This window comes from Paenibacillus thailandensis (genome assembly GCF_042685365.1).
Lineage (GTDB): Bacteria > Bacillota > Bacilli > Paenibacillales > Paenibacillaceae > Paenibacillus_AP > Paenibacillus_AP thailandensis.
Window position 1 is genome coordinate 172,186 of sequence record NZ_JBHUMY010000006.1, and the last position, 57,447, is coordinate 229,632.

Sequence of the window (57,447 nt, forward strand, 5' to 3'; positions counted from 1 at the left end):
TTGCGGGCGAGCTTCTGCTGTTGTCCGTTCCGCTGCCGCCGGCCATATCCTGGGCCGGCATGCTGCTCGTCGTCGCCGGCATGATCATGCACAGCATGGTTTCTGGTCGTCTTCCGGTAAAGCCCGCCCATAAAGCCGCAGCGTCTATTCAGGAAGATGCAATTTCCGGGCATGATCGACCTGCATCTCTATAATGAGGAAGGCTAGCTGTCGAGGGCTGAATGTAACATAATGGTATGATGACGAAATGTATTGTTCCCTGAGGACGTTTCGTACCGGTGCGCTTGGATGGACGGAGCTGCGCGTGTTGCGAAACGTCTTTTTGCTTACTTATTGGCTGTATCCCGACAGCTCAGAAAAAAAAAGCGTGCAGGATCGTGCTATGATCGTATAATTTGCGACATAGGACTTTGTAATTTACAACATAGGAAAGTTACAAGTCGGACTTATGATTTAATAACGCAAGCAGCGGATTGAACGCACAATGAAGCGAGTTTCTGCATTACGGCAGACAGAGACCGCCGCTTCGTATTGTAAACAAAACAGAACATATCGAAATAAGACTGGAGGTATTTCTTTCCTAGCCCGTGATATGCAGCATTGAGCCATGCTCGGGCGGATGAAGCCAGTTCACGGATTACCTTCATGTCCTCTATCGCATAAACGGGCTGCGTGATGACATGCAGTCTGTTTGCTTTTCCGGCCGCATGTTGTCCGGCGATCCAATCTTTTGCCGATGGAAGCATGCGATTAGAGAGCAAATGCTCTTTCGGGATCATTTTGATTTTGATATAGCCGCCGGAGGAAGAAGCTTGGCCGATACAAACCGATACGGGGGACACTTGAGGCTGCGGCCTGTTCGTCAATCCGCTTAAGAAGCCGTACTGAATACATGCTGCAATGATATTTCCTTGCAACGGGGATTGACGATCGTATGCGGAAACCGCCGTTCTGATTTTGCGCAGCATCGACCATGCCGTCTTATAAGTCACTTCGAGTATGGATGCAATTTGAAGTGCATTGACGGCGCCGTTTGTATAGGAGCATGCAAGCAAATACATGGCGAGCATCCATTTGGACAGCGGCGTGCGGCTTTTCTCGAGAATCGTATTGGCCGTAAGGGAAGTTTGATGAGCGCAGGTACGGCATTGATAGACCGGCAGCTGTCTGGTGCGGATCGTGTATGCGCGGCAGCCGTTGCAGCGCGGACAGCGGAACCCGTTAGGCCACTTCATCTTATATAAATAATCGATACAATGATGCTCGGTCGGGAATAATCGTTTGAATCGGCGTACCGCGGATCTGAGCCGCTTGTTCATGTCGATGCGCTCCTTTATGAGGCTAATCGTTAAGAATATTATACAGAACATACGTTCGTATTTCAACAGTGTAACGAGCTTTTTTGAGCCTCCTGTGCTTTTTCCAAGGAATCGAAGCGATCGAAACTCCGGCAAATGCGGTAGATCGCCCGGGAGTTACAAGCTTTTTAGGCGTCGTGGACGGTGCAGCAATGTTAGAATGGTCTACTATAGCAGTGGTACCTTTTATGACGGCATTTTAAAAGTAAGTTTTCCGCCTGTTAGACGACAGGAGAGCGGCAAGCTGAGTAGAGGGGATACAACCTAGAAGGCCGGGAAAAGCGCGACAGGACGGTGAAACAAACGGCGAACGGGTTGGGAAATAGCTGTTGTAAATATAAGATTTGAAGGAAAATTCTGTTCGGCCGGACAATTAATTCGCTTCTATTTCGGTCGGCTGGTATAATTAGGATAACGATCAAGGCGAACGTAAATTCGCATAGGAGTGAGAAGGTTGCATTTTTCCTTTTTGGACGGGCGTTGCCATCCTTTGCTCGCCGAATGGTTTCGGGCCGGATACGGTGAGCCGACCGACGTGCAGCTTCGGGCTTGGGAAGCGATTGCCGCCGGGCGCAATACGCTCATTGCCGCGCCGACAGGATCGGGCAAGACGCTTGCGGCGCTGCTTCCTTGCCTGAACGAAATAATCGAAGCAAAGCTACCGTCCGAAACGAACGGCCGGGGAGACACATCGGCCAAAACGCGGGTGCTGTATATTACACCTCTTAAAGCGTTAAATAACGATATTTATGACCATTTGGAGCAATATGTGGAACAAATCGACCGGCTGGCTTCCCAAACGAATCGGGAGTGGCCGGGCATCCGCTGCGCGGTGAGAACGGGCGATACGACAAGCGCCAAACGCGCGTCCATGCTGCGAAGACCGCCCGACGTTCTCGTTACGACGCCGGAATCGCTTTACATTCTGCTTACATCGGAGAAGGGCCGCGCCATGCTTCGTACCTTGGAGACGGTAATCGTGGATGAGATCCACGATTTGGCCGCGGACAAGCGGGGTTCTCACTTATCGCTGTCTTTGGAACGGTTGGAGCGGTTGTGCGGCCGTAGGCTGCGCCGAATCGGCGTGTCCGCGACGCAAAAGCCGTTGTCCCGGGTAGCCGAGTTTCTCGGAGGTTGGGAAGAGCCTGAAAAAGAGGCTGCCCGTGCCGAAGGCCGATTATCGGGCATGGATGAGGAGGCCGGGGAGACCGACTTCGTCTGGCGGTTCAGCGATCCCGAGAGTGGGGAAGGAGAACGGCGGTTTGTTCATCCTTTCGGTTACGTTCCGCGCGATGTGTGTATCATCGAGAGCCGAATGGACAAACGGATGGACGTTCGCGTCACGATGCCGGATCAAGCCAAGCTGATGCAAAGCCGGGAGTCGGTATGGGAGCCTATCCTCGACCGGCTATTTCAGCTTATCGACGGCTGCCGTTCCGTGCTGCTGTTCGTCAATAGCCGGAGACTGTGCGAACGGCTCTGTTTGAGGCTGAACGACCGTGCAGGCAGCGAAATCGCCAGAGCGCATCACGGCAGCATGGCGAAGGAGATTCGGCTGGAGGTCGAGCGGATGCTGAAGGCGGGCGAGCTTCGTTGCATCGTCGCGACCTCGTCGCTGGAGCTGGGGATCGATGTCGGCCATGTCGACCTCGTTATCCAGCTGGATTCGCCGCTTGAAGCCGCATCCGGCATTCAACGCGTCGGACGGGCCGGTCATGGCGTCGGCGAAGCGAGCCGCGGCGTTATTGTAGCAAGGGCGCGCGGAGCGCTTCCGGAGATTGCGGTGCTCTCCAAGCAAATTTCGGATCGGGACATCGAGCCTATCCATATCCCTATTAATCGGCTGGACGTACTCTCGCAGCAGATCGTTTCAATCGTCGCCTCCGGCGGCTTGACGGTCGACGAATTGCATCGGCTGATTGCCGGCAGCTATAGCTATAAAGGTTTTCCGCGGGGCAAGCTCGAAGGGATGCTGCAGGTGCTCGCCGGATTTTATCCGTTCGCCAGGCCGCTGCTGGACTGGGACCGGCCGGCGGGCATGGTAATGCCTAGAAGCAATACGGCCATCGCCGCTCTTACCGGAGCGGGGACGATTCCGTCCAGCTCGTCCTACCCGGTTCATCATGCGGAGAGCCGAGCGCATCTCGGCGAGCTGGACGAAGAATTCGTACAGGAAAGCCGGGTAGGCGACGTGTTCCTGCTTGGCACGAATTCGTGGATGATCCGGCGAATCGATAAAGACCGGATATACGTGTCCGAAGCGGAAAACCGGTTCAGCGAGGTTCCGTTCTGGCGGAACGAAGGGCCGGGAAGAACGTATGCGCTCGGCTTAAAGGTCGGGGCGTTCCTGCGGCAGCTGGATGAGCGGCTTTCCGAAGGCGATCCGCATTCCCCGGGAGAAGCGAAAGCCTCAGGAGGGCCAGATGCCGCAGAAGAATCGAAGGCCGCAGAAGAGCCGCATGCCGCAGCAGAATCGATCACGAATTGGCTGGCGGACGAATATAAGCTGGATAGCCAGGCGGCCGGGCAGCTGATCGCTTTGGCCGAAAGCCAGCGTTCTTCCTGCGGGATTCCGACGGATCGGCATATCGTGATCGAGCATTACCGCGACGTCATGAACCAGACGCATGTGATCGTCCATTCTTTATTCGGACGCAAAGTAAACCGGACATGGCTGCTCGCGATCGAACGGCAGTTCGAAACGACGCTCCCTTACCGGCTTTACGGCAACGCGAAGGATAACGGCATCGAATTCGTTTTGCCCGAGTGGGATCCTTCCTGGCTGCAGCATATATGGCATGTGACGCCCGCGAATTTGGACCGGCTGCTCAACGAAGCCGTGGCCGGTTCGCCCCTTCTTGCCGTCGCCTTCCGGCATATTGCCGAAACTTCGCTGCTGTTGTCCCGCGGGTTCACTCGGACGCCGCTATGGCAGAAGCGGCTGCGGAGCGAGGAGCTGCTTCGCGACGCTTTGCCTTACGCCGACCGCTTTCCGTTCTTGCAGGAAGTGATAGAGGAATGTTTGCGCGATTATTTGGACATCGGGCATTTGCGCGAGCTGCTGACGGCGGTTCAGGAGGGGCGCATCGAAGTGTCGGTGCGCGAATCCGAATTTCCGTCCGCCATGGCTACGCAGTTTTTGGCCGACTACGTCAACATGCGCATCTACGAAGGCGACGGATTGGACCCTGCCGTGCAAATGCAGCTGATGAATTTGAACCAAGGAACGGCGAAGCAGCTGTTCGGTGCAGCGTCGATGCGAAGCGCCGTCCCGGAAGAAGTGCTGGAAGAGGAAGGCCGGTGGCTCGGTCAACCGGGTTTTCCGGTACGCGGCGCATCCGACGTATGGAAGCTGTTGAAAGAACGCGGCGATCTGAATGCCGACGAGATCATTCGTCTGGCCGGAGCAGAGGCGGCGATATGGTTGGACGAGCTGGCCGCCGGCAGAAAGGCCGCTTCGTTCGATTTTGGCCGAGCAGGGGAGCCGTCCGTCTTTCGGTGGATCAGCGCCGATGAAGAAGGCGTCTACCGATCCTTCCCGGGCGATCCGGATTCGGAGAGGTTTATTATCGGACGGTATGCGGAGAACAGATTATCCTTTACGGAAGCGGAGCTCCGCGAACGGTATCCGAGGCTGACGCTGAACGATGCCCGTGAAGCGGTCGATCGGCTCGTGAAGGAAGGTATCGTTAAGCAGGCGCCGTTTGCCGCCGGGCCCGAAGAGAGAATCTGGTCCGGCCGAGACGCCGCAGACCGGATGATCCGGCTGTCGATTCAGGCGGCGCGGAAGAAGGCCGAGCCGGTCCATCCGCTGCGCTGGTTCGCGCAAATCGCGATTCGCCAACATGCGCTGCAAGGCACGCAGTTAAAAGGAGAGGACGGTCTATTGGCCGTGCTGGAAAAGCTGCAAGGCCTGTTTTTGCCGCTTTCGCATTGGGAGACGATTATATTCCCGTCCAGAATGACCGATTACCGCAAGGAAGATTTGGATTTGCTTTGTTCGACGGGCGAGGTGATCTGGATCGGACGCAAAAGTCCGGCAGACAAGGAAGGCAAGGTCGCTTTTTTCCTTGCAGCGAGCCGTCCGCTCTACGAGCCCTTTATCCGGTCGGCGCAGGAACGCGAGCCCTCTTATCCCGAGCTGCTGCATCGTTTGCGATCCGGGGGAGCGAGCTTTCTTACGAAGCTGAGCCGAGAGACGGGGCGAGTCCCGACCGAGGTGCTGGAGCAGCTGCTTGAACTTGCATGGGAAGGGCATGTTTCGAACGATCAATTCGCTCCGCTTCGGTTATCGGCCATGAAGAAAGGCAAAGATTGGTCGCGAACGGGATCCGGACAGGGGCGCTGGTATTGGACAGGCACGCTTGCCGGACCGGAGGCGGACGGCGATGAAGACACGGCGGATGCGAAGACCGGCTCGTTCGGCACGGCCGGCGGGGAGCAGGCCGAAACCCGGGGCAAGGAATCTTCCGAGCTTCATTGGGTGAAGCGGATGCTGGATACGTACGGAATCGTCACGAAGGAGCTAAGCGAGCAATGGACGCCTTATTCGTGGGACCGGCTGCTCCCAGTGCTGCGAAAACTGGAGGAATGGGGAACCGTCACCCGAGGGCTGTTCATCGAAGGGACGATGAATATGCAGTTTACGACGCTTGAGCATATGAAGGCCGTCCGGGACGCATGGCCGCAAACGGTCCACGACCGTCCGACGCTTCTGTCCGCCGTCGATCCGGCGAATCCTTACGGCTTGCTGGCCGATTGGCCGGAGAAGGAGAAATGCGCTTATGCGCGAAAGCCCGGCAATTATTTGGTGGTAAAGGGCGAGCGGCTGCTGTATTGGATCGAAAATAACGGCAGGCGAATTTACGATTTTTACGGAAGCGGGGATTCGAACGACGAGAGCGACCGCTACGCGGAATTGAAATCGATTCTCGGCTCCGTCCTGAAACGCCAACGATTGTCCAAAATCGTGATCGAAAAATGGAACGGACAAGACGCCGCAACGACGGCCGCCGGAGAGCGGTTGAAAGAGATCGGCGCGGAAACGGACCGCAAAACGCTTGTGTTATGGCCAAGCGCTCTTTCATAAGCTTGCGCCGCCGGCTGTAATGAGCAGCAGCAATGCGCGGACGCGATGATGAAGGATCCGAAAATTTTGAGGGTAAAGGATGCGATGCGGATGTGCCGCGAATCCGGCAGCGGTTTTTTTGACCGGCTTGAACGTTATACGGCTACGGTGCAAACTCAAATCGAAAGCAGCGGAGCTGCCTTATATGTGATGCATCAGGGAAAACCTTGCTTCGAATGGTATGCAGGCACGCATGGTTCGGAGCCGGGAAGCCGTAATATCGACGCAAGCTCCATGTTTAACGTCGGTTCGATTCGAAAGACGTTCTACGGGCTTCTTGTTAGCCATGCGTTACAGCTCGGAAAGATTAGAGACAAAGACGATCCGATCGGTATATACTTAAATGGGTTGACCGATGCGGTTGCCCGGATTACGATCAGACAGCTGCTGACGCATACGCACGGGCTTAGGACGGATCGGAAAGCGATGTTCCCTCCCGGGACCGATTGGCATTATAATAATACGGGAGTACAACTGATCGTCCGGCTGATCCGGGAGCTGTACGGCCTTACGGTCGCGGAGGCGGCACATACATACGTTCTGGAGCCATACGGATTTCGGGATATCGGCTGGCATCGATGCGATAGCCCGTCGCTTGTTTGGAACGATGACGCCTATGCGGGAATCGACGGAAGCGAATCCAATTTGTTTTGCAGCGCGAGGGAGCTTGCGCGGTGGGGACAGCTTCACTTGGACGAAGGACAAGCGGAAGGCGGAGGCACGCCTGCCGGCGGCGGCCCGTCTGCGACGGCGTTCAAGGAAGCGGTCGGCTCGATAACCCCGTCAGGGCTTCGCGATGAGCTGCCGCGCAACGGATTTTTTTGGTTTGTGCAGGATCGGCCGCGGACCCGCTCCGAGATCGGAGATGAAGTGCCGGCCGGAGCGTACCAGACGCTGGGCATTACCGGCTGCGCATGTCTCGTTATTCCGGAGCTGGAAGCCGTAGCGGTTCGGATGTACAATCAGCGGGGACCTAATCCGGAAGGGTATGATTATTTGAACGATATCCGGACGTTCGGCAATATCGCGGTCGAATGTTTGCGCAAACTGGGAACCAGTCAGGCAATAGTTTGAGCTTAAACGAAACAATACTGAGACATTTTTTGGGAGGGCAACATCTAAGATGAATCTGAAGAAATTGGCAGCAGACGAAGCGGTGAAATTAATCGAAGACGGCATGACCGTAGGACTTGGAACGGGTTCTACCGCCTATTGGGCCATTATGGGCATCGGAGAACGCGTGAAGAACGGGTTGAACATCCGCGCGGTCGCCACTTCGGAAGCGTCCGACCGTCTCGCCCGGGAGCTGAACATCCCGATCGTTCCTTTCTCTGAGGTGGAAACGATTGACGTAACGATAGACGGAGCCGACGAATCGGATCATTCGCTGAACTTGATCAAGGGGGGCGGCGGAGCGCTGCTGCGCGAAAAAATCGTCGCGTCCAGCAGCAAGCGGCTTGTTATTATCGCCGACGAGTCGAAAGTCGTGGAACGGCTGGGCAAATTCCCGCTTCCGGTGGACGTGGTGCCTTTTGCGGTCGAGCTTACGCTCCGGAAGCTGGCGGCGCTGGGCTGCGAGCCGAAGCTGCGCCGCAAGGAAGACGGCGAGCTGTTCAAGACGGACAACGGCAATTATGTGGCGGACTGCTCTTTCGGCGCGATAGCCGATCCGGCGGCGCTGCACGATCAGTTGAACAATATCGCCGGCGTGGTGGACAACGGCTTGTTTATCGGGATGGCCGATATGGTCATCGTCGGACACCAAGACGGAACGGTTTCCGTTCTGAAGTAACATGACATCTTCAATTACACCAGGATCGGACATCAACGTAAAAACGCAATTATGGGAGGAATCGCGATGGTGCTTCAACCATTTCCGCGCAGTACGCCGGAGGAACAAGGCATTGCGTCAACGTCGATCACGTCGTTTCTTGGTGCGATTGCAGAGCAGCGTCTGGAGCTGCATAGTTTCATGCTTGTCCGAAACGGCCATGTCGTAAGCGAAGGCTGGTGGGATCCTTATGGACCGGATATGCCGCATATCCTGTATTCCTTGACCAAAACTTTTATGGCTACGGCGATCGGCTTGGCCGCGCAGGAAGGATTGCTGTCGCTTGAAGATACGGCGGCTTCCTATTTCCCCGAACGGCTGCCGGAGCAACCGTCGGAGCGGCTGCTTCGCATCCGCGTAAAAGATCTGCTCATGATGGGCACGGGCCAAACCGGGGATACGATACCTCAAGGAGCGGAAGACTGGATTGCGGCTTTTTTCGCGAAACCGGTTGAAGCCGAGCCCGGAACAAAATTCGCCTACCATAGCGGGGCTTCGAATATGCTTGCCGCGATCCTGGAGCGGGCATCGGGCGAAACGCTCGACCGATTTTTGCAAACCCGCTTGTTCGGGCCGCTTGGCATCGAAGGCGAGCAATGGGATCTGCTTCCCGACGGCTCGGTCCCCGGCGGGTACGGCCTTCGGCTGAAGACGGAAGATATCGCCAAGCTCGGCCAGCTTTATTTGCAGAAAGGGATATGGAACGGGGAGCGGCTGTTGACGGAGCAATGGGTGTCGGAAGCGATCGGCAAACAGATCGACAACGGCCCGAACCCGAATCCGGATTGGGCAAGCGGTTACGGCTATCAAATTTGGCGCTGCGCAAGGGACAATGCTTATCGTTTCATCGGCATGTTCAATCAGCTGTGCCTTGTGCTGCCCGAACATAACGCGCTGGTCGTCACGACGTCGGGGCTGACGGACGAAGCGGCCGTGCTGGACGCGATATGGGAGCATCTCGTTCCGGCCATGCAAGAGCGAGCGGTCGACCGGGATGTTGAAGCCGGCCGCCAGCTGGCGGAAACGATCGGCCGGCTCGGCCTGATGCCGGAAATCGAAAGCTTAAGGGTGTCCCCTGGAAAGATAATGGACCCCGTTTCTTATAAGCTCGGCGAAAACCCGTTCGGTTGGGAAACGTTCTCCGTTGAATCCGAAGAGAACCGGTTAACGTTAACCGTCCAGTTGGCAGGCAAAGAAAGGCAGACCGTGAGCGTTCGGCCTGAGGGCTGGATTTACGGCGAATTCGAGCGGGAACCCATAGCCTCTGTTGGCGGGTGGAAGGAAGACGGGTCGCTTTATATCCATACGTATTTTGTATCGACCCCGTATTGCCGCATAACTACGTTCGAATTCGAGGAAGACCGGGTTACGCTTCATTTGACCGGCAACGTCGGGATGCCCGAGCCCGTCGTCATTCAGGGGAAGAGACTGGAAGGCGTGCCGGCAACCGGCGATGCCGGAAGAGATTGAAGCCGGCACGGACGAATAAGGAGCTGTCTTTCGCGCGGGCTCGCGCGAGAGACAGCTTTTTGCTCTTGCAGCGGCATGCGGGCTTGGAGGAGGCTGTGAATATGGCTTATATACGGAAATATATACGCAAATACGGCTTGCTGTTTACGCTGTCGGTTCTGCTCGTGACGGGAGAAGCGTTCGTCGATTTGCTTCAGCCGGCCATTATGGCACGGATGGTGGACGAAGGCGTCGCATCGAAAGATCTGGATCTTGTCATGCGCCTGGGAGGCTGGATGCTTCTGATTACGGCGTTGGGCGCCGTCGCCGCGGCTTCGCGGAATATCGTGTCGAGCTGGGTATCGCAAAATTTCGGCGCCGAGCTCCGGCAGGATTTGTTCGAGAAGGTGCAATCGTTAAGCTTGGCGAACGTGGACCGCTTCGATAAAGCATCGCTTGTTACGAGGATGACGAACGATGTGACCCAGGTGCAGAACTTCGTGAACGGAATGATGCGGATATTCGTCAAAGCGCCAGTCTTGTGCATAGGAAGCGTCATAATGGCGTTCCGCCTCAATCCGTACCTGTCGATGGTACTGATTGCCGTTGTCCCCGCAGTCGGGCTGCTTATTGTCATGAATATGAAAATCGGATTCCCGCTGTTCATTAAGGTCCAGTCGGCGCTTGACCGGTTAAACGGAGCGATGCGGGAGTACTTGTCCGGCGTCCGAGTTGTGAAAGCGTTTAACCGATTCGATTACGAGCAGGATAAATTCGACCGCATCAACAGCCAATACGAGCGGCGTTCCATTTCGGCCCAGCGGATTATGGCGGCCTTCGGTCCCGGCGTAACGTTTGCGATCAACATCGGCATTATCGCCGTCTTATGGATCGGCGGCATTCGGGTAGACAGCGGCCATATTCCGGTCGGGCATATTATTGCATTCGTCAATTACATGACGCAAATTCTGTTTTCTTTGACGACGATGACCATGATTATTAACATGTTCGTCCGAGCCAAAGCGTCGGCGGGGCGGATCGGCGAAGTTCTGCGGGAGACGGACAGGATGGTAGCGACGGACACGCCGGGTTCGGCTGATTCGCCGGATACGGCGATTTCCACGGAAAAGCCGAAGCCGAACAACGGCCCGCGCTCGATCGCCTTCGAAAACGTCAGCTTTAGCTACGGCGGCACGGAGCAGGAGCAGGTGCTGAAGGACATCAGCTTCGAATGCCGCGCCGGTAAGACGCTTGCGGTAATCGGTTCGACCGGCTCCGGCAAAAGCAGCCTGGCTAAGCTTATTCCCCGCTTATACGATGTCAAGTCGGGAGCGGTCACCATCGGCGGCGTTGACGTGAGGAACATGCCCCCGAAGGCGCTGCGCGAGTCAATCGCCATCGTGCCGCAGCAAACGCTGCTGTTTACCGGGACGGTGCTGGACAATATCCGAATGGGCAAGCCGGAGGCGACGATGGAGGAAGTGGAGCAGGCGGCCCGGTTGGCTGCGGCGCACGGCTTTATTTCGGAATTGCCTGAAGGGTACGGGACGGTGCTCGGACAAGGCGGCGTCAACCTTTCCGGCGGGCAGAAGCAGCGTATCGCCATTGCCCGGGCTCTCGTCCGCAAGCCGGATATTCTAATACTGGACGATTGCACAAGCGCGCTTGACAATACGACGGAGGCGGCAATCAAGGAAGGCATCGCCCGCTACGCGAAAGGCATAACCTGCATGATGATCGCGCAGCGGATAACGTCCGTTATGGATGCCGATCAAATTCTGGTATTGGACGAAGGCCGGATAGCGGGGATCGGCAGTCATGCCGAGCTTATGAGCCGTTGTTCCGTCTATCGGGAAATTTACAGGTCACAGTTCGGCAAGGAGGCGGAGAGCTATGCCTAACGCCAATGACAGACAGGTGGGCGCGGAGCCGTCCCGGCAAATCCCGAGCCCGTTGGAAGCGTTGCGGCCGGCAAGGCAAGGAAGAGGCGGACCGGTCCAGAAGCCAAAGCAGTTCAAGCAAACGCTGCGGCGTTTGTGGGGCTATATCGGCGAGGAGCGCAAGTGGCTGGCCGTCGTCGTCGTTTTTATATTGATCGGCTCCGGAATCGGGCTGCTCGGGCCTTATTTGATCGGCAGAGCCGTCGATGCGATGGTCGGCGGAGCGGAAGCGGTCGACTTCAAGACGCTTCATGCGGCGATCATCGCATTGGCGGCTGCCTATATCGCGGACGCTTGCTTCGCTTTTTTGCAAGGGTGGCTGATGGCGGGCGTCTCCCAACGGGTCGTAGCGCGGCTGCGGCGGACGTTGTTCGCCAAGCTGCATAAGCTGCCGCTTGTCTATTTCGATACGAACCGGCACGGCGAGCTGATGAGCCGGCTTTCGAACGATATCGACAACGTCAGCACATCGGTCTCGCAAACGTCGGCTCAGCTGATCGCGGGCGGGATCGCGCTCATCGGCTCGCTTGTCATGATGCTGCTCTTAAGCCCGCTCTTGACATTGGCTTGCCTCATTACCGTGCCTCTCGTTTACCTGTTGGCCCGGATGGTGACGAAGCGGACGAGCAAGCTGTTCAGAAGCCAGCAGGCGCAGCTCGGCAAGCTGAACGGACAAATCGAGGAAACGGTATCCGGTTTTCTGGTCGTTAAAGCGTTTAATCACGAAGAGGCGGCGGTTCGCGATTTTCGCGCGGTAAACGACAGGCTGCGCAAAGTAAGCACGAATGCCCAAATCTGGTCGGGCTTTATGATGCCGCTTCTGGCGGTCATTAACAATATCGGGTTCGCCGCCGTGGCGATTGTCGGCAGCCTGCTGGCCGTTAAGGGCAGCATCACGGTTGGCGTCATCGCCAGCTTTCTGAGCTATTCCAGGCAATTCGTCCGGCCGCTCAACGATCTGGCGAACATCTACAACGTGCTGCAGTCCGGGATCGCCGGGGCGGAGCGCGTGTTCGAAGTGCTGGACGAGCAGGAGGAGCAAGCCGATCCTCCGAACGCGAAGGAGCTGGCGGATCCGCGCGGATTGGTCGAATTCGACCGCGTCGAATTCGGTTACCGGAGCGAGGTGCCGCTTTTGAAAGGGATCAGCTTTACGGCCGAAGCCGGCAGCAGCACGGCGCTTGTCGGCCAGACGGGCGCCGGCAAAACGACGGTCGTCAATTTGCTCGCCCGCTTTTACGAGGTGAGCGCCGGAAGCATCCGCATCGACGGCGTCGATATTCGGGAATATTCGAGAAGCAGCCTGCGCCGCGCCTTCGGCATCGTGCTGCAGGACACGTATTTGTTCGCAGGTACCGTTAAAGAAAACATGAAGTACGGCAAGCCGGACGCGACGGACGAAGAAGTGCGGGCGGCGGCCGTCTTGGCCGGCGCGGACGGCTTTATCCGGCGGCTTCCCGAGCAATACGATACGGCGTTGACGGAAAACGGCGGCAACCTGAGTCAAGGCGAACGCCAGCTGCTGGCGATCGCGCGGGCGATGCTGGCGAATCCGGCCATCCTTATACTCGACGAGGCGACCAGCAGCATCGATACGCGCACGGAACTGCGCATTCAAGCCGCCATGCGGCAAATGATGGAAGGGAGGACCAGCTTCGTCATTGCGCACAGGTTGTCCACGATTCGCGGATCGGATCAAATCCTCGTTATGGAACGAGGGCAGATTGCCGAACGGGGAACGCATGAGCAGCTCCAGGAGCGGCAAGGCCTTTACTATGCGATGAACCGTCATGCCTCCGGGGCGGAGACCGGCGGATAGGGGAGGCCGGCCTCGTATGACTTCATGAGCCGCTCGGCCGCGAAATGGCGTCAATCCGGAGAAGAGGATGGAGGCGTCGCGGCGAATAAGGAATAGGAGCGCAATCGATGCGAAAAAGCTGAAGCGGCGGAGGGCGGCTATGAACCCGATCCAAAATGAGATTGGCGGCGTGTTTATCCCGGTAAAGGACATTGAAGCGGCGAGAGACTGGTATTGCGGCCTGCTTGGCTTGCCGAACGACGGAGAGCTCTTTTTCGGGCATATTTACGTCATTCCGATGAACGGACCGAATATTGTATTGGACAGCAAAATTTACGACCCCGAACGGATATACAAAGTTCCGGCCTTTCAGCTTCGAACGGACGACATTCATCAAGCTTACGAGTATATGAAAAGCAAAAACGTAGAGCTCGTCACGGGCATCGAAAACAACCACTGGTTTAATTTCAAAGACCCTAACGGAAATTTGCTGATGGTTTGCCGGTAGAGGACGAAAGTCCGTCCTGTTATGGGAAAAAAACGAGCGGGGCAAGCGCCAATGGCGCTTGCCCCGCTCGTTTTTTGCGGCGGATCAGTCCAGTATGACTTCCTTGTCCGGATGTTCCAAAAATTCAAACATCGTCCGAATTTGAGCGGGCGTATTTCGCTCCAGCGAAAGCTCGGGGAGCCGATCCAAGGAGAAAAATCCGACGCCGCTCGTCTCCATGCCTGCCGTCGCTTCTCCTCCTGCGATTTCGCACAGGATAAACATCTTGTAAATATGGTAGATATCGGGCGGATGATCATGGCGTTTTTTGTCCAGTACGGCCAGCAATCGGACCGGAACGGCATCGAAGCCGGCCTCTTCTTTAATTTCTTTAACGGCCACTTCCGCCGGCGTATAGCCGATGTCGGCCCAGCCCCCGGGCAAAGCCCAGGCTCCGTCCGCCTTCTCGCGGACGAGAAGGATTTGGCCGTCGCGGAACACGACGCCGCGAATATCGACCTTCGGGGTTGCATATCCGGTATCGCTTGCGAATGCGATTTTGAGCTTCTCATCGCTAACGTTCATATAGTTCGCCAGAATATCGATGCTGATGCTCCTCAACGCCTCGTATCTTTCGATGTCGTAGACATCCTTTGCATACGTCAAGCCCGTTTGGGCAATCGCTTGCAGCTGCTTCGCCCACTCCAGCCATTTCAATTCCATCTTTCCAATCTCCTCGCAAATAGTTTTATCCATCTAACGATTCCGTCGTGCCTTCTACGATCATAGCATTTCCACTCGTTCCCATCAAACGCGGCAAGATTCGTCTAATCGCTTGCAACGTTTCGTCCCGGCCATTCGTTTAAGAGATAGGCGGTCTTTTTTCCCGTGTGTTAATTGATTTGCAAGACCGGATTTGCTAGATTAGTTAATAGTTTTACACAAACTGGTTATTAGATGGGAGATTGCTAGAATGAAACAATGGGGAAAACAAGCCGCAGCCGCCGTGCTTGCCGCGTCTCTGCTCTGCCCTTGGGCAAGCGGCGCCGGTCGAGCCGACGCTGCGGCAACGACGGTCCAAATTATGTTGGACGACGTTCCGCTTGCTTTCGACGCCGAGCCGTTGCTGGACAAAGGCGTCACGTTCGTTCCGTTCCGGGCGATCGGCGAAGCTCTTGGCATCGGGCTCGTCTGGGACGGCTCGGCACGGAAAGTTACGGCGACGGGCACGCGGGACGGGAAAAGCGTGGAGGTCGTTCTGCAGGTCGGGAACGGCACGGCGCTGGTTGACGGGCAGAACGTTAAGCTGCCGGCTGCGCCGATTATGGTCAACAACCGGGTCATGATTCCGCTGAGCTTCTTCAGCACCCAATTCGGGGCCAAGGTAAGCTGGTCGCAGGAGACGCGCACCGTTTCGATCGTATCGCCGCAGCAAGCGCTTCATCTTCGCGCTTTTTACGCTTTGGGCTCCTTCAAGGAACGGGACATTATCCAGAGCATGAATTCCGTCGCCTTCGGATGGAGCCGCATCGACAGCAACGGCGTCTTCACGACGGAAGGGGCCGAATACCGGATTCCGGAGCCGTCGGGCGACATTACCGCCGATTCGCTCGTTTCGGACGCTGCCGCCTCCGGCATTAAGCCATATCTCATGGTTTACTCGGGAGACGGGAATAATGAGCTGACGAAGATGTTAAGCGACGCCTCGCTGCGTTCGCAATCGATTACGGGCATAACGCAGGAGGTCCAGGACAAAGGCTTCGGCGGGGTAGTGCTGGACTACGAAGGGCTTGGCTTCAAGCTGGATAAAGAGTCGCAGCGAAAGCTGCTTAACGATTATGTGAAGGAGCTGCGGGAAGCGCTGCCGAAGGAAACGGCGTTGTCCGTCGCGGTACCGCCTCCGAACGGCGCCTACCAAGGCTACGACTATAAGACGCTGGCGACCGTTGCGGACGATCTCATCGTAATGGCCTATCAATACCATCCGGCAGGAACGGCGGCCCAAGTTCCCGAGCCGAACGGGAAAGTGCAGGATGCGATTCGACTGACGCTTGACGCGGGCGTGCCGAAAGAGAAGCTGCTTCTCGGCATCGATATGAGCAGCGAGACGCCGTCTTCGATCGACGACAAGCTTGGTCTGGCCAAAAGATACGATTTGAAGGGAGCCGCCTTCTGGCGTCTCGGCTTGTTCCGCGAATACGCCGAAGGCATGGAGGATGCCGTCGGCAAGTCGGTGACGAAGGAATAACCTGGAGGCTTGACAGGAAACCGTTTGGTTTCCTATAATCTTTTATGAAACCTCTAGGTTTCCTATTTGACCGCAACCGAACGGAGGACAACAATGAATCACAAAACTTTGCCGGACATCCGAAAAACGCAGCTGTTAAACGCATCCATCGGGAAAGTGTGGGACGCGGTATCGACGGCTGAAGGGCTGTCAGCCTGGTTTATGCCGAACGACATGAAAGCCGAGGTCGGTTATGAGTTCAAGCTGCAGGCCGGCCCATGGGGCGCTTCGCCATGCAAAGTCGTTGAAGTGGACCCGCCGAACAAGCTGTCGTTCACATGGGACAAAGATTGGACGATCACCATCGAGCTTGCGGACCGGGACGGGAAAACGGAGCTGACCCTAATCCACAGCGGCTGGAATGCCGATGAGCAAACCAAATTCGGCGAAGCTCATTCCGTCGTGCGCGACCGTATGGACAACGGCTGGACCGTAATCGTTCAGAAGCTGGCGGCATACGTCGAAGCGTAATGGAAGAACGGGTTCCGAAACATGACGTGTTCCAGGCGATTGCAGACCCGACGAGACGCAGCGTGCTGGAGATGCTGATCGACCGGGAGCTGCCCGTTGGCGAAATCAGCGAGCATTTTACGATCAGCCGTCCTGCCGTATCGAAGCATTTGCGCGTTCTGGCCGAAGCCGGCCTCGTCAAGGAACGCAAAGTCGGCAGGGAAACCCGGTATCGGCTGGAGCCGGGTCCGCTTATGGAATTAAAGCGGTGGCTCGCTTATTACGACCGGTTCTGGGACAACAAGCTGGATGCGTTGAAACGGCTCGTCGAGGATGAGCGCGAATAAGCTTTGCTCCGGAGTCTTAAGAAAAGGCTCGGCGGATCCAACCGGATGAAGCGGAATTGGAACGGGACCGGAAAGAACCGAAAAACGCCTTAACCCCGCAGTCCAACAGGACTGCATAAGGTTAAGGCGTTTTTCGTGCTGTCCGTTTCGGACAGCCGCTTGCTTATGGGTGACAGTACTTAATTTACCAATTGTTAGGAATGAGGCTGCGAGGCGGAGACGGGGCTTTGGTTCCGGCGCTCCATATTCTCCGAACGCAAATAAACGAGCAATCCGACGATGACAAGGCCGCCGAAAGCGAGCTGCGATCCGCTGATCCATTCCCCGAATATAAAAATGCCCAAAATGCTCGAGCCTACCGGCTCGGCCAGGACGCTCATCGAAACGGTCGCCGCCTTGACGTACTGTAGCAGCCAATTAAACACCAGATGACCGAACACGGTAGGCACGATCGCGAGCAGCAGGAATACGATCCACTCCTTGGCCGGATAACCGGTCATCGGAATGCCAAGCGCCACGTTATACAAGCCGAAAAACAAAAAAGTGATGCCGAATACGATCAGGCTGTACAAGTAGGACGGCACCTGCTCCATAATTTTTTTGGCCAGCAGCATATTGACGGCAACGGCCACGGTGCCAAGCAGGGACAGAACGTCTCCGTAGAAAGCTTCCCGGGACAGGCCGATATCGCCAAAGCCGATGCCTGCCGCACCGACCAGCGCAACCAGCATGCCGATAACCGCAAATCGGTTCGCTTTGTCCTTGAAAATGAAGTAAGCGCCGGCCATGACGAGAACGGGCTCCAGCGACAGAATGATCGTCGAGCTGGCAATGGAAGTGTAATTGAGCGATTCCATCCAAAGTATAAAATGGAGTGCCAGGAAAAATCCGGCAAGCGTCAGAAAAATCCAATTGCGCGCCGAGACGGTGCGGGCGGCGGGAAGCTGCTTGCGTCCGAACGGCAGCATGAGCAGAAACGTAAACAGCATCCGGTACATGCCTTGAACGGATACGGGCGCATTCGAATATTTGACGAAAATAGGCGCAAAAGAAATCGCGACCATGCCGACGATCAGTGGTAGAATGGGATTGATCGGAGCTTTTTTTTCCATCTGATTAAGATTGTCCTTCCTGATGCAAAAGTGCAAAAAAGCGCAACCATTTCATTGTAATCGTTCCGGAAAAAAAGAACAACTACTAAAGGGGAGGTAACGCGGGATGAGGAGGCTCGTCTTTTTTATCGGCCCCGCGGGAGCCGGCAAAACGACGATCGCAAAAGCTTTGGTCGAGCGGCGCAAAGATGCCGTCTTTCTCGATATGGATACGACGCTCCGGCCGGCCGCGGAGGCGATTATGGCGGCTGCGGGGCTTGATCCCAACGATCGGGATTCCGACGATTACAAAAGGTTATGCCGGGATCTCGGCTACCGCATGACGATGAATGCCGCGCTGGAAAACCTGGAGCTCGGGTTGAACGTATTCGTTGTCGGGCCGTTCACGCGGGAGGTGGGGCAAGCGGACTGGCTGGACCGGGAATTGGCCCGGATCGGGCTGGCGATAAGCGACGTAGACGTAAAAGTCGTCAGCGTGCATGTCGAAAGCGAAACGTTATACCGGGAACGAATCGAGCGCAGGCAGCTCGCTTCCGACGAATGGAAGCTTAAACATTGGGACCGGTTCCGCCAATCCTTGTCGTTACGGGAGATCGGCTGGGCTATCCCTCCCGCCAACCGGCTTGTTTTCAACAATTCGGAGCCGCTGACGGAGCGGAGGCTCGAGGCGGTCGAACGGTTTATTTACTAAATAGCGGATGACTATCCTCGAAGGACTTCAATTGAAGTTTTTCCTATGAATGAAACAGATGGAGCTTGTCCCGCAAGTCCAGATGAAACCGGATGCTCTCCAGCAGCGCACCGTTAGACGTTTGCTTTGCTTCGAGAATGAGAGCTTTTTTATCTTGATCCGAGCTGCGCAGAAATTCGGTCATCCATAATGTTAAATTGAGGTTCGGGTTCATGCTTGTCCGCCTCCGTTTTTTATGATTTGTTCTTTTATTTTTGATTATATGAAGGAAACCTTAAGAGATTCCTAGAACAAGTTAAAAGTTGGATTAAAAATATGAAAAACAAAAGGGAAAAAGGAACGGAGAGGGGTAGTCATATGGATCAACTGAAATACCCGATCGGCAAGTTCGAGCATGAAGGAGAAGTAAGCGAAGAGCTGCGGAGCAGCTGGCTTTCGAACCTGGCTGCGCAGCCGTCCAGACTGCGGGAAGCGGTGGCCGGGCTGAACGACGAGCAGCTCGACACGCCTTACCGCGACGGCGGCTGGACCGTACGCCAGGTCGTACACCATGTTGCGGACAGCCATATGAACAGCTTTATCCGCTTTAAGCTTGCTTTGACGGAAGAAACTCCCGTCATTAAGCCGTATGAGGAACACCTGTGGGCGGAGCTGGCGGACGGAAGGACGATGCCGATCGATGTGTCGCTTCGGCTAATGGAAGCCGTTCACGAGCGTTGGGTCGTGCTGCTCGAATCGTTGACCGCCGATCAATGGCAGCGGGCGTTTATCCATCCGGCTAGAGGGCAGTCGCAGACGCTTGAATACGCGCTTGGCTCCTACGCTTGGCACGGCAGCCATCACATTGCCCATATTACGAGCCTGAGGGAACGCAAAGGCTGGTAAGAAATATAAATGTAAGCCAGTAAGCCTTCCTTTTCGGCCTTTTGCCGGTAGGAGGGCTTTTTTGGTTCGGAATAACAGGGGAGCGCCAAAAGGCTTGCAAAACATTGGAAATGTTGGGAAACCATCGTAGAAACCGGTTAGCGCCGTCGGTATACTAAAAAAGGCTCGATTGAAAGCGTATACACGAAGTCGGCCGACGCTTTCCCGTTGCGCTTTCCGATGGAAGCCGCAAAACGGAGCGGATGCTTCCGAAGCTACGTTTTGCTTAATTCCAAGAAGCGGCTTTAGTAGCCGCAAAACGTTTTAGGAGGATCGGGAATGACAAAGTGGAAAAAACGCATTTCAGCCCTGCTCATTTGCTCGCTGCTGCTCGGTTTGGCTTTCGCTTTCAACTGGCCAACGGCGAAGACGGCGGAGGCGGCGCCTGCGTTTGCCAAAGGCGCGGATATCAGCTGGGTGCCCGGCATGGAGGCGCAAGGCTATCAATGGAAGGACAAGAATGGCGTCACGAGGGATATTATCGATATTTTAAAAACCGACTACCAAATCAACTCCGTTAGGATCCGCGTTTTCGTCAATCCGTCAGGCGATTACGGGAACGGTTACATGGATGCAACAAGAGCGGCGGCTCTCGCGAAGCGGGCCAAAAACGCCGGCATGAGCGTGATGCTGACGCTGCATTACAGCGACTCCTGGGCGGACCCCGGCAAACAGACCAAGCCTGCCGCTTGGGCCGGATATACGTTCCAGCAGCTGATGGACGCCGTGTGGAATTACACCCGGTATGTGATGACGACGATGCAGAGTGCCGGCGTAACGCCGGATTGGGTGCAAATCGGCAACGAAACGGACAACGGCATGCTGTGGGATGACGGAAAGGCGTCGCTTAATATGAAAAATTACGCCTGGCTCGTCAATACGGGTAATAACGCGGTGAAATCTATAAGCAGCTCGACCAAAACGATCGTACATTTGTCGAGCGCCCATGACAGCAGCTTGTATTCGTGGAACATCGGTGGACTGATCGCCAACGGCGCAACTTTCGATATGATCGGCATGTCGCTGTATCCTTCAACGACGGATTGGCAGACCAAGGTATCGCAAACGATGAGCAACGCCAACAGCCTCATTTCCAGCTACGGCAAGCCGATCATGATCACGGAGATCGGGATGGATTACAACCAGCCTTCGACGGCCAAAAGCTTCGTCTCCGATATCAAGACGAAGGTTCGAAACATCGCAAGCGGCAAAGGCGCAGGCGTCTTCTATTGGGAGCCCGAGGCTTATCCCGGCTATAACGGCGGCTACAACAAAGGAGCATGGCAAGCGGACGGCAAGCCAACGGCCGCTCTCGAAGGATTTTTGAATTAATCGCTTGAACCAAAAAGCTGAACCTGCCGGGTTCAGCTTTTTGTGCCGAGTAAATCCGGAGGAGAATTTGTACTCTTGAAGTGATGTTATTTCCACTACGAAAGAAAGGCTACGTGGGGCTTTAACGCTTTTAATAAATGGATTTTAGAATATGATAGAACCCAAATTGATGAGAAGCTATCATAAAAAGAAAAACTCAAATTTAAACCGTCATTCACCGCGACACAAAATTGTATAAAAGACCAGGCCCCGCGACTTATTAGTAGCGGGGCTTTGTTGGATATAGCCATCAGACCTTAATGATAGATAGATTTGTCTGTAACGCTTGTTGAAAGCATTAGCCGTTCAGCGCCCGTTCGGAAGCGAGAGACCGTTTCTCCCGGAAGACGGCGAAGAAGATCATCGAGGCGGAAACGTACAGAATCCCCGTAATGCTGAAAGTAATCGCATATCCCCAATAATAGCCGTACGCCGTCACAAGATGGGCTTGAACGGGCCCCATCGTCGCCCAACCGAGCATAAACGCCGTCTGATTGCACGAATTGGCGATGCCGCGCCGTTTATCCGAGACGCGGTCGACCAGCAGGGACGATTGGATCGGATTGGCGGCGTTCATCAGCGCTTGCCGGAACAGGAAGCTGACGGACGCGACCAGAAGCAGGTTGGTGAACCCGGTAAGCAGCAGGAACGGCAGCGACAGCGTCTGGAAGATGACGATCGCCTTCACTTGACCTACCTTGGCGACCAACGCCGGACCGATCAGCATCGAAACGATGGTCATGATTTGCCCTAAAGAAATCAGCAGACTCATGCCGCTGAGCGATACGTCAAACCGGTTCGTAAAATACAGGTTTAAATAAGGAATGACGAGTCCGGAGCCGAACCCGATCTGCAGCTGCACCGCCACGAACTGCGCGATGAATTTGAAGTCGGAGCGGCGCGCATCCCGATCTGCTTGTTCTGCACGATGCTCGGATCGTACCGGCTTCATGCCGCCGGTTTCCGCGGGCTTCGCTTGTTCCCGCATGAACAGCAGCGGAAGGAATGCCGCAAGAGTAGCGAGGCTTCCCGCCAACAGCGCGAGCTGCAAGCTTAACTTCGAGCTTATGCCCATCGCTTGCAACAGATCGGCCAAGACGCCGCCCCCAAAGCTTCCGAGCACTTGGGCCGCCAGCACAAGAGAGGAGAAGAGGCTGAAAATTTTGAGACGTTGCGCCGTATCGCTGTTTTCGGCCAGAAACGGAATGGCCAGCACTTGAAAGATCGAAGCGAACAAGCCGGAAAGGACGGCTAACGCAAGAAGCCCGTTCTCGGCTTCATAGAAGGAACGCCCGGCGAATATAAGGCCGCTGAGCAATGCGCCGAGCACCAGAAGCAGCTTGCGGTTCAGCTTGTCACCGATCAGCCCGATCGGAATGAAGCATATGGCGGTAGCGAGCGATTGCATTCCGATAATCGTGCCGTTCATGCCGCCGCCGTAGCCGAGCTCTTGTATGTATAGATTATAAAGGACGGAAAACATGCCGCTGCCGATCTGATATAAAAGATTTGCAACAAAAAACAAGCGGATGTTGGGAGGCCAGCTTTTCATTTCCGAGAACGCTTTCTTGATTGGGACCACAATTGTCTCCTCCTGTCGTAGACGCCGATTCCCCTATTCTAACAGGAGTTCCGTTTTTGCGAAACTGCAACTAAGCCGACATAATTACTGGAGGGGCCCCGACCGCCGGAAAGGACGACAAAGTCGTTTCCGCTCGGCTTGGCGGTCTAACCGGGAACGAAATGGGCAATCAATGAAGCGAAGGGGGAATATCGTTCGACAATTTTGTTGAAATAACGGTTTCGGCTTCAACCGATTTGCGCTATAATGGAGAGATTGGTTATAAACTTTAACATGTTGGAGGCGGCGGCTAGATTGACTACCTATCCATTCAAGTTTGACCACTCACAGCCCTTCATGAAACAAGCCGGAGACTGGATTGCGGACGTATTCTACGACCTGCTGCCGGAAGCCGGCTATGAAACGAGGGACGAGCAGATTTATATGGCGTTCCAGCTGGAGCGGGCTTATCAGGAGAAGCGGACGATATTTGCCGAAGCGGGCGTAGGCACCGGCAAGACGTTCGTTTATTTGCTGTACGCCATTATGTACGCCCGATATACGCGGAAGCCGGCGATTATCGCCTGCGCGGACGAGTCGCTGATCGAGCAGCTGGTCAAGCCGGAAGGGGATATCGCCAAGCTGTCGAAGGCGCTTGGCCTCGATATCGACGCAAGGCTTGCCAAGTCCCCCGATCAGTATATATGCCTGAACAAGCTGGACGAGGCTCGGCTGGCCATGGACGAGGACGGCGAGCGGTATCGCGCCATTCACGAGGAGCTGCCGGATTTTGTCCATTTTCCGGATACGCTGCAAGCTTTTTATCCGTACGGAAACCGGAAAGACTACCCGGACCTGTCGGATGCCCAGTGGAGCAAGCTCGGCTGGGACGTCTTCCAGGATTGTCTCGTCTGCAGCCAGCGCCACCGCTGCGGGCAGACGCTGTCGCGCGAGCATTACCGCAAGTCGGCCGATCTTATTATTTGCTCGCACGATTTTTATATGGAGCATGTGTGGACTTACGACGCGCGCAAGCGCGAAGGCCAGCTCCCGCTGCTGCCGCCGCACAGCTCGGTCGTGTTCGACGAGGGCCATCTGCTGGAGACGGCGGCACAGAACGCGCTGACGTACAAGCTGAATCATTTTCAATTCGAAAGCATCATTACGCGGCTGCTGCAAGGCGAGGTGCGAGAGTCGTTCGCCTATGCGATCGAAGACGCCATCAATCAAAGCGAAACGTTGTTTAACGTGCTCGACCGGAAAGGCCGGCGGGTTGTCGGCTCGGAACGCAAGGAGTTCGATGTGGACGACGAACTGCTGCGGGAAGTGAATCGATTCCGGGAGTTGATCGGCGTGATCGAGGACGAGCTGGTGTTCGAAAGCGGCACTTTTACGCTGGACGAGTATCAGCTGAAAATCGTGGAAGAGCATCTGGAGATGATCCATCATGCGCTCTCGCTGTTCGGCAAGCCGAAGGAGCTTATTTCCTGGGTGACGGAGGACAAGGACGGCACGACGCTCGTCATCATGCCGAAGATGGTCAAGGAAGTGCTGCAGGACAAGGTGTTCTCGCAGCATATGCCGATCGTGTTCTCGTCGGCGACGCTTTCGGTCGACGGCTCCTTTGCGTTTATCGCGGACAGCCTCGGCATCGATTCGTATTTATCGTTCTCCGTGGCGTCGCCTTACAATTACGCGGAAAGCATGAAGATCAGACTCGCCGCGGAAAGCGCGGTATCGGCCAAAATGAAGCAAACGATGCAGCTGCTTCAAGAGACGGAAGGCAGGGCGCTTATTCTGTTCCCGTCCCATGAAGAGCTCGAGCAGTTCAAGGGCGACGTCCGCTTGTTTCCGGAGCTTGCGCAATATCGGATTTTGTATGAAGGGGAAGCGGAAATCAGTCATCTCATTTCCGTCTTTCAGAACGACGAGCCGACCGTCCTATGTGCCGTGACGTTATGGGAAGGCCTCGATATTCCGGGTCCGTCGTTATCGCAGGTCATCGTATGGTCGCTGCCGTGGCCGCCGAACGATCCGGTGTTCGAGGCGAAACGCCGCGACGCCGCGAATCCCCTTGCCGAGGTCGACATGCCGTACATGCTGCTCCGGTTAAGGCAAGGCATCGGCCGCTTGATCCGTTCCCGGGAGGACCGGGGGACGGTTACGATTTTCGGCAAGGAACTGAACCGGAAGGAAATTTTCGAGCGGGTGACCCAGCTGTTGCCCGAAGGAACCGAAAGGATGACGATAAGTTGACGATTACCGAATACAGCGTGGAGCAAATTAAAGACCCGTTCGGCATTGTTCCGGGCGCGCGCTACGAGTTTATTTTGAATATCGAAGTCGACGAAGACGATGAGCTTTACTCCGAGAACGGCTTGTATATCCGCGCGATCTACGGCGTGCAGGAGGAGAAGTCCGGCCTTGTCAAATACGAACTGTACGAGCGGGGCGTGGACAAATACCTCGATTTCGAGCTGGAGGACGACGAGATCGCCGAAGTCGAAAAATTTTGCCGCGAGCATTTGGAATAGCTCGAAATCAAAAAAAGCTGGTGCCCACATTTGTGGATATCAGCTTTTTTCGTATCGGTTACCAGCAGTCTTGCTCTACGGTTGTGCGGTCCCCGGTTACGGTAACGACGGAGCGGCCGGTCAAAGACTCCGTATAGCCGCAAATCGTTTGTTCAACCTGATTTCCCTCCGCATCGGCATACAGCATATAAACGCCTCCCTCGCCGGTCAGTTCAAGGTCGGGCTTAATTTTGGCCGATTTGCCGCTTTTAATCGTTTTGCCGGCCATATCTTTGGAGCCGGTCTTGACCACACCGCCCGCGCCGTCGCTATCCAAAATTCCGGTTTCGATGATCACGATGTCCGATTCCGATTGATTATGAACGGTGACCGTAAAAGGGCGAAACATGTTCAATACGCTTTGAACCTCTTCATCGTTAAGCGCGTCGTTAATCGCGTATGCGATCAGACCTCCAACAACAACGATACCAAGAATAAAGGCAGCTAACGTCCGCTTCATCGTTTCCTCCATCTTCTTGCAACGAATTGTATTCAGCACCGCATGAACTTCCATCTCCATCGACGGGAGTCCGGCTGTAAATGTTGCAAACAGGAGAAGGGACGGCGCCCGTAGAATTACATAGGCGATACACCGCGGGAGGTGACGCAATTGGCGAAGCACGGTACGATTGTTTCATTGCTGGAGCGCGATGCGCTTACGAATTTGTCTCTGTTAAAGATGCTGGAAACGTTCGGCAGTCAGATCGAAGCGATCCATGTTTCCGACGCTGAAGACTGGGGCGTTCTACTGCTTCTTCCGACGGAGGCGTCGCCTTACGACCGGACCGTATATCCGGGAACGGCTTATGTCGTTTTTGCGGCGTATACGAATGCTTCGCTGTTTCCGAGGCTGGCCGAGCGGCTGCCAAGGCGGGAGCGGCTTGTGATTAAGCTGCAGGACAACGCTTATGCCGCCGATTTCGGCTCGGTGCTCGCCATGGAGAGGATACGCTCTTTCGTATCTTTTACAGCTCCTGCAGGCGCGGAGTATGGCGCAAGCGAAGACGTAACGACCGGGACCGCTTATGACGAGGAGCAGGCGGAGCTATGGATGGCCAACGGCTACGAACGCGGCGAGCTGGAGTCGTATTTTAAGAAAGGCGCGTTGTCCTTCAGCTTGCGGCGCGAAGGCGAATGTGTCAGCACCTGTCTCGTGTTTCCGAATTATAAACGGATATGGGAGATCGGGGCGGTTCATACGAAGGAGAGCTGGAGAGAGCGGGGACTGGCGAAAATAACGGTCGAACACGCGCTCCATCATACGCTGCAGAGCGGCCTGATTCCCCGCTATAACGTCGCGGAGTCGAACACGGCTTCCATCCGGCTGGCCGGGGCCGTCGGCTTGACGCCTTTCATGACATTGGAGCATTATTTGGCTTAAGCAGCTACGCGGTTTTATAGGAAACCGCTGTCCGACCACCGAACAGATTGGAGTACTTGAACGATGGATATCGAAGCTTTATACCGGGAATATAAACCGCTGCTGTTCCGGGTCGCCTATCGGCTGCTCGGCTCCGCTTCGGACGCGGAAGACGCCGTGCAGGACGCTTTCGTCGCGCTGCAGCAGTCGCCGCAGCAGACGATTGAGCATCCGAAAGCTTATTTGGCCCGCGCGGTGACGAACCATGCGCTTAACAAGATGAAATCCGCGCAGCGCAAGCGCGAAACGTATGTCGGCCCTTGGCTGCCGGAGCCGGTATTGTCCGAGCCATATCCGGCCGACGCCGATCCGGCTCTCACGTTCGAGCGGCAGGAGCAATACGGCTATGCTTGGATGGTCATGCTGGAGAAGCTGTCGGCTCCCGAACGCGCCGTGTTCGTGCTGAGAGAAACGCTGCAATACGATTACGCGGAGCTGGCCGAAATGCTGGACCGTACGGAAGCGGCGTGCCGGAAGCTGTACAGCCGGGCCAAGTCGAAGCTGGAGGAGCTGCCGGAACCGGCCGCTACGAGAGCGGGAGAGGGAGAAGCGTTTGTCCGCGCGTTTACGGAAGCCGCTCGCAATGGAAGCTTTGAACCGCTTATCGGCTTATTGACGGACGACGCAACGTTGATCAGCGACGGCGGAGGCAAAGCGAGGGCCGCTTTGCGTCCGATTCGCGGGAAGGAGCGGGTGCTTGTTTTTTTCCGCGGCATCCGTTCCAAAGGCTCGCTCGATGGAGAACTGCGCGCGCTGCGCATAAACGGGCAGCTTGGCTTGTTATGGCTGCGGCAGGGTAAAACGCCGTTGCTCTTAACGTACGGGCCTGCACCCGGCACGGGGATCAACGCATTGTTTCTTGTATCGAATCCGGATAAGCTGAAGGGGGCCGAACTTTTTTTGCCTTAACGGTCACAAAATTCCCTTCTGCGTTGTTTATAAGGCGTACACCATCAAACGGAGGGATTCGATATGGAATTAAGAATGAAGCACCATGAAGTGAACCCGGCGGTTTACCAGACGATGCGAAAGTTTGAAGAGTTTATGAAAACGACGGAGCTCGATCCGATCCTTTATGAGCTCGTTAAAATCCGGGCATCGCAAATTAACGGCTGCAGCTACTGTCTCGATATGCATACGAAAGCTACGCGTAAGCTTGGGGAAACCGAGCAGCGCGTCAATCTGATTTCCGTCTGGCGCGAGACGCCGTATTTTACGGCGAAAGAAAAGGCGGCGCTGGAGCTGACGGAAGCGCTGACGCTCGTATCGCAACGCGGCATTCCGGATGAGCAGTACGACAAAGTGCGCGAGCATTTTTCGGAGAAGGAATATTTGGCGGTCGTCATGGCGGTCATCACGATTAACGGCTGGAATCGGCTGGCCATCGCCACGAATATGTATCCGGGCTGCTTGGACTAGCCGGATATCGTTTGAATGCCCGGCCCTGCGGCCGGGCAGCCTGCAAGCCCTTGGCGCTTTTTCGATCCGGGAAGCTTGAAGGGCTTTTCCTATCCGCTAGGCACGCCGGGCGCGGCCCGTTAGTTCAGCAGCTGCTTCAGCTTCGATTCCGTCATCGTATCCGGGGCGGGCGTATAGATGCTGCATCGTAAATCGCCGCTTCCGTGAACCTGAAGGGATGTCAGCTGGAAATGCATGCGCCGGGCGCGGGCGTGCCGGAACTCGATGACGACTTCCGGGGCGCTGCTTACTTTGCTCTGCTCCCATAGCGGCGCAAAATCCGGGTATTGCTCGGTCATGCCCGCAATAAACCGTTCGTACCACTCGTCCTCCACGTATTGGCCGTAATAGGACCGGAAGATGGCCAAATAATCGCCGACGAACTGTTCCCAGTTCACGGCGAGCCGCCGCAGTTCTTTCCTGGAGAATAAAAGCTCGATCATGTTTCTTTCGTCCTGCGGGATGCCGTCGAAAGGAAGAAACACGTACGCGGCCGCCTCGTTCCAGCCGACGATATAAAAGCGGCGGTCCGTAATGATCGTAGGGCAATAACGCAGCTCCTGCATAATTTTGCGAAGAGCGGGGGTAATCCGCGGGCTTTCTTCCTTCACCGGTCCGGCCGCTCCCGTTCCTGCTTCCAGCGCCAGCGAAAACAAATATTTTCTTTCGTCCGCCGTCAGTCGAAGCGCCGAGGCTACGCAGTCCAGAACGGAAGCGGATACTTTAATGTCGCGCCCTTGCTCGAGCCATGTGTACCAGGTCGTGCTGACCCCGGCCAGCTGTGCGACTTCCTCCCGGCGCAGGCCGGGCGTCCGCCGCCTTCCCCCCGCCGGGAGGCCGGCCGATTCGGGCGAAAGCTTGGCGCGCTGCGATTTCAAAAAAACGGACAACGCTTGCAAACGTGTCTGGCGATTCATGGACGTACTCCTTTCCTGTTCACGATCCCGTTATCCTGTTACCTCTTATACTAGGATAAACTATAACTTGTAATAGGATAATCATCGTGACATCATAATACCATAACCAGTCAGAAATTAGGAGATGATGTCATGAATAGAGTCGTTGTGACGGGAATGGGAATCGTGTCGCCGCTGGGCAACGACGTAGATACGTTCTGGAGCAGGCTTTCTCGCGGGGAGTCCGGCATCGCGCGGATCGATGCGTTTGATACGGACGGATACAAAAGCAAAATCGCCGGCCTCGTCCAAAACTTCGACGCCGCTGAGAGGTTTGGGGCGAAGGAGGCGAGGCGGATGGACCGGTTTTGCCATTTCGCGCTTGCGGCCGCAGATGAGGCGATTATCCGCGCCGGTCTTGACATGAAGGCTACGGATCCCGAAAGGGCGGGCGTTTACGTCGGGTCCGGAATCGGCGGGCTGCAAACGCTCATGGAGCAAAACCGGATTCTGGCCGAACGGGGGCCGTCGCGGGTTAGTCCGACGCTGGTGCCGATGATGATATCCAATATGGCTTCAGCCATGATCAGCATCAAATTCGGCATGCTGGGCCCGACCTTATCGCCGGTTACGGCGTGCTCGATCGGCAATACGGCTATAGGCGAAGCCTATCATGCGATTCGCGCCGGACGGGCGGACGTCATCGTCGCAGGGGGCGCCGAAGCGGCCATCGCGGACATATCGCTGGCGAGCTTCGGCAATGCGACCGCTTTGTCCACCCGCAACGACGAGCCGCGCCGGGCAAGCCGTCCGTTTGATGCGGACCGCGACGGCTTCGTGATGGCGGAAGGCGCCGCCGTGCTGGTGCTGGAATCGCTGGCGCACGCCGCCGCGCGCGGCGCTCGCATTTACGGGGAAGTTGTCGGATACGGGGCAAGCAGCGACGCTTATCACATGGTAGCGACTCACCCGGAAGGCGAAGGAGCCTACCGGGCCATGAAGGCCGCTTTGCGGGACGCGGGAATCGCGCCGGGAGACGTCGACGTCATTAGCGCGCATGCGACGAGCACCGAGCTGGGAGATCGTTCGGAGACGGCTGCCATCAAGCGGCTGTTCGGCGGCGATGCATACCGTGTGCCGGTAACGGCGACGAAGTCCATGCTTGGCCATATGCTCGGCGCATCCGGCGGAGCGCAAGCGATCGCGCTGCTGAAAGGACTGGAGGAAGGCCTGATTACGCCGACCATCAACCTGGAGAATCCCGACCCCGAGTGCGATCTGGATTACGTGCCCAATGAAGCGAGAGAAGCGGAGCTTAACACCGCAATGTCCAACAGCTTTGGCTTCGGCGGACACAATGCCGTCATCGTGCTGCGAAAGTTTGCTCCGTAAAGCGGTTGAAATCAAACGGAATCGCCTTTATCCTTGTATGTAAACGATGCAAGGGAGAAAGGTGCGGTCCGCAACATGAGTTATTCGATCGAGATGGATTTATTGGGGGACTGGAATAAAACGGTGAAGGAAATGTTCCGGGGATCGGGTTATCCGCTGCCCGAAGAGTTAAGCGACAAGGAGATCGGCGTCGCCTACTTTCTTCAGTCGGCCGGATCGGAAGAAGAGGCCGAGCGGCTGCAGGCGGATAACGCGGCGCGGCTGAACGGCATGCAAGCGACCCTTTTGGAGCATTTCGAGTCGGTTATTCTGCCGGATATCCGCAAGCGAACGGGTTATGAGGGCGACAGCTTTTCGTTCAAATGGGTATACCAGCAAGGCGAGCATATTATCGAGGAGAAATCGTCCTACCGGATTCCGTTGTAATAGGCAAGAACGAAAAAAGGAAGAAGGCGCAACGCCATCTTCCTTTTTTTGTTCCTGCCTTCTGATGAAAATAAAGTTGTTCTGTAGCAGTATTATGGAATCCTTTAAAAAGAGTTCTGACTGCCGATTTGCCCTTCTATTGCTATAATGAGAGAAACGTATAGGAAAGGGCGGACATTATGTAATGGAAACGATCATTCGAAGCAAGACGGCCCGTGTAACGCTTTCACTTCTAACCGCCGTCATAGGCGGCTTTCTGTTTGAATGGCTGCAAATTCCCGTCCCTTGGCTGCTAGGGCCTATGATTGCCACATTAATCGGCTCTTCTGCATGGAAAGGGAGTTATGTATGGCCAACGCCCATACGGAATGCCAGCATGATTACGATCGGTTATACGATGGGATTGGCAATGACGGGAGAAGCGCTCCGGGAAATCGGCAGGCAGCTCCCTTATATGCTAATCATGACGGCGCTTTTGCTGCTTTATTGTGCATGTATCGCTTACGCCGTGTCCAAACTGTCGAAATCGGATTTTAAAACGGCATTAATGAGCAGCATTCCCGGCGGACTTTCGCAGGTGCTTATATTGGCGGAGGAAACGAAAGGCGTCAATATTACGGTCGTAACCGTAACGCAAGTGATGCGGGTCATGATGATCGTCGTTTGCATGCCGCTGATTGTGTATAGTCCGCTCTTGGGTTATGCGGAAACGACGGGGTATGAGACGGCGGTTGCCGAGACTTCGGCTGCTGCCACGGCTGAAGCGGCAAGCTGGGGCGGACTGTTTCCGAATGTGCTGTTGTTCGCTTCAGTCTGTACCGTTTTTGCTCTTGCCGGTCAAAAGATTAAGCTGCCTACCGCGTTTCTGCTGGGGCCGATAATAGGTTCTTCGATTATGCAGTTTCTTGGAATTCGCGGTCCCGTGCTTCCGGATGCGATCATGAACGGGGCACAGCTAAGCATCGGCGTTTATGTCGGACTTATGCTAAAACCGGCCCAGCTTCCGAACAAGCTTCGAACACTAACGCTGGCGGCGGCCAGCGGCATGGTGCTTATCGCAGGCGCGGTCGGCTTTAGCTTGCTGCTGTCCAGGCTTGAGCCGGTATCCTTCGCGACCGGACTGCTTAGCCTTGCGCCCGGGGGTATGGATCAAATGGGCGCCATCGCCCATGCGATCGACGCGGATTTATCGATGGTAACGGGCTACCAGTTGTTCCGAATTTTTTTTATTTTATTTGTCGTTCCTCCATTATGGCGTGTTCTGTTTAAGACCAAGCCCTCCAAGGCTGTACGGGCGGGGACAGGGAAATGAGCGGCATGGCAAAAAGAACAGCTCTGCTCCTTTCGGTGTTGCAAATTTTCAGCTTCGTGAGCATTGGAAAACGTACCTGCTTGGCACATCGTCATAAATTTAGAAAAGGCACCCTGATGGGTGCCTTTTCCTTGTTGCACGCAACATGAGCGTCATCGATAGAGTGAATATCCTAGGCATATACTCTTATAACTTGGAAAACGAATATGGTTCTTTGGAGCAATTTAATTATTTTCCAATTATGGTGGATTTAAAGAAAAAGCTTTTATTTGGAGGGAAACGCAATGAAACGAAGGTTTATGCTTTTGCTTTGTGGATTTCTAATGCTGACGCTGCTGTTGCCCTTTCAGGCAGCTGCCGCCGAGTCCGATTCCGCGTTGGCAGCAGAGAATTCGAGATCGGGTGTAACGATGGTTGCAGGAGGACACCATACTCTCGCTTTAAATCAGAACGGCACCGTCTGGGCGTGGGGAAGTAATGAATACGGACAACTCGGCGATGGAAGCACGACAAACAGATCCACTCCTGTTCAAGTGCAGGGTCTCAGTTCGGCGACAGCCATAGCTTTAGGAGATAACCATAGTTTGGCAATTAAAAGCGATGGAACGGTATGGGCGTGGGGATCTAATGGCTATGGGCAACTCGGCGATGGAAGTATAATAGAGCGTCACACTCCTGTTCAAGTAGAGGGTCTCAGTTCGGTGATCGACATTGCTGCGAATTTCGGGCATAGTTTGGCACTCAAAAGCGACGGCACCGTCTGGGCGTGGGGAAACAATGAATTGGGGCAACTCGGCGATGGAAGCACGACAAACAGATCTACTCCTGTTCAAGTGCAGGGTCTCGATTCGGTAATCGCTATCTCTGCGGGTTACGGGCATAGTTTGGCACTCAAAAGCGACGGCACCGTCTGGGCGTGGGGAAACAATGAATTGGGCCAACTCGGCGATGGAAGCACGACAAACAGATCTACTCCTGTTCAAGTACAGGGTCTCAGTTCAATGGTAGACATCGCTTCAGGGGATTATCATAATTTGGCAATCAAAAGCGATGGGACGGCATGGGCTTGGGGAACGAATTGGCTCGGTGAATTGGGAGATGGAAGTTATTACCCCCAATATACTCCTGTTCAAGTACAGGATCTCAGTTCGGTGATCGACGTTGCTGCGGGTTACGAGCATAGTGTGGCACTTAAAAGCGACGGAACGGTATGGATTTGGGGAAATGACGAATTTGATCCATGGGGGTATGGACACGGTTGGCCCGTTCAAGTACAGGAGCTCCGTTCGGTTGTCGAAATCGCCGCAGGCAATCAGCATAGTTTGGCGGTAAAAAACGACGGAACGGTGTGGGCTTGGGGAAAGAATGATTATGGACAACTCGGCGATGGAACAAAGACAGCCCGTTTTACTCCCTTTCAAGTTCTCGGAATTGGCGAACCCGGTCCTGAAGCGCCAGAGTGGCCTGAAGGCGACGTGCTGACGGTTACCGATGTGACCTATAACAGCGTACGGCTGAATTGGCAGCCGGCGACGGATGAAACGGGTGTAGACAAGTACTTGGTATATCAAAACAACACGCTGCTGGCTACCCTGAACGGGGATACGCGCCACTATGATGTGAAGGGGCTGTCTTCACATTCGTCCTACCTGTTTTCACTGATCGCCGTCGATGCCGATGGCAACCAAAGTGCGAAAATAGACGTGACGGTCACTACTGCCGACAATAAAGGTGAAACGCTGCTTTACCGCTTCAACGGAAGCGTACTCGACTATGACGAAAGCCGTATACTTTGGAGAGAAGGGGATCGAGTGCTCTGGCTGTACAACCGGGCTGACCAAAGCCAAGTAAAGGTTCACGACGGTACCACGGCCGGGGCCAATTATACCATTGATACCGCTAAGCTATCCGCTGACGGCGTTGTGTATAACATAGTCGGGAGGGGGTTGTCAACTCGATATTGGAAGGACGGCGCGGATCAAAACTATTTTGGCGGGTGGCTGATCGATGTAGATGGAAATTTTGCGATATTTAATGACGGAGATAACTATGTTGTGGATGTAACTACAGGAGAGTCCCGATCATTACCGATTGGGGAAGCTGAAATTCTAGAACCCGTCTATTTTGATCTGTTGGCGGACGGAACGGTGGTTTATACGGATGGACTTTCAGAATCCAGCCTTCACAAGTCTCTCCCCGACGGTACGTTGACGACATACGCGCCTTTATCGGGCTACCTTGCATACTCCGGGGCTTTGAGCGACGGAAAAAACATCATCTATAAAGCGCTCACGAGTGATTCCGAGTGGTGGGAGCTTCAGGTACGCAGTGCAAAGGGCGAAATCACTACATTGGTCCAGAATCCTTCTTCGACAGAAGCCCAGTTCTCCGACCCCAAGACATCCTACCAGATCAACAACGGATGGATTGCCTATAGGGAGTATGATGCGGAAGAAGATCGATGGATCTTGTATGCCCGGTCACCGGAAGGCGTGAAAAAGCAAGTGTTTGCAACCCCCGGGGACGGCACTCCCCTTTCCATCAAGCAGCTGGCACCAGACGGCACGGTAGCGTACACGCTTGGGGACACAACTTACATTCATTCTGCTGAGGGCAAACTCTTGTATTCCTTCAGCGGTCCGGGGGATTTACAATACCGCTCCGGCACCTGGTATCGAGTTGACGGAGGTTCGTTGTACTCGATTCAAGCTGCAAATCCTGAAGAGCCGCAGTGGCCTGAAGGCGACGTGCTGACGGTTACCGATGTGACCTATAACAGCGTACAGCTGAATTGGCAGCCTGCGACGGATGAAACGGGTATAGACAAGTACAAGGTATACCAGGACAATGCGCTGCTGGAGACGCTGAACGGGGACGTGAACAGCTATGAAGTAAAGGGGCTTTCTCCAAATTCGTCTTACCTCTTTTCATTGGTGGCGGTCGATGCCGATGGCAACCAAAGCGTAAAAAAAGAAGTAACGGTCACGACTGCCGCATATGCAGCTCCCGGCTCTTTGCATCTTTCCGATTCCAAAACTTATTCAGACGGCCGGTACAATTATGAGTATTTGTTATATTACGGGTACATATCGTCTCCAGGCCAAGTGTTGAGCGGGTCCTGGACCCCTCCTGAAGGCTACCGCGGGGTCGTCAATGTCTCCATGATTTCTCCGGAAGGGGAAGATTACGACCTTTGTCTGGCGACCGTGGACGACAATTACCCGTCTTGCGGTCCCAACACGGAGCACCCGGACGGCTCCGAGTTCAGTACGATCGAGGTGCCGGCAGATAACACCGCAGAGTGGAGAGTTAAGGGACATACGGAAAATGATTACAGTCCCGATGAGAAGGTTTTCGTATATGTGAGTATCCGATATGACAATCGTTAAACCGCCGGGCTCCATGAATTTTTAACGGGACTCGGCAAGGTTGAAAGGCCTTCGAATATTAAATGCAGAACGGACGCCTCGGTCGATTACAAGGCGTCCGTTCATATGTCTTTGCTCGAATGGCGGCGGCAGATCATCAGCCGCTGTGCTTTCCTGCAGAGTGATTATAATACGCGGCGCGCGGTCACGTAGTGCGTGGACCAATAGCCCGACGTGAGCGAATTGATCGCCAGCCCGTTCACGGATGGCGTATCGTGGATGAATTGTCCGTTGCCGATATAAATGCCGACATGGTTAATGACTTTGTTGTTGCTGCCGACCGTGTCGAAGAAGACAAGATCGCCCTTATTCAGGTTGCTCTTGCTGACGTAAGAGCCTGCCGTCTTCTGGTATTTCGTGCCCCACTTCAAGTCGACGCCGACTTTAGCGAAGACGAATTCCGTGAACGAGGAGCAATCGAAGATAAGCTTCGAAGGGTTCCGCGTACCGAAATCGTAGGTTACGCGACCCATGTAGCTTTTGGCGATCGCCACGACTTGGTCTGCTTTCGAACTATTGCTCGAGGAGCCGGAGGAAGAAGAAGTCCCGCCGTAGTTCGTATACTTACTGTTAGCGGATATGTATCCGGTGTTACCCTTCTGATCTTTCACTTTAAGCCAATAGCTGTTCACCTTGCTGATGACATGGACATATTCTCCCGTACGGATTAAGCGAATGACGTTTCCGCTAGCGCTTGCGCTGGCGCGAAGGTTAACTCCATACGTAACCTTCGTCTCGCATGCGGTTGCTGCGAACGCCTTCGGCGTCGAGGCTTGTCCAATGCCGATAGCTCCGAACCCTATGGCGGCGCACAAGCCGACAGCCAACACCCGGCGGATGGCCGACTTGAATCTAGTCATGTGAATCCCTCCAAAGTATTTTATTCGGGATTCACCATAACACAAATCCGGCGGCCTAAACTTTTCCACGAAGGAATCAAACGCCGCCGGGACGGACAAAATCGCGCATTATTAGAAATCGCTGAGAAATTTCTAATATACCTGAGGAAGGCCTGCATTCTTGCCCATATTTTAATGTCTTAACAAAGCAAATGCGGATCCAGGCGATTGTAATTGTATTTCGCTTATTAAACATGCAAGCATCATCGATTCTTGCAGAAGGCTTTGCCGTATGTCGCCCAAGTCAACAACCGTTGTCCAGCCTATATCTTTGAGCAGCGCTCTGACCTGGTCCTTAGATGAATTATCGTTTCCGGACATGAACATGATCGGCGAACCTTCTTTAAAATTCGGATGGATCATGATTTTGTCGTTGATCGTATTGAGTGTTTTAACAACATGACTTTCCGGCAATAACTTTTGGACTATTAGCCCTGCCGACGTATCGTGAAGGAGTAAGCGTGGACCGTTATCAAAATGTACGGCATTGCTTACATCAATGACCGTCTTGTTTTTTAGATAGACGGGATCGATGGCTTCAAGAACGTTTTTTAAACAGGACCAAGGGAGTGCTGCAATTACGATCTCGCCAAACCGGGCGGCTTCTTCAAATGAAGCAATGTCCCCGGATTCGCCTGCCTCTTGCCTCCAAGAAACATGCTTCGAGTTATGCGGTTCTCGGCTGCTGATTACGACACGATGACCGGATTTAACAAATCCGGTTCCTAACCTTTTACCGACATTTCCAGCTCCAAGAATTCCAATGTTCATACACCTACTCTCCTCTCTACGCGTGATTATATGAACTTTATGTTTGACGAACAATAAGGCACTTTTAAGTATCCAACCATACGGGTTATGATATGGGGTATAATATTGGTAAAAATGGGGTGAGCGGATGCCTGTCCAACTAAATGAGTGCCCGGTAGAAGTTGTATTTACGATGTTAAGCGGGAGATGGAAAATTCCGATCTATAGATACTTATATAAAAATAACAAACCCGTGCGTTATAGTGAGTTACTGCGGCATTTGCCGTCGATTTCGAAAAAAATATTAACGGAGCAGCTTCGCGAATTGGAGCGTGATGGAATCATTGAAAGGAAATCATATCCCGAATCTCGACCGAGAGTAGAATATACGTTGACTTCGTCCGGAAGATCGATGATCGTATTTCTCGATAAAATGAGCGAGTGGGGCGAAGAACACTTACTGCCAAATAAACCGGAATACAAATGGGGGAACGCATAATTAGCCCGTTAAACTGCGAGATTCCTCTTACTTAATGAAGGGGTATCATCTTTTGAAAGACCATAATAAGGGACAACCGTACATGCCCTGACAAGTCGGTCTGTCGTAGGGGGAACGTGGTATTTCGGCCGTCAGGTCAGTGGACACCAAACGTTCACTCTTTATTACGGCATTTACAGAAAACAGGCTTTACATCATTACCATCCGTGGTCGGCTCCGGGTTCGACTCAGAGGGCCGCGAGATGCTTAGCTTTATCGATGGGGAGTTCGTTCACCCTGGCCCTTGGAGCGATAATGCGATAGTAGAAGTCGGAAGGATGTTGCGGATACTTCATGATGCTTCTGAAAATTTTGAGCCTGCTGCCAATGCGGTGTGGAAACCGTGGTTTTTGAGGGAGCTGCGCGATACGAAGTATGTATACAGTCACGGTGATGTAGCGCCATGGAATATGGTAACACGAGAAGGAATGCCTTTTGCGCTAATTGATTGGGAGTTTGCCGGTCCTGTCGATCCATTGGTTGAACTTGCGCGCGTATGTTGGCTCTTTCCGCAGCTTCATGATGATGATGTTGCAGAAATGGTTGGTTTGCCCTCGCTTGATATTCGAGCTCGGCAGCTCCGGCTACTTACGGATGCGTATGGGTTAAATCCCGCACAAAGACATGAATTATTTGATCTGATCATAGAAGTCGTTGTGCGCGAGACAGCGGAGGAAGCAATTGAAAAACGCATAACTCCGGACTGTCATGGGCAGCTTTGGGGGCTTGCTTGGAGAGCGCGGGCTGCAGCATGGATGATGCGGCATCGTATAGTTCTGCAAAATTCGCTTGCGTAATTGGATTTGACCAGATCGCTCAACGAATCGGTGAACGTTATTTGAATGAAACAGCCGCAGTCTAAGACTTTATTTTCGAGTCCTATTCTGCTGCTGTTTCATTTTGCTTGGTCAGTCTAATACGTAATTCTAGAGAGCTTATAGAAATTCATTTCGAACCCAAAATCCTCATGCCCTCGAGACCGATTTAACACGCCGTTCAAGCCATGCGCTCCATAAAGCGACGGCAATGCCGGTTAACGTGATAAGAGAAGCGGTCCAAGGGAGCGCATTAAGACCGAGTCCGGCGTCAATTACGGCGCTTCCCGCAAAAGAGCCGAGAGCGTTGCCGAGATTAAAGGCCGAAATATTAAGCGTAGAGGCCAGCTCCTGCGCCCCTCCGGCTTGACCCAGAACGCGCATATTCAGCGGCGTCATAAGGCAGTAGGCGGCAATCCCCCACACAAAAGCGGCTGCGAAAGCGGTCGCTTCATCGCGGCTTGCCCAAGTAAAGACGGGCATCGAAACGGCCAGCAGCACCATGCCGCCGAGCAGCGCGGCTTGCAATCGCCGGTCGGCAAGCCAGCCGCCCAGCAAGTTGCCGACGACGGAGCCGGCTCCGAATACGAGCAGTATTGCGGATGTCATCGTGCCGGAGAAGCCCCCGTTGCGTTCAAGGATCGGAGCGATATACGTAAAGACGGTAAACGTTCCGCCGGTACCGAAGACCGTCATGAGCAGCGCCAGTCCGAATTGCGGTGTCGTAAGCGAACGAAGTTGACGGGAGAGAGGGACGGATTCGGAGCGCGCTTGATCCGGCAATCGGCCGATGAAGACAAGAAGGGCAAGAGCCAGCACGGCAAGCGACAAAAAAGGAGCGCGCCACCCGAACAGCTCGCCGAGCATCGTTCCGAGCGGAGAGCCGACGACGACCGCCACGGTCAAGCCTGACGCGACCATGGCAATGTTCCGTCCTTCCTTGCCCGGTTCGGCCATGTCCTTCGCCATGACGACGATAATGCCGAACAATACGCCTTGCGCCAAAGCGCTGACGATTCTTCCGGCGAGCAGCATCCCGTACGAAACGGCAAATCCGCATAGCGCGCTTCCGAGAATAAACAACATGAGAAACCCAACCAGCAGCGGTTTGCGCGGCATTGTTCCGGTTAACGCCGATAATACGGGTCCGCCGATTACGACGCCTAACGCGTAGGCGGTTACGAGCAGGCCGGCCGCCGGCACCGAGACGCCGGTATCTTCGGCGATCGGGAGAAGCAAGCCCATCGGCAGCAGCTCGGCGGTGCCGACCGCAAAGACGGCGATCGTCAAGAGCCATAAGGCGAAGGCGCTCTTATTGCGGCGAGCTTCGGTTATCGCAACAGTTTTCATAAGATATTCCCCCTATAGGACAAGAATGGGAGACGATCCTGCGAGGGCATGTGCTTGCCGATTTGCGGACAAGTCCGCGGTTATCGGACGATCGGCATCAAGCTTTCCGTCACGAAATGTCCGGCACGTCCTTCGATGTGAGATACATACACTTCGCGGCTCGGGACGTCCGGCTGGATGGCGTAGCCGTTCCGTTCGATCCAGACGCCGAGATCGAGGCTTACGGGACTGTCGGTATCCGGACGGCTGACATGCGTAACGGAAGCGGCCGTAACTGCGGGCAGAAGTTTTACCTGAAACGGCCCCGAAGACGGCATTTCGCCATGGAACGGAACCGCAACCTCCAGATGGATATTCGTCTCGCATTCCGGGCAGGCATGCCAGACGACGATATGCGGCGCCGCAGGCACGATTCCGTATCGTCTCGCGTGATTGTCCAGTTCTTCGAAAAGCTCCGGAATATCGGATCGGCTGGCCGTCGTTTCCAGCGTGACGGCTAGAATCGGCTCGACCTGCTTCACGACGACTTCGCGCAAGGCGCTAACGTTTTCTCCGCGTTCGATCTGCTCGATTCGAGCTTCGATGCGCCGCAGCCGTTCCATCTCCGCTTGAATGAGCTGCCGGGCTTCCGCTTGCTTAAGCCGAAGCATGCCGCGCACTTCCGCCGTAGAAATGTTCTCGCGAAGCATTTGTTTAATTTGCTCCAATGTGAAGCCCAGCTCTTTGAAAGCCAAAATCCGGTGCAGCCGGATGAGCTGGTCGCTGGCGTAATAACGATAGCCGGATTCGGGATCCGTATAGGCGGGCTTCAGCAGGTCGAGCTGGTCATAATAACGGAGCGTTTTGGCCGGCACTTGGCTGAGCTTGGAAAATTCGCTTATTTTAAACATCGCATCGCCTTCTTTCTTCAATCGGATCGTCTCGGGACTACTATAAACGTTCCAGACAAGGGGAAAGTCAAGGGGAAAACGAAAACCCGAGTCAACGATGACCGGGTCCGCGGTTAACCAATATGTTGATGTTAAAAATCGCTAAAAGGAACCGCGCGGAATCAGCTCATGGCTGCCGTTTCGCCGTTCGCGGACCGGGCAAACTCCCGCCATTTTGCCGCGAAGCGCTCCATTTCGTCCGCAGCATCGCCGATCCGGGCAACCCAGGCGGATTTCGCTTGCCCGTCCAGTCGCTTGAACGCATCCAATTCCCGCGGCGATAACTCGGCTGCGCGAAGCGACGCTTGAAGCCGCGACAGCTTGTCTTCCAGTCCTTGAAGCGCAGGCTCGTCTAAAGCGTCTGCGGAAAAGGCGGCTTGTACAACAGCGGGTCCGGTGCTTCCGTTGACCGGCGCGGAGCCGACCGGCGCTTGAGCGGCGTCTCCTGCCGGCGCGTCCGGCCGCCCGACCTGTGCTTGCGGCACGGCTTCGCCCGCAACATCAGCCGCGCCAGATACGCCGGCGAGCGGCGCAACCGATTCGGAGGCTTGGCGTTCGGCCTGCCCGGCGGCCTTTCGCTCCGCGGCTTCCTGCGCCGCCGCGGCCTTGGCTTCCTTCTCCTGCTTGTTCAGGCGATACGTCGACCAGGTTTCCAGCAGCCCCGGTCCCGTTTTGAACAGCAGCTTCGCCTTGGTGCTGTCCGAGATGTCCTTGTCCTTGAACAGCTTGGCGATTTTCTTCACGTCGCTCACCGGCATCTCGTCCCTGGCCATAATGAGCGCCAAAGAATCGCGGTATTCCGCCGGCAAATCTTTCAGCGGCAGCAGCTGGTCCTCCGTCAACTGGTCTTTGCGGATTTGGGTGCCGCTGACGACCAGCTTTTTGACGGCGCTGCCGAATTTGAGCAGCTCGCATTTGTTTTTTATGTACGATTCCGGCTTGCCCAGCTTGCCGGCCAGAAACTTGACCGAGCTGTTGAACCGAGGGTTGTGCAGGAGCTTGTCGAACGCTTCGGCCTCTTCGATCGGCGTAAAGCCTTCGCGCGTCAAATTTTCGGCGATCTGCTCCAAATAAATTTCCGTTTCGTCGGTCAAATTCGAGACGATGCAAGGGATCGTCGTCCGGTTCAGCGCGACGGAAGCTTTGTATCTGCGGTTGCCGTAAATGATTTTATACCGGCCGTCCGGCATCGGCCTGACTTTGATCGGGGACAGCAGGCCAAGCTCCTCGATGCTGTTCATAAGCTCCTGCAGCGATTCTTCCCCGAAGCGGTAACGCGGCTGGTCCTTGTCCTCATCGATCAAATGCAGCGGCAATTGTACGATATCCATATCCATAAATCCTCCCAGAGTCAACAAGTAAAAAAGAGAAGGCAAAATATAAAAGCCGCGCGCGCGGCTTGCAGCCGATGGTTGATGCCCGCAGTGGGACGGGTATCCTGTTTATCTCATCATTATATACTACGGTTTCGTGTTCAGGAAAGAAAACAAGGAGGATTAACCCGGAGGAAAGCGGAAGTTTGTCCAAAATTATGGAAAAAGAAGGGATGAAAACGCTTACTAAATTAGTTCTTTTTTTGTAATCATTTGGCATAAGATAGTACTAGACAGCTCATGGGGAGGCGAGACGAGGAGGTGAATGCAATGAGCGTTAATGAAGCGCTGACATTAATGATTTCGTTCGCCACTCTGGTTGTATCCATCCTTGCTTTCCACGGCAAGAAATAGACCCGCTAGAATGAGCAACGGTCTATTCCGTCAAAGGATCAAGAACCGCCCATGAGCTTGTCGTCGGTTTCGGGAGCCGTCTGCTAGCCGGCTCCCGATACACTAACGTATACTATTCGGGCCGAACCGGGTTTATGACCGCATCGGAAAGTTTGAGCCGGGTACCCGGCTAAGACCGGGCTGCCGTCAACAGCCGTTTGAAGCTTTCCGCGATGAGCGGAAGCGTGACGCCGCGCCTGACGGCAATGCCGAGTCGGCGCGGAGGAATGGGAACGGCCGTCGGCAGCGCGAACAGCTTCCCTTCCGCCAATTCCTCTTCCGCGAACGCGTGGGTGACGAAAGCGGCGCCGTACCCGCGGCGTGCAAGCTCGATCAGCATCTCCATGCTGCTCAGTTCCATATTGGCTTCGGCGGTTATTCCTTGGCCCGACAGCCATTGGTCGACGAAACGTCTCGTGCTGCTCCCTTTGGATAACAGCAACAGCGGAATTTGCGTCAATTCCGAAGCCGTCAGCGGTTCTCGTTCGGCCAGTCCGCGAAAGGCTTCGCCGACGACGAAGCCGTCCTGAATGTCCGCAAACGGCGTAATATCCAGCTCGGCATCTTCATAGGGCAAATGGACAAGCCCAAGATCGATATCATGGTTGAGCAGCCGCTCGCGGATCTCCGGCGTTTTGCCCTGAAACAGCCGGATGCTGATGCCGGGATTGTCCGCATGGAAGCGGTCCAGCGGCGGCAGAAGCAGATGCTTGATAATCGGACCGCTGCTTCCGATGCGAAGCTCCCCGGCGGCCAGCCCTTTCATGGCGGTTATTTTCGACTCGCCCGCCTGAAGATATTGAAACGATTTCTCGACGTAATCGAACAGAACGACGCCTTCCGGCGTTAATTGAACGCCTTTGGACAAGCGGTCGAACAGCTTGACGCCGAGCCCTTGCTCCAGTTGTTTGACCGCATAGCTGACGGAAGGCTGCGTCAAATGAAGCTCCTGCGCCGCCCGCGTTAAATTGCCGCATTTCGCCGTATGCCAGAAGATGCGGTACCATTCGGTATTCATCGTCATGGTATAAACCCTCTCTATGACAGATAGTCGATAATATAATTTCATTTATTTCATATTACGGATTATAATAAGGAATACCGAAGGAGTCAAAAGAACGAAATAGAGACGGGAGATGTGCAGCATGCCAGGAAGCAGCTACGGCGAATGCTTTAAAGTTACAACGTTCGGGGAGTCGCACGGCGAGGCGGTAGGCGTTATCGTCGACGGCGTCACGCCGGGCATCGAGATCGACGAGTCATATATCCAGGTGCAGATGGACCGGAGAAAGCCGGGCCAGTCCTCGGTGACGACGCCGCGCAAGGAATACGACGAAATTCATATTATGTCGGGCATGTTCGAAGGCAAGACGACGGGAACGCCGCTTTTTATCGTATTGTACAACAAGGATATGAAGCCAAGCGCGTACGACGACATTAAGGACGCGTTCCGTCCCGGCCATGCCGATTACACTTATTTGCAAAAATACGGCATCCGCGACCATCGCGGGAGCGGACGGGCTTCGGGACGCGAAACGGCAGGCCGCGTCGCGGCGGGGGCGGTCGCCCGCAAGCTGCTTGAGCACCGCGGCGTTCAGGTCGTCGCGTACACGAAAGCGATCGGCGGCATTCAATGCGAAACGTACGACGAAAGCATCATCGAAAAAAATCCGGTACGCGCCTGCGACCCGGTCGCCGCGGAGAAAATGGTCCAAAAAATCGAGCATCTCGCATCGATCGGCGACAGCTGCGGCGGCATCGTGGAATGCCGGATTCGCGGCTTGAAGCCGGGCATCGGCGAGCCGGTGTTCGATAAGCTGGATGCGGAGCTGGCCAAGGCGATGCTGTCGATCGGCGCCGTCAAGGGCATCGAGTTCGGCGCCGGCTTCGCCGCGGCGGAAATGCAAGGCAGCGAGCACAACGATCCGATGGACCGGAACGGCTTCAAGAGCAACAATGCCGGCGGCATTATCGGCGGTATCAGCACGGGCGATGAAATCGTGTTCCGCATCGCCGTTAAGCCGACGTCGTCGATTTCGGTGCCGCAGCAAACGATTAACGTCAAAGGCGAAGAGCAGGAAATCGTGACGATCGGCAGACACGATCCTTGCATCTGCCCGCGGGTCGTTCCTGTCGTGGAAGCGATGGCCTGCATCGTGCTGGAGGATCAGCTGAAACGCCAGGCGGCGCTGCATGACCGCGGCTTCGCATTTGAATCGGAATTTGAATAATTGGCTTTAAACCGCATATTACAAGCCTGAAAAAAAGGGGGTTCCCCGGATCCGTACGGACCGAAGGAATCCCCCCTTTTTTTGTTCTCGCAAGCTATGCGCCGTTTAACCGGTAGACGGCTTGTTCGGCAATTGGCCTTTTTGCCTCGTGTTTTCGTCGGTGGAGGCGGCTACATTATTCTCCGCTTCCCGCGAATGTTTCGCGTACGCATAGTTTTTGCCTTCGATAGACATTGGTTTGCGAGCCATGGTATTCCTCCTCCTCTTGCTGGTCGCCCTTCATAAGGAATGAGGCGGTTATATCGTTTCCCGAATTTGGCAGCTTTATTCCGCGGCCGTTAAATAAATGAGGCGGGCGGCGCATACGATGGGAAGAGGAGGCGGTTGCGATGGAAGAAAAGGTGCGGAAGTATTACAAACTGAAGGCGAAGCTGAAGGAGATGGAGCAGGAGCTTGGAGAGCTTCGTCAAGAAATATTGGATTATTATGCCGAACAGGAACGGTTGCAAGGCCCGGTCCCGTCATTGAAGCTTGGTTCTTATCAAGTGAAAGCGATCGTTCAGGAGCGGAAAGAATACGACGACGGGAAGCTGTACCAGTCGTTGCCCGATCCAAGCATGTGGCGGCTCGTATCCAAAGCCGACGGAGCCAAGGTGGCGGGGTTGATAAAGCTTAACGTCCTTAACGATGAAGCGGTTAAAGAAACGTACACGGTCAAAAAAATAACTTTGCTTCAAGTAGACAAAATATGACGAAACTAGTTAAAGATAGCTAAAGAAAGATAAAGATAGCTAAAGGAAAATTAAGGATTGCCGCGAATCCCTAAGTAAGCAGAGCCGGAGCCAGCTTTTAATGCCGTAAAACGTCGCCGTCCTTAATGAACGCTAAACGATTCGTTCCGGTTCGAGAAAACGCAAATTATGAAACCGAGGAGGAACGCGAGATGAATCCGATGGTTATGCGAATGAAACCGGCCGCAGTGGCCCATGTCCTGGTTCGAATAACGGCAGCCGCCTTAATAGCGGCTTTATGGCTTGACGGAGGGGGCGGCTCGATCGGCGCCGATCTTCGTTTGGACGGCAGCATGGGTCCCGATAACAGCCGGCCATATGCGTCGCTTCAATCGATGTCGGCGGACAAGCAGGAGGAAAGCTCCTCGCCGGACCATATCGCTTTTTTGATCGGGAAGCTCAAAGACAAGTCCTACACGGAAACGTACGGCGAAGGGTATACGTGGTACACCGCTGCGGAGGAATTAGGGACGATCGGCAAGCCGGCGATTCCGGCTTTAATCGCCAATCTGGATACGGATGACGATTACGAGCGGACGTTGACGCTGTACGCCTTGCTGCTGGCGACGCAGGAGCCGAACGTCAAGGCGTTCGCGAGCGATTACATTCACGCGAATTTGTATTTCGACCCGTCGACGCACCCCGGGATGGTGGCCGAAGCGTTGGCCTGGTGGGAGAAGTATAAAGCGAATTGGGAGTAATTCCCGGCATGAAGACGAGGCTGCCGCAATATTACTTTATTACTCGCCGTAACGGTTTCTTCTTGGACGTATGATCGTTTCCGCTAGTGCGGATGGGTACGAAAAACGCTCCTTGCCGCGAATAGTATGGACAGAACATTCGCATGCATGGAGGAACGCAACAAGTGGAGCTAACAAGACGTACGACGCCGCCGAAGAGGCGGAAGTTCAATTGGGCAAAAGCACTGACGATGGCTTCGGTCGGAGCCGTCGTTTTATTTTTGGGAGGATGGGGACTGTTTGCGGGTCTGGTCGAAGCGCAGGATATCGGCCGGCTCGAAGAGCCGCTGCCGGCGGCTTCGATCATTTACGACCGCAACGGCGAGGAAGCGAGCCGCATTTCGCTCAGCGATATCGAGGAGGTTCGATACGAGGATATTGCCGAGGACATGCGGAATGCGATCGTTGCGGTGGAAGACAAACGTTTTTTCGAACATGACGGCATGGATCTCCGGTCTATCCTGCGCGCGTTCGCGACGAACTTGGGTGCCGGAGGAACCGTCCAGGGCGGAAGCACCATTACGCAGCAGCTGGCCAAAAACGTCTTTTTATCGCATGAACGGACATGGTCGCGAAAATGGAACGAGGTGCTGCTAGCCAAAAAAATCGAAAATCGATACGACAAGCGCCAAATATTGACCATGTACTTGAACCAGATTTATTTCGGCGAAGGCGCATGGGGAATCGAGCGGGCCGCGAAAGTGTATTTCGGCAAAAGCGCGAAGGAGCTTACTCTGGCGGAATCGGCTTTGCTTGCCGGGCTCGTGAAGGCCCCGTCGGCCCTTACGCCTTACAAGCATCCGGAGGAAGCGGAGAAGCGGCGCAACGTCGTGCTTGGGCTTATGCTGGATCAGGGCTATATTACAAACGGGCAGTACGAGGAGGCATCGAAAGCGCCGATCGGGCTGCAAGAAGCGAAAGCAAGCCGAATCGACGAAATCAGGTTTCCTTATTATGTGGACGCGATTATCCGGGAGGCGACGAGCAAATACGGTTTATCCGAGAACGAGGTGCTGCACGGAGGCCTGCGCATTTATACCGAGCTCGACGTCGAGATGCAGCAGGAGGCCGAACGCGTCTATGCGGACGATTCGCTTTTTCCGGCAAGCGCGGCGGATCGGCTTATTCAGAGCGGAGCCGTTCTCATCGACCCGCGCGACGGCGGCATCCGGGCGCTCATCGGCGGCCGCGGCGATCAGCCGTTCCGCGGTTTTAACCGCGCCGTTCAGCTGAAGCGCCAGCCGGGCTCGACCATGAAGCCGATCGCCGTGTATACGCCGGCACTGGAGGCAGGCTATCGGCCCGACGACACGGTCGTCGACGAGCCCGTCGATTTCGGCGGCTACAGCCCGCAGAACGCGGGCGGCGTGTATCACGGCGAAGTGACGCTATATGAAGCGCTTATTCATTCGTACAACGTGCCTGCCGTGAAGCTGCTGAACGATATCGGCATCGACAAAGGCGTGGAAGCGGCCGAACGGTTCGGCATTCCGCTGACGGAAGGGGACCGCACGCTTGGCCTGGCCCTTGGAGGGCTGCAGGAAGGAGTTTCGCCCGTACAAATGGCGGAAGCGTTCGGCGCCTTTGCGAATGACGGCGTCCGTCAGGACGCCCATACGATTACGCGGATCGAGTCTGCGGACGGCGTCGTCCTGGCGCAGGCATCCGGGGAGAACACGCAAGCGACGACGCCGGAGGTCGCGCATACGTTAACCGCGATGATGCAGGGTGTCGTAAGCGACGGAACGGGCGAAGCGGCGCAGCTTTCGGACCGGGAAGCCGCGGGCAAATCCGGCACGACCCAAATGGACGGAACGGGCGGAGAAGGAGCCAAGGACAATTGGTTCGTCGGCTACACGCAGCAGCTGGTCGGCGCGGTATGGCTCGGCTACGATCAAACCGATGCAAGCCATTATTTGACGACCTCGTCATCGGCGGCGGCGGCCGTATTCAGGGCATTAATGGAAGGCGCATTAAAGGACGAGCCCAAGCTGGCGTTCCCGGCGGCAGCCGTCTCCTTGCCTGACAAAGCGGAGAACGACAAGGAAGACCGCGGGAAGGACGACGATAACCGTGACGACGATTCGAACAAAGAAGACAAGGAGTTAGATTTTTGGAAAGAGTGGAAGGAACGGATAAAAGAGGAGCGCGAAGAACGAAACAAAGAAGAACGAGAGGAGAAGAAAAAAGATCGCGGGCACAAAAACGACGATAAGGACGACGAAGATGACGAGGACGATGAAGACGACGGCAACGACGATTAAGATGCCGCGCGATCCAGATTCGGGTCTCTCATAGTTGTAATCGTACTGATCAACAGGAATTCTTTAAAGGCATAAGCGCTCTTTGCACGAATGTGATGAATTAGCGTCTCTGGTGCAGGGAGCGTCCTTTCGGGGTGGCCTTCTGGGAAAGCGCTCCTTGGGGACCCCATTGGAGTTCGAAATTTTTAGGGGGCGAAATGTTTACAGGGTTCGATACGTTTTGCATAAAAAATCCCCCCTAATTCGTCAAAATCTCCGATTGCCTCTTTAAGCCGAATCCCCATATAATGGAGCCAAAAGAGAAATTATCGATAATCGAGAGGGGGCATTACGTAACGTACGTCTTTGCAAACGGCAAAATGAAAACGGTTACCGGACTGCCCGGAGCATTATCGATAATCGATAATGCTCCAAAGATAATTCCGCGATTCGAACTACGCCCGAAAGAGGTGAGACCCATGCTGCCTGCCGTGCACTCGATCAGCGAGCATATTTATTCCTCGTTAAAAAAAGATATTCTAACCGGCGAACTTCATCCGGGATCGCGGCTTATCGTCCTGGACATTGCGGGAAAGTTTCAAGTGAGCCAAGCGCCGGTGCGCGAAGCGTTGGAGAGGCTCAAGCAGGAGGGATTAATTAACGGCATCCCGAACAAGGGCTCCGTCGTTTCCAATATTACTTCGAAAGAGATCAAGGACATTTTCGCGCTTCGCGAAATTATAGAAGGCTATGCGGTAAGAACTTCGATGCCGCATCTGCTTGAGAAGGATTATGCGGAGCTCGAAGACATCATCGACCGGATGGAGCAGGCGGTCAAGCGAAGCGATACGCTCGCCATTTTGGAGCTGGACATGGATTTCCACGGTTTTTTTTATAAACGCTGCGACAATCAGGCCATTATCGAGTTGTGGAATCAGATGAGAACGAAGGTTATGCGCTTTATGGCCATTTCGAATCGGCATTATACGACGGATTCGCTGGCGGATTGGCACCGGATTCTCATTGACGCGCTGCGTTCCGGGGATGAACGGATCGCTGAAGCCGCTTTTGTTGAACATATGCACTCGTACAAAATCATTCATCTCGACTAAACGTCAAAGCGTCATGGCTCTCGTTCGTCAACCTTTACGCAAAAAGGGGATATAGAGCATGCAAAATGAATGTTTATTGTTCAACGACGAGGCGATCAAAATTTGGATGAGGGATCGCTTCCTGCAAGAGCTCGTATCGGGGCAGCATCCTCGCAAGCACGACTTGAAGGAAACTTTGGCCAGTTTATCCGTGAATCCGTACTATACGTTCCCGGCCATAGCCTTGTTGGAAATTGCGGCGCCGGCCGGCCGGGAGCAGGAAAGGGCCTGCGTTGCCGAGCGGGCGAGAGACGAGCTGCAGCGGCATATGGGCAGCGGCAACGTCGCTTTTCTGGATGAGGAAGGGCGGGTTGTCTTATTGTTCTCCTGGATGTCGAAAGAGAAGCTTGATAGCATCCGCGGAATGCTGGCGGACCGCTTCGGTCCGGTTTTTATCGGCGTCGGCAAGCCTTGCAACCATTTGTCGGACGTAGGCCGCTCTTACAAACAGGCGCTGACGGCGCTGCGGAACAAGTTTTATCACGGCGCGAAGCGGACGATTTATTATTCGGAGCTTCAAAGCTTCTCGTCGGATGCCGGTTATCCCGCCGAACGGGAGAAGGAGCTTTACGACCTGTTCCGGTCCGCCGTCGGGAAGGAAGAGATCGAAGAGGCGGTGGAAGCCTTTTACGACGGGATGCTGCAGGACGGTTATATTCCGATTTCTTCGGTCTATGAATATACGATCAGGATGCTTGTCGGGATCGAGAAGCGGGCCCAAGAAGACGAAAGCTTCTTTCAATCTTACCCGCCGCTCCAAATTATGGAGATCGTAAAGGTGGAGACGCTGGAGGAGCTGAAGCGGTATGTTTGCCGGTTTTTGGCCGGGTTGTGGGAGGTAACGGCGCCGAACCGAAAGGAAAGCCATCGCAGCATCATCAAGAAGACGCTTCAATACATGGAGCAGGAATGCGAGCGCGCTTCGCTCCAAAGCGTGGCGCGGAAGGTGTACATGACGCCGACCTACTTAAGCCTGCTGTTCAAAAACAACACAGGCAAAACGTTCATCGAGCACTTGACGGACATCCGCATCGACAAGGCGAAGGATATGCTGCGCAGCACCCATTACAAAAATTACGAGGTCGCGCATAAGGTCGGGTATCAGGACCCGCGTTATTTCAGCCAAATCTTCAAAAAGAAGGTGGGCCTCTCTCCAAGCGAGTATCGGGAGTCGGCCTGCCGGTAGCGGCCGAAGAAAGGACCCCGGCTTGCGCCATGCGCGCGGCCGGGGTCTTGTTATGTCATGGCCGACGAATGGACAAACATTCTTCGGCTTCATTTTGCGAAAAAGCCGGAACATGATAGGATAGTCGGTGAGTTATCGATCATTACCGCGTCGGAGGCATGAGCTATGAATAAGCCGCTACATCCGGACAAGCTTGAGGACGTTTGCGCGATCATGTGCAGCACTTATGAAATACCGGTTTATTATATGGACGCTGCGAGAAAAGTCGTATTTGCCTCCCTGCCACCCGGCGAGTCGACGGCGGCTGCGCCGGAGCGTCTGTCCGAGCTGACGACGGACGGCAGCCCGGCTTCCCTGCCGATCATTCATACCGCCCGGACACTCGAAAATTATATCGAAGTCCGCTTGGAGGATGAAGGGGAATATGCAGGCAGCCTGATCGCCGGCCCCTCGATCTATTCGGTCATTCCCGAGGATACGCTGGACGGCATCGCCAAAGATTGGATGGTGCGGGACAAGGAAGCTCTACGCCAGCGTTACGGCCGCTTCCCCGTCATCCCGCAGAAGCGGCTGCTGCAAGCAAGCGCGCTTCTTTATTATTTGGTATACGGCAGACGGATCGACATCGTCGACGTCCTGCTTGCCAACCGATCCATCGAGACCCTATTCCGAATGGGCGAGAACGTCGATTTGGAAGTGTCCGACCGTTTGAACAACAGCTCCCTGCACCATGACTGGCTGTACGAAAGACAGCTTATGCAGCTCGTGAAGGAAGGGAAGCCGGACCAGCTCGCGCAGGAGATGACCCTCGGCATTAAGACGGAAGGCATGGGGACCTTGTCTAAACGGAGCCATCTGCGCAGCTTGAAAAACTTAAGCGTAGCCGGGATATCGATCGCAACGCGGGCTGCGATGGAAGGCGGGCTTCACCCCGAAATCGCTTATACGATGAGCGATCTTTATATTCAGCAGATCGAGGAACTGCAAGACCCGGACGAGGTCGACAAAGCGACGAAGCAAGCGCTGATCGAATTCGCGGAACGGGTCGGAAAAAGCAGCGAAGAGCAGGTTTCTAGCGCGGTGGCGGAATGCAAACGGTATATTTTCAATCACTTATACGGAGAGCTGTCGCTTGAAACGCTGGCCGGTCTCGTCCATATGAACCCCAGTTATTTGTCCCGGCTGTTCAAGAAAGAAACCGGCAAGCCGTTAACCGATTATATTCAATGGAAACGGGTGGAGGAAGCGAAGAAGCTGCTTACGTTGACCGCGAGCAGCTTGTCCGACATTTATTCCCGGCTCAATTTCAACGACCAAAGCTATTTTACGAAGGTGTTCAAGAAATACGCCGGCGTTACGCCGAAGCAATACCGGAACGGCTTGCGAAGCGAAAAGGATCGAGCCGACGAACATGAGGCCGCCGGTAAGCCTTTAAGTTAAGCGGTCAAAAAAACACCAAAAACCGCAAATTTCCACAATAAAGGCTCATGTATGACGCCCTATAATAATGAAAGCGGTTAATTATAAACTCTTTCGTTATTGGGAGGGCTCATAGATGAATCAACAGCGCGATATCGAAGCGATCGTTTCGCAAATGACTTTGGAAGAGAAAGCGGGCATGTGCTCCGGGCTCGATTTCTGGCATTTGAAAGGCGTGGAGCGGCTTGGCGTCCCATCCGTCATGGTGACGGACGGCCCGCACGGCTTGCGGAAGCAAAGCCAAGGCGCCGACCACTTGGGCTTGTTCAACAGCGTGCCGGCCACATGCTTTCCGTCGGCAGCCGGCATGGCCAGCTCCTGGAATAAGGAATTGATCTACCGCGTTGGCGAAGCGCTCGGCGAGGAATGCCAGGCGGAGGACGTAGCCGTTCTGCTTGGTCCCGGCGCCAACATTAAGCGGTCTCCGCTCTGCGGAAGAAACTTCGAATATTTCTCCGAGGATCCGTTCCTTTCGTCGGAGCTGGCGGCCAGCCATATTCAAGGCGTACAGAGCCAAGGCGTCGGCACGTCCTTAAAGCATTTTGCCGTCAACAATCAAGAGCATCGCCGCATGACCACGGATGCGATCGTAGACGAGCGGACGCTGCGCGAAATCTATCTGGCAAGCTTCGAAGGCGCGGTGAAAAAAGGGCGGCCCTGGACGGTGATGTGCTCGTACAACCAGGTGAACGGCGCCTTTGCATCGGAGAATGCGAAGCTGCTCACCGATATTTTGAAAGAAGAATGGGGCCACGAAGGGTTTGTCGTCTCCGACTGGGGAGCGGTTAACGAACGGGATGACGCGCTGGCGGCCGGCCTTGAGCTGGAAATGCCCGCTAGCAACGGCGTTGGGGAAGGCAAAGTGATCGAAGCGGTACAAAGCGGCAAGCTGTCCGTGGAAGCGCTTGACCGCGCCGTGACTCGTTTGCTGCGCGTTATATTTATGGCAGTTGACCAGAAGAAAGAGAACGCGACGTACGACAAAGATGCCCATCATGCCCTGGCGCGCGAAGTGGCGGCGGAAAGCATGGTGCTCCTGAAAAACGAAGGCGGCGCGCTTCCGCTGCGCAAGGATGCGAAACTTGCGGTTATCGGCGCGTTTGGGCAGAAGCCGCGTTATCAAGGCGGCGGCAGCTCGCATATCGTGCCGACGCGGCTTGACAGCCCGCTTGAAGAGATGAAGAAGCTCTCCGCGGATCCGTGTCGAATCGCATACGCGCAAGGCTATCATGTCGACAGCGACCTGACGGACGAAGCCTTATTGGAAGAAGCGGTAGAAGCGGCCTCGGCGGCCGAAACGGTCGTGATCGTCGCCGGGCTGCCGGACCGTTACGAGTCGGAAGGGTACGACCGTACGCATCTCGATCTTCCGGACAACCAGAATAAACTGATCGAGGCGATCGCCGGCGTAAACGACAACGTCGTGGTCGTGCTGCTGAACGGTTCCGCCGTGGTTATGCCTTGGATTGACCGCGTGAAAGCCGTGCTCGAAAGCTATTTGGGCGGCCAAGCCGCGGGCGGCGCGATCGCCGATCTGCTGTTCGGCGTCCACAATCCGTCCGGCAAGCTGGCGGAGACTTTCCCGCTGAAGCTGAGCGACAATCCTTCTTACTTGAATTTCCCGGGCGAAGGCGACCGCGTCGAATACAAGGAAGGGCTGTTTGTCGGTTACCGTTATTACGATAAAAAACAAATGAAGACGTTGTTCCCGTTCGGGCACGGTCTCAGCTACACGTCTTTCGCGTATAGCGACCTAACCGTCGACCGCGCCGAAATGAAGGATACGGAAAAGGCGTCGGTCAGCGTGAAGGTGACCAACGTCGGAGCGGTTCGAGGCAAAGAAATCGTACAGCTGTACGTGCGCGACGTGGCAAGCACGGTTATTCGCCCGGAGAAGGAGCTGAAAGGCTTCGCCAAAGTCGATCTGAAACCGGGCGAATCGCAGACCGTTACGTTCGAGCTCGATAAACGCGCTTTCGCTTACTATAACGTCGAACTGAAGGACTGGCACGTGGAAAGCGGGGATTTCGAGCTGATCGTCGCGTCCTCCTCGGTGAAACCGGAGCTTACGGCGAAAATAACCGTTTTATCGACCGTGAAGCTGAAAAAGCGTTATACGATGAACTCCACGATCGGAGATTTGCTGCAGGATCCGGATACGGCTGGGGCCATTAACGAGCTGCTCGCGGAATACCGGAAGTCGAGCGGCTTGTTCGACCCCGAACAAAACGACGAGCATGCGGATATGATGGCCGCGATGCTGCAATATATGCCGCTGCGCGCCATGCTTTCGTTCGGCGGGGAAGCGTTGTCCGAAGAAAAGCTGAAGCGGCTGCTGGCGGAACTCAACCGGTAAAGCGGAAGGAAAGAAGCGTTAGACCTAGACTTGTCTCGTCCAGCTTGAAGAACAACGACGGAAGCTCGGAATGGAGAAGACTCCGGCCAAGCCTGCGAACAGGCATTGGCCGGAGTCTTTTTCGGGTCCTTAAGACTTGAGAGCCGAAGTCGCTTCCGCTTGTCATTTCGGATTTAGAGACGGACGTCGTTTTGCGGACCTTGCCGTTCTTGCCTTGCCGCCTCCTCAAGCTCGGCTTCCCAAGTGAGATGGCGGTATTCGGCCGCCGCGCCGTCGCTGTTAAACCAATCAAGGAAATCTTGCCATAACGCCGTGTTCCAGGATGCGTCGATCTGGGCGGTCGTATAGGCGCCTTCCTTCAACCGGATAAATCCGAATATGTCTCTTACCTGCGATTTCTCCGCCTGCACGACGGTCAGCTCGGCCAGATGCGGCGGGATGAAGATGACGCCGGAAGGCGTGCCGAGCACGACGTCGCCGGGAAGGCAGATCGCTTTGCCGATCCGGGCCGGGACGTTCATGCCGACCATGACCACGTCCGCGATAGCGGTCGGATCGCTGCCGCGGTAGTAGACGTTGATGTTGTCGATGTTGACGACCTGCTGGTTGTCGCGGATGCCGCCCCAGATCACGGCTCCGCCGCGCTTCGTGCGGGTCGAGATCGCGGTGGACAGATTGCCGCCGACGTAGGTGCCCAGATGAACCTTATCGAACATGTCGACGACGGCCACGTCGTCCTCCACCAGCGAATCGATGACCCATTGATTATAGTAGCCTTTACGGCCTTCCTGCTCATGGCCGATTTTCATCATCGTTTCGTGCAGGTCCGGCCGCTTCGGCACCATGACGGCCGTTACGGCGCGTCCGACCATCACTTTGTCGGGGTGGATGATTTTGAAATCGCCTTCAAACTGGAACGTGTATCCCCGATGCCACAACGGTCCCCAAGCTTCCTCCAACGTAATTTTGCGCATGCGGCGAAGAATGTCGTCGGATACTTTCGGACGGCCGTCCGGCAAACGTTCGCCCTCCCAAAGCGGCGTAAGCTGAATAATGTCTTCCGGGCTATTGAACTTCATTCGAAGCACCTCTTCCGACTGAATTTGGTAATGCTCCCGACAGCTCCGCTCTTATCTCCGCTGTCTCTTGAAATCTATTTTTAGGGAAGGGGAACGATTTGTCGATGCGACTTTATTATGGCATTTTCCCGTACCGCATAAATTTTTCGCACCTGCTTCGGTTAGGCTTCATGCTAAAAAAAAACAAACATAATCGTAAAATCGTCGCCTTCATCGATGAAACCGCTTTCGTTTAAAGTGAAGATTACACCGGATTGACGAACGGTGGGTTTTCAAGAGGGGAGGAGACGAGAATGGCTGCTCAACCGAATGCCGCGATCGGGGCAAAGGCTTCCAAGCTTGCCTGGAAGCGCAAAAGCCGGGCCGGCGGTATGAACTTGGCCGGGTATATTTTTATATCGCCTTGGCTGCTGGGCTTTCTGCTGCTGACCTTATGGCCGATCGCGCAATCCTTTTATTTATCCTTTACGGAATACTCCTTGCTGGAGAGCCCGGTGTGGGTCGGGGCCGACAATTACCGGAACATCTTCGCAAGCGACGCGACGTTCACGAAGTCGCTTTCCGTCACGTTTTTGTTCGTGTTGTTTTCCGTGCCGCTGAAGCTGTTCTTCTCGCTGTTGGTCGCGATGGCGCTCAACAAAAATTTGCGCGGCATGGACGTTTACCGGACCGCGATTTATTTCCCTTCGCTGATCGGGGGAAGCATAGCCGTCGCCGCGCTCTGGCGGAATATGTTCGGCCTTGACGGCTATATCAATCAGGTGCTGGCCTGGTTCGGCATTCAAGGCGTCGGCTGGATTTCCAATCCCGATACGTCGCTCGGAACGCTTATCCTGCTCAATACTTGGCAATTCGGATCCACGATGGTGATCTTCCTGGCGGGACTGAAGCAAATTCCTCAGGAGCTATACGAGTCGGCTTCCGTCGACGGCGCGGGCAAGTTCCGCAAATTCGTCAACATTACGCTGCCGATGCTGTCGCCGGTCATGTTTTTTAACCTCATCCTGGGGATTATCGGCTCCTTCCAGACGTTCACCTCCGCGTTCATCATCACGAAGGGCGGACCGGTCAATTCGACGTACGTATACGCCATGTTTTTGTACGAGAAGGCGTTCAAGCATTACCAGATGGGCTATGCCTCGGCGCTTGCGTGGATCTTGCTCGCGATCGTGGCGCTGCTGACGATGATCAACTTTTTCGCTTCCCGTTACTGGGTGTTTTACGAGTCGGAAGGAGGGCGGACGAAATGAGCGCACTCCGCTCCAAAGCGATGAACCATGTCGGCTTAACGCTTTTCTCGCTGCTCATGCTGTATCCGGTTATCTGGTGGGTCGGCGCTTCGCTCAAAAAGCCGGAGGAGCTCAGCCTGCCGACGATATGGCCTTCGGTTCCGATGTGGAGCAACTACAGCGAGGGCTGGCATTTCTCCAGCGAGTACACGTTCGCCCATTTTTTCGGGAATACGCTGCTGATGGAAGTCGGCAACGTGTTCGGCGGCGTGCTGA

Annotated in this window: 51 protein-coding genes and 1 pseudogene (2 of these 52 cut by a window edge); 36 read left to right on the top strand and 16 right to left on the bottom strand. The window is 54.9% G+C overall.

Annotated features, from left to right (window positions below):
- A protein-coding gene (locus tag ACFSW5_RS05700; protein ID WP_379270446.1) for a DMT family transporter crosses the window boundary here: on the top strand, nt 1-194 show its 3' end. 823 nt of this gene lie to the left of the window's left edge; the window shows 194 of its 1,017 coding nt (coding positions 824-1,017); its start codon lies off the left edge, out of view; its stop codon occupies nt 192-194.
- Between the two features lie 252 nt (nt 195-446).
- Here the strand turns inward: ACFSW5_RS05700 and ACFSW5_RS05705 are convergent, their stop codons facing one another.
- Together ACFSW5_RS05705 and ACFSW5_RS05710 are read right to left on the bottom strand one after the other, a co-directional pair.
- Nucleotides 447-1,061: a hypothetical protein gene (locus ACFSW5_RS05705; RefSeq protein ID WP_379271072.1), complete on the bottom strand. Its 615-nt coding sequence runs from the start codon at nt 1,059-1,061 to the stop codon at nt 447-449.
- Nucleotides 1,062-1,139: 78 nt separating this feature from the next.
- Nucleotides 1,140-1,370: pseudogene (locus ACFSW5_RS05710) on the bottom strand (transposase); the annotation flags it as partial.
- A gap of 442 nt (nt 1,371-1,812) precedes the next feature.
- Here ACFSW5_RS05710 and ACFSW5_RS05715 point away from each other — a divergent pair.
- From ACFSW5_RS05715 to ACFSW5_RS05745, 7 genes are all read left to right on the top strand, one after another.
- Nucleotides 1,813-6,447, top strand: a complete 4,635-nt coding sequence (locus tag ACFSW5_RS05715; RefSeq protein WP_379270447.1) for a DEAD/DEAH box helicase — start codon at nt 1,813-1,815, stop codon at nt 6,445-6,447.
- Nucleotides 6,448-6,495: 48 nt separating this feature from the next.
- A complete protein-coding gene (locus ACFSW5_RS05720) occupies nt 6,496-7,560 on the top strand; it encodes a serine hydrolase domain-containing protein (protein WP_379270448.1) in 1,065 nt (354 codons plus the stop codon).
- A gap of 49 nt (nt 7,561-7,609) precedes the next feature.
- Nucleotides 7,610-8,278: a ribose-5-phosphate isomerase RpiA gene (rpiA, locus tag ACFSW5_RS05725; protein ID WP_379270449.1), complete on the top strand. Its 669-nt coding sequence runs from the start codon at nt 7,610-7,612 to the stop codon at nt 8,276-8,278.
- A gap of 66 nt (nt 8,279-8,344) precedes the next feature.
- Nucleotides 8,345-9,787: a serine hydrolase domain-containing protein gene (locus ACFSW5_RS05730; protein ID WP_379270450.1), complete on the top strand. Its 1,443-nt coding sequence runs from the start codon at nt 8,345-8,347 to the stop codon at nt 9,785-9,787.
- A 101-nt stretch (nt 9,788-9,888) separates the two neighbouring features.
- The gene (locus ACFSW5_RS05735) at nt 9,889-11,667 is read left to right on the top strand and encodes an ABC transporter ATP-binding protein (RefSeq protein ID WP_379270451.1); all 1,779 of its coding nucleotides are present in this window, start codon (nt 9,889-9,891) and stop codon (nt 11,665-11,667) included.
- Nucleotides 11,660-13,525: an ABC transporter ATP-binding protein gene (locus ACFSW5_RS05740; RefSeq protein WP_379270452.1), complete on the top strand. Its 1,866-nt coding sequence runs from the start codon at nt 11,660-11,662 to the stop codon at nt 13,523-13,525. Before ACFSW5_RS05735 ends, ACFSW5_RS05740 begins: the two co-directional genes overlap by 8 nt.
- A gap of 139 nt (nt 13,526-13,664) precedes the next feature.
- Nucleotides 13,665-14,012, top strand: a complete 348-nt coding sequence (locus tag ACFSW5_RS05745) for a VOC family protein (RefSeq protein WP_379270453.1) — start codon at nt 13,665-13,667, stop codon at nt 14,010-14,012.
- An 84-nt stretch (nt 14,013-14,096) separates the two neighbouring features.
- Here the strand turns inward: ACFSW5_RS05745 and ACFSW5_RS05750 are convergent, their stop codons facing one another.
- Nucleotides 14,097-14,714, bottom strand: a complete 618-nt coding sequence (locus ACFSW5_RS05750) for an NUDIX hydrolase (RefSeq protein WP_379270454.1) — start codon at nt 14,712-14,714, stop codon at nt 14,097-14,099.
- A gap of 250 nt (nt 14,715-14,964) precedes the next feature.
- Here ACFSW5_RS05750 and ACFSW5_RS05755 point away from each other — a divergent pair, with 250 nt between their 5' ends.
- The 3 genes from ACFSW5_RS05755 (at nt 14,965) to ACFSW5_RS05765 (ending at nt 17,075) form a co-directional block, all read left to right on the top strand.
- Nucleotides 14,965-16,239 (top strand): stalk domain-containing protein, encoded by a 1,275-nt coding sequence (locus ACFSW5_RS05755; RefSeq protein ID WP_379270455.1) that lies wholly within the window; start codon nt 14,965-14,967, stop codon nt 16,237-16,239.
- 93 nt (nt 16,240-16,332) lie between these two features.
- Nucleotides 16,333-16,749, top strand: coding sequence for an SRPBCC family protein (locus ACFSW5_RS05760; RefSeq protein WP_379270456.1), 417 nt, complete (start codon nt 16,333-16,335; stop codon nt 16,747-16,749).
- Entirely contained in the window at nt 16,749-17,075 is a 327-nt protein-coding gene (locus tag ACFSW5_RS05765; RefSeq protein ID WP_379270457.1) for an ArsR/SmtB family transcription factor, read from the top strand. The genes ACFSW5_RS05760 and ACFSW5_RS05765 overlap by 1 nt, the downstream gene beginning before the upstream one ends.
- Before the next feature lie 194 nt (nt 17,076-17,269).
- Here ACFSW5_RS05765 and ACFSW5_RS05770 read toward each other — a convergent pair whose 3' ends face one another.
- Complete coding sequence (locus ACFSW5_RS05770; RefSeq protein ID WP_379270458.1) at nt 17,270-18,187, bottom strand: DMT family transporter; 918 nt, start codon at nt 18,185-18,187, stop codon at nt 17,270-17,272.
- A gap of 106 nt (nt 18,188-18,293) precedes the next feature.
- Between ACFSW5_RS05770 and ACFSW5_RS05775 the strand changes: the two genes are divergently transcribed.
- Nucleotides 18,294-18,878 (top strand): AAA family ATPase, encoded by a 585-nt coding sequence (locus ACFSW5_RS05775; RefSeq protein ID WP_379270459.1) that lies wholly within the window; start codon nt 18,294-18,296, stop codon nt 18,876-18,878.
- Nucleotides 18,879-18,921: 43 nt separating this feature from the next.
- Here ACFSW5_RS05775 and ACFSW5_RS05780 read toward each other — a convergent pair whose 3' ends face one another.
- A complete protein-coding gene (locus ACFSW5_RS05780) occupies nt 18,922-19,092 on the bottom strand; it encodes a hypothetical protein (RefSeq protein ID WP_379270460.1) in 171 nt (56 codons plus the stop codon).
- A 143-nt stretch (nt 19,093-19,235) separates the two neighbouring features.
- On the opposite strand from ACFSW5_RS05780, the gene ACFSW5_RS05785 reads away from it, so the two are divergent.
- Nucleotides 19,236-19,763, top strand: a complete 528-nt coding sequence (locus tag ACFSW5_RS05785; protein ID WP_379270461.1) for a YfiT family bacillithiol transferase — start codon at nt 19,236-19,238, stop codon at nt 19,761-19,763.
- A 318-nt stretch (nt 19,764-20,081) separates the two neighbouring features.
- Entirely contained in the window at nt 20,082-21,134 is a 1,053-nt protein-coding gene (locus ACFSW5_RS05790; RefSeq protein ID WP_379270462.1) for a glycoside hydrolase family 53 protein, read from the top strand.
- 337 nt (nt 21,135-21,471) lie between these two features.
- Here ACFSW5_RS05790 and ACFSW5_RS05795 read toward each other — a convergent pair whose 3' ends face one another.
- Nucleotides 21,472-22,725, bottom strand: coding sequence for an MFS transporter (locus tag ACFSW5_RS05795; protein WP_379271025.1), 1,254 nt, complete (start codon nt 22,723-22,725; stop codon nt 21,472-21,474).
- 324 nt (nt 22,726-23,049) lie between these two features.
- On the opposite strand from ACFSW5_RS05795, the gene ACFSW5_RS05800 reads away from it, so the two are divergent.
- Nucleotides 23,050-24,990, top strand: coding sequence for an ATP-dependent DNA helicase (locus ACFSW5_RS05800; protein ID WP_379270463.1), 1,941 nt, complete (start codon nt 23,050-23,052; stop codon nt 24,988-24,990).
- Nucleotides 24,987-25,268, top strand: coding sequence for a DUF6509 family protein (locus ACFSW5_RS05805; RefSeq protein ID WP_379270464.1), 282 nt, complete (start codon nt 24,987-24,989; stop codon nt 25,266-25,268). Before ACFSW5_RS05800 ends, ACFSW5_RS05805 begins: the two co-directional genes overlap by 4 nt.
- 58 nt (nt 25,269-25,326) lie before the next feature.
- Here ACFSW5_RS05805 and ACFSW5_RS05810 read toward each other — a convergent pair whose 3' ends face one another.
- Nucleotides 25,327-25,806: a hypothetical protein gene (locus ACFSW5_RS05810; protein WP_379270465.1), complete on the bottom strand. Its 480-nt coding sequence runs from the start codon at nt 25,804-25,806 to the stop codon at nt 25,327-25,329.
- Between the two features lie 111 nt (nt 25,807-25,917).
- Between ACFSW5_RS05810 and ACFSW5_RS05815 the strand changes: the two genes are divergently transcribed.
- The 3 genes from ACFSW5_RS05815 to ACFSW5_RS05825 all read left to right on the top strand — a co-directional run bounded on the left by ACFSW5_RS05815 (nt 25,918) and on the right by ACFSW5_RS05825 (nt 28,146).
- Nucleotides 25,918-26,688, top strand: coding sequence for a GNAT family N-acetyltransferase (locus ACFSW5_RS05815; protein ID WP_379270466.1), 771 nt, complete (start codon nt 25,918-25,920; stop codon nt 26,686-26,688).
- A gap of 63 nt (nt 26,689-26,751) precedes the next feature.
- Nucleotides 26,752-27,636 (top strand): RNA polymerase sigma factor SigJ, encoded by an 885-nt coding sequence (sigJ, locus tag ACFSW5_RS05820; RefSeq protein WP_379270467.1) that lies wholly within the window; start codon nt 26,752-26,754, stop codon nt 27,634-27,636.
- A gap of 63 nt (nt 27,637-27,699) precedes the next feature.
- Complete coding sequence (locus tag ACFSW5_RS05825) at nt 27,700-28,146, top strand: carboxymuconolactone decarboxylase family protein (RefSeq protein ID WP_379270468.1); 447 nt, start codon at nt 27,700-27,702, stop codon at nt 28,144-28,146.
- A 119-nt stretch (nt 28,147-28,265) separates the two neighbouring features.
- Here ACFSW5_RS05825 and ACFSW5_RS05830 read toward each other — a convergent pair whose 3' ends face one another.
- Complete coding sequence (locus ACFSW5_RS05830; protein ID WP_379270469.1) at nt 28,266-29,102, bottom strand: helix-turn-helix transcriptional regulator; 837 nt, start codon at nt 29,100-29,102, stop codon at nt 28,266-28,268.
- Nucleotides 29,103-29,234: 132 nt separating this feature from the next.
- Here ACFSW5_RS05830 and fabF point away from each other — a divergent pair, with 132 nt between their 5' ends.
- From fabF to ACFSW5_RS05850, 4 genes are all read left to right on the top strand, one after another.
- The gene (gene fabF / locus ACFSW5_RS05835) at nt 29,235-30,473 is read left to right on the top strand and encodes a beta-ketoacyl-ACP synthase II (protein ID WP_379270470.1); all 1,239 of its coding nucleotides are present in this window, start codon (nt 29,235-29,237) and stop codon (nt 30,471-30,473) included.
- Nucleotides 30,474-30,548: 75 nt separating this feature from the next.
- Nucleotides 30,549-30,899, top strand: a complete 351-nt coding sequence (locus tag ACFSW5_RS05840) for a hypothetical protein (RefSeq protein WP_379270471.1) — start codon at nt 30,549-30,551, stop codon at nt 30,897-30,899.
- Between the two features lie 184 nt (nt 30,900-31,083).
- On the top strand, nt 31,084-32,211 hold the full coding sequence (locus ACFSW5_RS05845; protein ID WP_379270472.1) for an AbrB family transcriptional regulator: 1,128 nt from the start codon (nt 31,084-31,086) through the stop codon (nt 32,209-32,211).
- Nucleotides 32,212-32,495: 284 nt separating this feature from the next.
- On the top strand, nt 32,496-35,600 hold the full coding sequence (locus ACFSW5_RS05850) for an RCC1 domain-containing protein (RefSeq protein WP_379270473.1): 3,105 nt from the start codon (nt 32,496-32,498) through the stop codon (nt 35,598-35,600).
- 164 nt (nt 35,601-35,764) lie between these two features.
- Here the strand turns inward: ACFSW5_RS05850 and ACFSW5_RS05855 are convergent, their stop codons facing one another.
- Together ACFSW5_RS05855 and ACFSW5_RS05860 are read right to left on the bottom strand one after the other, a co-directional pair.
- Nucleotides 35,765-36,499 (bottom strand): C40 family peptidase, encoded by a 735-nt coding sequence (locus ACFSW5_RS05855; RefSeq protein WP_379270474.1) that lies wholly within the window; start codon nt 36,497-36,499, stop codon nt 35,765-35,767.
- Between the two features lie 171 nt (nt 36,500-36,670).
- Nucleotides 36,671-37,309, bottom strand: coding sequence for an NADPH-dependent F420 reductase (locus ACFSW5_RS05860; protein ID WP_379270475.1), 639 nt, complete (start codon nt 37,307-37,309; stop codon nt 36,671-36,673).
- 172 nt (nt 37,310-37,481) lie between these two features.
- On the opposite strand from ACFSW5_RS05860, the gene ACFSW5_RS05865 reads away from it, so the two are divergent.
- Complete coding sequence (locus tag ACFSW5_RS05865) at nt 37,482-37,787, top strand: winged helix-turn-helix transcriptional regulator (protein ID WP_379271028.1); 306 nt, start codon at nt 37,482-37,484, stop codon at nt 37,785-37,787.
- Between the two features lie 242 nt (nt 37,788-38,029).
- Nucleotides 38,030-38,623 carry a phosphotransferase gene (locus ACFSW5_RS05870; RefSeq protein WP_379270476.1) on the top strand — a complete coding sequence of 198 codons (594 nt, stop codon included), beginning with the start codon at nt 38,030-38,032 and terminating at the stop codon, nt 38,621-38,623.
- A gap of 168 nt (nt 38,624-38,791) precedes the next feature.
- Here ACFSW5_RS05870 and ACFSW5_RS05875 read toward each other — a convergent pair whose 3' ends face one another.
- The 3 genes from ACFSW5_RS05875 to ACFSW5_RS05885 all read right to left on the bottom strand — a co-directional run bounded on the left by ACFSW5_RS05875 (nt 38,792) and on the right by ACFSW5_RS05885 (nt 42,251).
- Nucleotides 38,792-39,991 (bottom strand): MFS transporter, encoded by a 1,200-nt coding sequence (locus ACFSW5_RS05875; protein ID WP_379270477.1) that lies wholly within the window; start codon nt 39,989-39,991, stop codon nt 38,792-38,794.
- Between the two features lie 80 nt (nt 39,992-40,071).
- Complete coding sequence (locus ACFSW5_RS05880; RefSeq protein WP_379270478.1) at nt 40,072-40,881, bottom strand: MerR family transcriptional regulator; 810 nt, start codon at nt 40,879-40,881, stop codon at nt 40,072-40,074.
- 161 nt (nt 40,882-41,042) lie between these two features.
- Entirely contained in the window at nt 41,043-42,251 is a 1,209-nt protein-coding gene (locus ACFSW5_RS05885) for a ParB/RepB/Spo0J family partition protein (protein WP_379270479.1), read from the bottom strand.
- A 312-nt stretch (nt 42,252-42,563) separates the two neighbouring features.
- Here ACFSW5_RS05885 and ACFSW5_RS05890 point away from each other — a divergent pair, with 312 nt between their 5' ends.
- On the top strand, nt 42,564-42,647 hold the full coding sequence (locus ACFSW5_RS05890) for a putative holin-like toxin (RefSeq protein ID WP_379271032.1): 84 nt from the start codon (nt 42,564-42,566) through the stop codon (nt 42,645-42,647).
- Nucleotides 42,648-42,816: 169 nt separating this feature from the next.
- On the opposite strand, the gene ACFSW5_RS05895 is transcribed toward ACFSW5_RS05890, so the two are convergent.
- On the bottom strand, nt 42,817-43,710 hold the full coding sequence (locus ACFSW5_RS05895) for a LysR family transcriptional regulator (RefSeq protein ID WP_379270480.1): 894 nt from the start codon (nt 43,708-43,710) through the stop codon (nt 42,817-42,819).
- Between the two features lie 121 nt (nt 43,711-43,831).
- Here ACFSW5_RS05895 and aroC point away from each other — a divergent pair, with 121 nt between their 5' ends.
- On the top strand, nt 43,832-44,917 hold the full coding sequence (aroC, locus tag ACFSW5_RS05900; protein WP_379270481.1) for a chorismate synthase: 1,086 nt from the start codon (nt 43,832-43,834) through the stop codon (nt 44,915-44,917).
- 105 nt (nt 44,918-45,022) lie between these two features.
- Here aroC and ACFSW5_RS05905 read toward each other — a convergent pair whose 3' ends face one another.
- On the bottom strand, nt 45,023-45,166 hold the full coding sequence (locus tag ACFSW5_RS05905; RefSeq protein ID WP_379270482.1) for a hypothetical protein: 144 nt from the start codon (nt 45,164-45,166) through the stop codon (nt 45,023-45,025).
- Between the two features lie 140 nt (nt 45,167-45,306).
- Between ACFSW5_RS05905 and ACFSW5_RS05910 the strand changes: the two genes are divergently transcribed.
- The 7 genes from ACFSW5_RS05910 to ACFSW5_RS05940 all read left to right on the top strand — a co-directional run bounded on the left by ACFSW5_RS05910 (nt 45,307) and on the right by ACFSW5_RS05940 (nt 54,863).
- Complete coding sequence (locus tag ACFSW5_RS05910; protein WP_379270483.1) at nt 45,307-45,669, top strand: hypothetical protein; 363 nt, start codon at nt 45,307-45,309, stop codon at nt 45,667-45,669.
- Between the two features lie 191 nt (nt 45,670-45,860).
- Complete coding sequence (locus ACFSW5_RS05915) at nt 45,861-46,409, top strand: hypothetical protein (RefSeq protein ID WP_379270484.1); 549 nt, start codon at nt 45,861-45,863, stop codon at nt 46,407-46,409.
- Between the two features lie 164 nt (nt 46,410-46,573).
- On the top strand, nt 46,574-48,712 hold the full coding sequence (locus ACFSW5_RS05920; protein WP_379270485.1) for a transglycosylase domain-containing protein: 2,139 nt from the start codon (nt 46,574-46,576) through the stop codon (nt 48,710-48,712).
- 458 nt (nt 48,713-49,170) lie between these two features.
- Complete coding sequence (locus ACFSW5_RS05925; RefSeq protein ID WP_379270486.1) at nt 49,171-49,803, top strand: GntR family transcriptional regulator; 633 nt, start codon at nt 49,171-49,173, stop codon at nt 49,801-49,803.
- A gap of 58 nt (nt 49,804-49,861) precedes the next feature.
- Nucleotides 49,862-51,028, top strand: coding sequence for a helix-turn-helix domain-containing protein (locus ACFSW5_RS05930; protein ID WP_379270487.1), 1,167 nt, complete (start codon nt 49,862-49,864; stop codon nt 51,026-51,028).
- Between the two features lie 165 nt (nt 51,029-51,193).
- Nucleotides 51,194-52,468: a helix-turn-helix domain-containing protein gene (locus tag ACFSW5_RS05935; RefSeq protein ID WP_379270488.1), complete on the top strand. Its 1,275-nt coding sequence runs from the start codon at nt 51,194-51,196 to the stop codon at nt 52,466-52,468.
- Between the two features lie 115 nt (nt 52,469-52,583).
- A complete protein-coding gene (locus tag ACFSW5_RS05940) occupies nt 52,584-54,863 on the top strand; it encodes a glycoside hydrolase family 3 C-terminal domain-containing protein (protein WP_379270489.1) in 2,280 nt (759 codons plus the stop codon).
- 173 nt (nt 54,864-55,036) lie between these two features.
- Here the strand turns inward: ACFSW5_RS05940 and ACFSW5_RS05945 are convergent, their stop codons facing one another.
- The gene (locus ACFSW5_RS05945) at nt 55,037-55,942 is read right to left on the bottom strand and encodes an RraA family protein (RefSeq protein ID WP_379270490.1); all 906 of its coding nucleotides are present in this window, start codon (nt 55,940-55,942) and stop codon (nt 55,037-55,039) included.
- 371 nt (nt 55,943-56,313) lie between these two features.
- Here ACFSW5_RS05945 and ACFSW5_RS05950 point away from each other — a divergent pair, with 371 nt between their 5' ends.
- The gene (locus tag ACFSW5_RS05950) at nt 56,314-57,192 is read left to right on the top strand and encodes a carbohydrate ABC transporter permease (RefSeq protein WP_379271034.1); all 879 of its coding nucleotides are present in this window, start codon (nt 56,314-56,316) and stop codon (nt 57,190-57,192) included.
- Nucleotides 57,189-57,447 carry the start of a carbohydrate ABC transporter permease gene (locus tag ACFSW5_RS05955; RefSeq protein WP_379270491.1) on the top strand. It continues 572 nt past the right edge of the window, so the window shows 259 of its 831 coding nt (coding positions 1-259); it begins with the start codon at nt 57,189-57,191; the stop codon falls past the right edge of the window. The genes ACFSW5_RS05950 and ACFSW5_RS05955 overlap by 4 nt, the downstream gene beginning before the upstream one ends.

Coding starts and splice junctions, on each gene's coding strand:
- ACFSW5_RS05890 (WP_379271032.1), top strand. CDS start 42,564: ATGAGCGTTAATGAAGCGCTGACATTAATGATTTCGTTCGCCACTCTG.
- fabF (WP_379270470.1), top strand. CDS start 29,235: ATGAATAGAGTCGTTGTGACGGGAATGGGAATCGTGTCGCCGCTGGGC.
- ACFSW5_RS05845 (WP_379270472.1), top strand. CDS start 31,084: ATGGAAACGATCATTCGAAGCAAGACGGCCCGTGTAACGCTTTCACTT.
- ACFSW5_RS05795 (WP_379271025.1), bottom strand. CDS start 22,725: ATGAAAAGCTGGCCTCCCAACATCCGCTTGTTTTTTGTTGCAAATCTT.
- ACFSW5_RS05840 (WP_379270471.1), top strand. CDS start 30,549: ATGAGTTATTCGATCGAGATGGATTTATTGGGGGACTGGAATAAAACG.
- ACFSW5_RS05945 (WP_379270490.1), bottom strand. CDS start 55,942: ATGAAGTTCAATAGCCCGGAAGACATTATTCAGCTTACGCCGCTTTGG.
- ACFSW5_RS05885 (WP_379270479.1), bottom strand. CDS start 42,251: ATGGATATCGTACAATTGCCGCTGCATTTGATCGATGAGGACAAGGAC.
- ACFSW5_RS05940 (WP_379270489.1), top strand. CDS start 52,584: ATGAATCAACAGCGCGATATCGAAGCGATCGTTTCGCAAATGACTTTG.
- sigJ (WP_379270467.1), top strand. CDS start 26,752: ATGGATATCGAAGCTTTATACCGGGAATATAAACCGCTGCTGTTCCGG.
- ACFSW5_RS05830 (WP_379270469.1), bottom strand. CDS start 29,102: ATGAATCGCCAGACACGTTTGCAAGCGTTGTCCGTTTTTTTGAAATCG.
- ACFSW5_RS05935 (WP_379270488.1), top strand. CDS start 51,194: ATGAATAAGCCGCTACATCCGGACAAGCTTGAGGACGTTTGCGCGATC.
- ACFSW5_RS05785 (WP_379270461.1), top strand. CDS start 19,236: ATGGATCAACTGAAATACCCGATCGGCAAGTTCGAGCATGAAGGAGAA.
- aroC (WP_379270481.1), top strand. CDS start 43,832: ATGCCAGGAAGCAGCTACGGCGAATGCTTTAAAGTTACAACGTTCGGG.
- ACFSW5_RS05760 (WP_379270456.1), top strand. CDS start 16,333: ATGAATCACAAAACTTTGCCGGACATCCGAAAAACGCAGCTGTTAAAC.
- ACFSW5_RS05860 (WP_379270475.1), bottom strand. CDS start 37,309: ATGAACATTGGAATTCTTGGAGCTGGAAATGTCGGTAAAAGGTTAGGA.
- ACFSW5_RS05740 (WP_379270452.1), top strand. CDS start 11,660: ATGCCTAACGCCAATGACAGACAGGTGGGCGCGGAGCCGTCCCGGCAA.
- ACFSW5_RS05915 (WP_379270484.1), top strand. CDS start 45,861: ATGAATCCGATGGTTATGCGAATGAAACCGGCCGCAGTGGCCCATGTC.
- ACFSW5_RS05765 (WP_379270457.1), top strand. CDS start 16,749: ATGGAAGAACGGGTTCCGAAACATGACGTGTTCCAGGCGATTGCAGAC.
- ACFSW5_RS05705 (WP_379271072.1), bottom strand. CDS start 1,061: ATGTATTTGCTTGCATGCTCCTATACAAACGGCGCCGTCAATGCACTT.
- ACFSW5_RS05910 (WP_379270483.1), top strand. CDS start 45,307: ATGGAAGAAAAGGTGCGGAAGTATTACAAACTGAAGGCGAAGCTGAAG.
- ACFSW5_RS05735 (WP_379270451.1), top strand. CDS start 9,889: ATGGCTTATATACGGAAATATATACGCAAATACGGCTTGCTGTTTACG.
- ACFSW5_RS05930 (WP_379270487.1), top strand. CDS start 49,862: ATGCAAAATGAATGTTTATTGTTCAACGACGAGGCGATCAAAATTTGG.
- ACFSW5_RS05770 (WP_379270458.1), bottom strand. CDS start 18,187: ATGGAAAAAAAAGCTCCGATCAATCCCATTCTACCACTGATCGTCGGC.
- ACFSW5_RS05850 (WP_379270473.1), top strand. CDS start 32,496: ATGAAACGAAGGTTTATGCTTTTGCTTTGTGGATTTCTAATGCTGACG.
- ACFSW5_RS05790 (WP_379270462.1), top strand. CDS start 20,082: ATGACAAAGTGGAAAAAACGCATTTCAGCCCTGCTCATTTGCTCGCTG.
- ACFSW5_RS05730 (WP_379270450.1), top strand. CDS start 8,345: ATGGTGCTTCAACCATTTCCGCGCAGTACGCCGGAGGAACAAGGCATT.
- ACFSW5_RS05855 (WP_379270474.1), bottom strand. CDS start 36,499: ATGACTAGATTCAAGTCGGCCATCCGCCGGGTGTTGGCTGTCGGCTTG.
- ACFSW5_RS05865 (WP_379271028.1), top strand. CDS start 37,482: ATGTTAAGCGGGAGATGGAAAATTCCGATCTATAGATACTTATATAAA.
- ACFSW5_RS05755 (WP_379270455.1), top strand. CDS start 14,965: ATGAAACAATGGGGAAAACAAGCCGCAGCCGCCGTGCTTGCCGCGTCT.
- ACFSW5_RS05775 (WP_379270459.1), top strand. CDS start 18,294: ATGAGGAGGCTCGTCTTTTTTATCGGCCCCGCGGGAGCCGGCAAAACG.
- ACFSW5_RS05750 (WP_379270454.1), bottom strand. CDS start 14,714: ATGGAATTGAAATGGCTGGAGTGGGCGAAGCAGCTGCAAGCGATTGCC.
- ACFSW5_RS05950 (WP_379271034.1), top strand. CDS start 56,314: ATGAACTTGGCCGGGTATATTTTTATATCGCCTTGGCTGCTGGGCTTT.
- ACFSW5_RS05895 (WP_379270480.1), bottom strand. CDS start 43,710: ATGACGATGAATACCGAATGGTACCGCATCTTCTGGCATACGGCGAAA.
- ACFSW5_RS05880 (WP_379270478.1), bottom strand. CDS start 40,881: ATGTTTAAAATAAGCGAATTTTCCAAGCTCAGCCAAGTGCCGGCCAAA.
- ACFSW5_RS05745 (WP_379270453.1), top strand. CDS start 13,665: ATGAACCCGATCCAAAATGAGATTGGCGGCGTGTTTATCCCGGTAAAG.
- ACFSW5_RS05825 (WP_379270468.1), top strand. CDS start 27,700: ATGGAATTAAGAATGAAGCACCATGAAGTGAACCCGGCGGTTTACCAG.
- rpiA (WP_379270449.1), top strand. CDS start 7,610: ATGAATCTGAAGAAATTGGCAGCAGACGAAGCGGTGAAATTAATCGAA.
- ACFSW5_RS05870 (WP_379270476.1), top strand. CDS start 38,030: ATGCTTAGCTTTATCGATGGGGAGTTCGTTCACCCTGGCCCTTGGAGC.
- ACFSW5_RS05720 (WP_379270448.1), top strand. CDS start 6,496: ATGAAGGATCCGAAAATTTTGAGGGTAAAGGATGCGATGCGGATGTGC.
- ACFSW5_RS05905 (WP_379270482.1), bottom strand. CDS start 45,166: ATGGCTCGCAAACCAATGTCTATCGAAGGCAAAAACTATGCGTACGCG.
- ACFSW5_RS05780 (WP_379270460.1), bottom strand. CDS start 19,092: ATGAACCCGAACCTCAATTTAACATTATGGATGACCGAATTTCTGCGC.
- ACFSW5_RS05925 (WP_379270486.1), top strand. CDS start 49,171: ATGCTGCCTGCCGTGCACTCGATCAGCGAGCATATTTATTCCTCGTTA.
- ACFSW5_RS05875 (WP_379270477.1), bottom strand. CDS start 39,991: ATGAAAACTGTTGCGATAACCGAAGCTCGCCGCAATAAGAGCGCCTTC.